The 57,671-nt window shown below is 56.7% G+C and carries 52 protein-coding genes (2 of these 52 running past the window's edge); 20 read left to right on the forward strand and 32 right to left on the reverse strand.

Features of this window, described 5'->3' with window-relative positions; translation table 11 throughout:
• Positions 1-1,482, forward strand: the final stretch of a protein-coding gene (locus MJ923_RS16095) for an Ig-like domain-containing protein (RefSeq protein ID WP_240591950.1). 1,887 nt of this gene lie to the left of the window's left edge; the window shows 1,482 of its 3,369 coding nt (coding positions 1,888-3,369); its start codon lies off the left edge, out of view; the stop codon is at positions 1,480-1,482.
• An 88-nt stretch (positions 1,483-1,570) separates the two neighbouring features.
• Here the strand turns inward: MJ923_RS16095 and MJ923_RS16100 are convergent, their stop codons facing one another.
• The gene (locus tag MJ923_RS16100; RefSeq protein WP_240591951.1) at positions 1,571-3,532 is read right to left on the reverse strand and encodes an alkyl/aryl-sulfatase; all 1,962 of its coding nucleotides are present in this window, start codon (positions 3,530-3,532) and stop codon (positions 1,571-1,573) included.
• A gap of 364 nt (positions 3,533-3,896) precedes the next feature.
• Here MJ923_RS16100 and MJ923_RS16105 point away from each other — a divergent pair, with 364 nt between their 5' ends.
• Complete coding sequence (locus tag MJ923_RS16105) at positions 3,897-4,847, forward strand: TerC family protein (protein ID WP_240591952.1); 951 nt, start codon at positions 3,897-3,899, stop codon at positions 4,845-4,847.
• Positions 4,848-4,936: 89 nt separating this feature from the next.
• Here the strand turns inward: MJ923_RS16105 and MJ923_RS16110 are convergent, their stop codons facing one another.
• Positions 4,937-5,863, reverse strand: a complete 927-nt coding sequence (locus tag MJ923_RS16110) for a dTDP-4-dehydrorhamnose reductase family protein (RefSeq protein WP_276313133.1) — start codon at positions 5,861-5,863, stop codon at positions 4,937-4,939.
• Between the two features lie 207 nt (positions 5,864-6,070).
• Here MJ923_RS16110 and MJ923_RS16115 point away from each other — a divergent pair, with 207 nt between their 5' ends.
• Complete coding sequence (locus MJ923_RS16115) at positions 6,071-7,999, forward strand: metallophosphoesterase family protein (RefSeq protein WP_240591954.1); 1,929 nt, start codon at positions 6,071-6,073, stop codon at positions 7,997-7,999.
• A 593-nt stretch (positions 8,000-8,592) separates the two neighbouring features.
• Here the strand turns inward: MJ923_RS16115 and MJ923_RS16120 are convergent.
• The 6 genes from MJ923_RS16120 to MJ923_RS16145 form a co-directional block, all read right to left on the reverse strand.
• Complete coding sequence (locus MJ923_RS16120; protein ID WP_126168321.1) at positions 8,593-9,642, reverse strand: HlyD family secretion protein; 1,050 nt, start codon at positions 9,640-9,642, stop codon at positions 8,593-8,595.
• Positions 9,643-10,971, reverse strand: a complete 1,329-nt coding sequence (locus MJ923_RS16125) for a glycosyltransferase family 2 protein (RefSeq protein ID WP_240591955.1) — start codon at positions 10,969-10,971, stop codon at positions 9,643-9,645.
• Positions 10,971-12,356: a TackOD1 domain-containing metal-binding protein gene (locus MJ923_RS16130; protein WP_240591956.1), complete on the reverse strand. Its 1,386-nt coding sequence runs from the start codon at positions 12,354-12,356 to the stop codon at positions 10,971-10,973. The genes MJ923_RS16125 and MJ923_RS16130 overlap by 1 nt, the downstream gene beginning before the upstream one ends.
• 289 nt (positions 12,357-12,645) lie before the next feature.
• Positions 12,646-13,575: a pseudouridine synthase gene (locus tag MJ923_RS16135; RefSeq protein WP_240591957.1), complete on the reverse strand. Its 930-nt coding sequence runs from the start codon at positions 13,573-13,575 to the stop codon at positions 12,646-12,648.
• 77 nt (positions 13,576-13,652) lie between these two features.
• A complete protein-coding gene (locus MJ923_RS16140; protein ID WP_240591958.1) occupies positions 13,653-14,228 on the reverse strand; it encodes an LON peptidase substrate-binding domain-containing protein in 576 nt (191 codons plus the stop codon).
• A 133-nt stretch (positions 14,229-14,361) separates the two neighbouring features.
• Positions 14,362-15,417 carry a patatin-like phospholipase family protein gene (locus MJ923_RS16145; RefSeq protein WP_240591959.1) on the reverse strand — a complete coding sequence of 352 codons (1,056 nt, stop codon included), beginning with the start codon at positions 15,415-15,417 and terminating at the stop codon, positions 14,362-14,364.
• 199 nt (positions 15,418-15,616) lie between these two features.
• Here MJ923_RS16145 and MJ923_RS16150 point away from each other — a divergent pair, with 199 nt between their 5' ends.
• A complete protein-coding gene (locus MJ923_RS16150; protein WP_240591960.1) occupies positions 15,617-16,078 on the forward strand; it encodes a NanQ anomerase/TabA/YiaL family protein in 462 nt (153 codons plus the stop codon).
• Between the two features lie 139 nt (positions 16,079-16,217).
• The gene (locus MJ923_RS16155; protein ID WP_240591961.1) at positions 16,218-17,882 is read left to right on the forward strand and encodes an alkaline phosphatase; all 1,665 of its coding nucleotides are present in this window, start codon (positions 16,218-16,220) and stop codon (positions 17,880-17,882) included.
• A 158-nt stretch (positions 17,883-18,040) separates the two neighbouring features.
• Here the strand turns inward: MJ923_RS16155 and MJ923_RS16160 are convergent, their stop codons facing one another.
• Positions 18,041-18,628: an MliC family protein gene (locus tag MJ923_RS16160; RefSeq protein ID WP_240591962.1), complete on the reverse strand. Its 588-nt coding sequence runs from the start codon at positions 18,626-18,628 to the stop codon at positions 18,041-18,043.
• A gap of 95 nt (positions 18,629-18,723) precedes the next feature.
• Between MJ923_RS16160 and MJ923_RS16165 the strand changes: the two genes are divergently transcribed.
• Positions 18,724-19,104 (forward strand): hypothetical protein, encoded by a 381-nt coding sequence (locus tag MJ923_RS16165; protein ID WP_240591963.1) that lies wholly within the window; start codon positions 18,724-18,726, stop codon positions 19,102-19,104.
• Here the strand turns inward: MJ923_RS16165 and MJ923_RS16170 are convergent.
• From MJ923_RS16170 to MJ923_RS16200, 7 genes are all read right to left on the reverse strand, one after another.
• Positions 19,082-19,726, reverse strand: coding sequence for an HAD family hydrolase (locus MJ923_RS16170; protein WP_240591964.1), 645 nt, complete (start codon positions 19,724-19,726; stop codon positions 19,082-19,084). The two genes, MJ923_RS16165 and MJ923_RS16170, sit on opposite strands and share 23 nt — an antisense overlap.
• Entirely contained in the window at positions 19,723-20,748 is a 1,026-nt protein-coding gene (locus MJ923_RS16175) for a DMT family transporter (protein WP_240592062.1), read from the reverse strand. The genes MJ923_RS16170 and MJ923_RS16175 overlap by 4 nt, the downstream gene beginning before the upstream one ends.
• Before the next feature lie 55 nt (positions 20,749-20,803).
• Entirely contained in the window at positions 20,804-22,258 is a 1,455-nt protein-coding gene (locus MJ923_RS16180) for an MBL fold metallo-hydrolase RNA specificity domain-containing protein (RefSeq protein WP_240591965.1), read from the reverse strand.
• Between the two features lie 128 nt (positions 22,259-22,386).
• Entirely contained in the window at positions 22,387-24,612 is a 2,226-nt protein-coding gene (locus tag MJ923_RS16185; RefSeq protein WP_240591966.1) for a two-component system response regulator, read from the reverse strand.
• A 141-nt stretch (positions 24,613-24,753) separates the two neighbouring features.
• Positions 24,754-25,959 carry an organoarsenical effux MFS transporter ArsJ gene (arsJ, locus tag MJ923_RS16190; RefSeq protein WP_240591967.1) on the reverse strand — a complete coding sequence of 402 codons (1,206 nt, stop codon included), beginning with the start codon at positions 25,957-25,959 and terminating at the stop codon, positions 24,754-24,756.
• 5 nt (positions 25,960-25,964) lie between these two features.
• Positions 25,965-26,978 (reverse strand): ArsJ-associated glyceraldehyde-3-phosphate dehydrogenase, encoded by a 1,014-nt coding sequence (locus MJ923_RS16195; protein WP_240591968.1) that lies wholly within the window; start codon positions 26,976-26,978, stop codon positions 25,965-25,967.
• 57 nt (positions 26,979-27,035) lie between these two features.
• Positions 27,036-27,371: an ArsR/SmtB family transcription factor gene (locus MJ923_RS16200; RefSeq protein ID WP_240591969.1), complete on the reverse strand. Its 336-nt coding sequence runs from the start codon at positions 27,369-27,371 to the stop codon at positions 27,036-27,038.
• A gap of 343 nt (positions 27,372-27,714) precedes the next feature.
• Here MJ923_RS16200 and MJ923_RS16205 point away from each other — a divergent pair, with 343 nt between their 5' ends.
• Positions 27,715-28,818: a phosphoribosylaminoimidazolesuccinocarboxamide synthase gene (locus MJ923_RS16205; protein WP_240591970.1), complete on the forward strand. Its 1,104-nt coding sequence runs from the start codon at positions 27,715-27,717 to the stop codon at positions 28,816-28,818.
• Between the two features lie 166 nt (positions 28,819-28,984).
• Here MJ923_RS16205 and MJ923_RS16210 read toward each other — a convergent pair whose 3' ends face one another.
• Entirely contained in the window at positions 28,985-29,323 is a 339-nt protein-coding gene (locus tag MJ923_RS16210) for a winged helix-turn-helix transcriptional regulator (RefSeq protein ID WP_240591971.1), read from the reverse strand.
• Positions 29,324-29,413: 90 nt separating this feature from the next.
• Here MJ923_RS16210 and MJ923_RS16215 point away from each other — a divergent pair, with 90 nt between their 5' ends.
• A complete protein-coding gene (locus MJ923_RS16215) occupies positions 29,414-29,707 on the forward strand; it encodes a YciI family protein (RefSeq protein WP_240591972.1) in 294 nt (97 codons plus the stop codon).
• Positions 29,708-29,772: 65 nt separating this feature from the next.
• Here MJ923_RS16215 and MJ923_RS16220 read toward each other — a convergent pair whose 3' ends face one another.
• Positions 29,773-30,684 (reverse strand): zinc metalloprotease, encoded by a 912-nt coding sequence (locus MJ923_RS16220; RefSeq protein ID WP_240591973.1) that lies wholly within the window; start codon positions 30,682-30,684, stop codon positions 29,773-29,775.
• A gap of 266 nt (positions 30,685-30,950) precedes the next feature.
• Here MJ923_RS16220 and MJ923_RS16225 point away from each other — a divergent pair, with 266 nt between their 5' ends.
• Together MJ923_RS16225 and MJ923_RS16230 are read left to right on the forward strand one after the other, a co-directional pair.
• Complete coding sequence (locus MJ923_RS16225; protein ID WP_240591974.1) at positions 30,951-32,462, forward strand: mechanosensitive ion channel family protein; 1,512 nt, start codon at positions 30,951-30,953, stop codon at positions 32,460-32,462.
• Positions 32,463-32,635: 173 nt separating this feature from the next.
• Complete coding sequence (locus MJ923_RS16230) at positions 32,636-33,133, forward strand: GNAT family N-acetyltransferase (RefSeq protein ID WP_240591975.1); 498 nt, start codon at positions 32,636-32,638, stop codon at positions 33,131-33,133.
• Between the two features lie 117 nt (positions 33,134-33,250).
• Here the strand turns inward: MJ923_RS16230 and MJ923_RS16235 are convergent, their stop codons facing one another.
• Positions 33,251-33,952, reverse strand: coding sequence for an SIMPL domain-containing protein (locus MJ923_RS16235; RefSeq protein ID WP_240591976.1), 702 nt, complete (start codon positions 33,950-33,952; stop codon positions 33,251-33,253).
• Positions 33,953-34,189: 237 nt separating this feature from the next.
• Between MJ923_RS16235 and rimO the strand changes: the two genes are divergently transcribed.
• Positions 34,190-35,614, forward strand: coding sequence for a 30S ribosomal protein S12 methylthiotransferase RimO (gene rimO / locus MJ923_RS16240; RefSeq protein WP_126168344.1), 1,425 nt, complete (start codon positions 34,190-34,192; stop codon positions 35,612-35,614).
• Positions 35,615-35,706: 92 nt separating this feature from the next.
• Here rimO and MJ923_RS16245 read toward each other — a convergent pair whose 3' ends face one another.
• The gene (locus MJ923_RS16245; protein WP_126168345.1) at positions 35,707-35,913 is read right to left on the reverse strand and encodes a ribosome alternative rescue factor ArfA; all 207 of its coding nucleotides are present in this window, start codon (positions 35,911-35,913) and stop codon (positions 35,707-35,709) included.
• A gap of 172 nt (positions 35,914-36,085) precedes the next feature.
• Here MJ923_RS16245 and MJ923_RS16250 point away from each other — a divergent pair, with 172 nt between their 5' ends.
• On the forward strand, positions 36,086-36,913 hold the full coding sequence (locus tag MJ923_RS16250) for a substrate-binding periplasmic protein (RefSeq protein WP_240591977.1): 828 nt from the start codon (positions 36,086-36,088) through the stop codon (positions 36,911-36,913).
• A gap of 68 nt (positions 36,914-36,981) precedes the next feature.
• Here the strand turns inward: MJ923_RS16250 and pmbA are convergent, their stop codons facing one another.
• The gene (pmbA, locus tag MJ923_RS16255) at positions 36,982-38,325 is read right to left on the reverse strand and encodes a metalloprotease PmbA (RefSeq protein ID WP_240591978.1); all 1,344 of its coding nucleotides are present in this window, start codon (positions 38,323-38,325) and stop codon (positions 36,982-36,984) included.
• 174 nt (positions 38,326-38,499) lie between these two features.
• Between pmbA and yjgA the strand changes: the two genes are divergently transcribed.
• Positions 38,500-39,066 (forward strand): ribosome biogenesis factor YjgA, encoded by a 567-nt coding sequence (gene yjgA / locus MJ923_RS16260; RefSeq protein WP_240591979.1) that lies wholly within the window; start codon positions 38,500-38,502, stop codon positions 39,064-39,066.
• A gap of 91 nt (positions 39,067-39,157) precedes the next feature.
• Here yjgA and MJ923_RS16265 read toward each other — a convergent pair whose 3' ends face one another.
• The 4 genes from MJ923_RS16265 to MJ923_RS16280 form a co-directional block, all read right to left on the reverse strand.
• Positions 39,158-40,339, reverse strand: a complete 1,182-nt coding sequence (locus tag MJ923_RS16265; protein ID WP_240591980.1) for an ABC transporter permease — start codon at positions 40,337-40,339, stop codon at positions 39,158-39,160.
• Complete coding sequence (locus tag MJ923_RS16270; RefSeq protein WP_240591981.1) at positions 40,336-41,484, reverse strand: ABC transporter permease; 1,149 nt, start codon at positions 41,482-41,484, stop codon at positions 40,336-40,338. Before MJ923_RS16270 ends, MJ923_RS16265 begins: the two co-directional genes overlap by 4 nt.
• A 2-nt stretch (positions 41,485-41,486) precedes the next feature.
• On the reverse strand, positions 41,487-42,455 hold the full coding sequence (locus MJ923_RS16275; RefSeq protein WP_240591982.1) for an HlyD family secretion protein: 969 nt from the start codon (positions 42,453-42,455) through the stop codon (positions 41,487-41,489).
• A 91-nt stretch (positions 42,456-42,546) separates the two neighbouring features.
• Positions 42,547-44,142 carry a TolC family protein gene (locus MJ923_RS16280; RefSeq protein WP_240591983.1) on the reverse strand — a complete coding sequence of 532 codons (1,596 nt, stop codon included), beginning with the start codon at positions 44,140-44,142 and terminating at the stop codon, positions 42,547-42,549.
• A 619-nt stretch (positions 44,143-44,761) separates the two neighbouring features.
• Between MJ923_RS16280 and MJ923_RS16285 the strand changes: the two genes are divergently transcribed.
• The 3 genes from MJ923_RS16285 to MJ923_RS16295 all read left to right on the forward strand — a co-directional run bounded on the left by MJ923_RS16285 (position 44,762) and on the right by MJ923_RS16295 (position 47,075).
• Complete coding sequence (locus tag MJ923_RS16285; protein WP_240591984.1) at positions 44,762-45,352, forward strand: TetR/AcrR family transcriptional regulator; 591 nt, start codon at positions 44,762-44,764, stop codon at positions 45,350-45,352.
• Between the two features lie 210 nt (positions 45,353-45,562).
• The gene (locus MJ923_RS16290) at positions 45,563-46,597 is read left to right on the forward strand and encodes an NADP-dependent oxidoreductase (RefSeq protein ID WP_240591985.1); all 1,035 of its coding nucleotides are present in this window, start codon (positions 45,563-45,565) and stop codon (positions 46,595-46,597) included.
• A gap of 121 nt (positions 46,598-46,718) precedes the next feature.
• The gene (locus MJ923_RS16295) at positions 46,719-47,075 is read left to right on the forward strand and encodes a hypothetical protein (protein WP_126168358.1); all 357 of its coding nucleotides are present in this window, start codon (positions 46,719-46,721) and stop codon (positions 47,073-47,075) included.
• 138 nt (positions 47,076-47,213) lie between these two features.
• Here MJ923_RS16295 and MJ923_RS16300 read toward each other — a convergent pair whose 3' ends face one another.
• From MJ923_RS16300 to MJ923_RS16330, 7 genes are all read right to left on the reverse strand, one after another.
• Complete coding sequence (locus MJ923_RS16300; protein ID WP_240591986.1) at positions 47,214-48,134, reverse strand: cation diffusion facilitator family transporter; 921 nt, start codon at positions 48,132-48,134, stop codon at positions 47,214-47,216.
• 274 nt (positions 48,135-48,408) lie between these two features.
• A complete protein-coding gene (locus tag MJ923_RS16305; protein ID WP_240591987.1) occupies positions 48,409-51,609 on the reverse strand; it encodes an efflux RND transporter permease subunit in 3,201 nt (1,066 codons plus the stop codon).
• Between the two features lie 14 nt (positions 51,610-51,623).
• Positions 51,624-52,796, reverse strand: coding sequence for an efflux RND transporter periplasmic adaptor subunit (locus MJ923_RS16310; RefSeq protein WP_240591988.1), 1,173 nt, complete (start codon positions 52,794-52,796; stop codon positions 51,624-51,626).
• Between the two features lie 44 nt (positions 52,797-52,840).
• Positions 52,841-54,160 (reverse strand): TolC family protein, encoded by a 1,320-nt coding sequence (locus MJ923_RS16315; RefSeq protein WP_240591989.1) that lies wholly within the window; start codon positions 54,158-54,160, stop codon positions 52,841-52,843.
• A 267-nt stretch (positions 54,161-54,427) separates the two neighbouring features.
• The gene (locus MJ923_RS16320) at positions 54,428-54,853 is read right to left on the reverse strand and encodes a hypothetical protein (protein ID WP_240591990.1); all 426 of its coding nucleotides are present in this window, start codon (positions 54,851-54,853) and stop codon (positions 54,428-54,430) included.
• A gap of 91 nt (positions 54,854-54,944) precedes the next feature.
• Positions 54,945-55,121, reverse strand: coding sequence for a DUF3012 domain-containing protein (locus MJ923_RS16325; protein ID WP_240591991.1), 177 nt, complete (start codon positions 55,119-55,121; stop codon positions 54,945-54,947).
• Positions 55,122-55,148: 27 nt separating this feature from the next.
• Positions 55,149-55,520 carry a SpoIIAA family protein gene (locus MJ923_RS16330; protein WP_126168365.1) on the reverse strand — a complete coding sequence of 124 codons (372 nt, stop codon included), beginning with the start codon at positions 55,518-55,520 and terminating at the stop codon, positions 55,149-55,151.
• A 90-nt stretch (positions 55,521-55,610) separates the two neighbouring features.
• Here MJ923_RS16330 and arfB point away from each other — a divergent pair, with 90 nt between their 5' ends.
• The 4 genes from arfB to MJ923_RS16350 form a co-directional block, all read left to right on the forward strand.
• Positions 55,611-56,024, forward strand: a complete 414-nt coding sequence (arfB, locus tag MJ923_RS16335; protein WP_126168366.1) for an alternative ribosome rescue aminoacyl-tRNA hydrolase ArfB — start codon at positions 55,611-55,613, stop codon at positions 56,022-56,024.
• Positions 56,025-56,228: 204 nt separating this feature from the next.
• Positions 56,229-56,687 (forward strand): type II 3-dehydroquinate dehydratase, encoded by a 459-nt coding sequence (gene aroQ, locus MJ923_RS16340; RefSeq protein WP_240591992.1) that lies wholly within the window; start codon positions 56,229-56,231, stop codon positions 56,685-56,687.
• Between the two features lie 5 nt (positions 56,688-56,692).
• Positions 56,693-57,121 (forward strand): acetyl-CoA carboxylase biotin carboxyl carrier protein, encoded by a 429-nt coding sequence (gene accB, locus MJ923_RS16345; protein ID WP_240592063.1) that lies wholly within the window; start codon positions 56,693-56,695, stop codon positions 57,119-57,121.
• Positions 57,111-57,671, forward strand: the 5' end (the start) of a protein-coding gene (locus MJ923_RS16350; RefSeq protein ID WP_240591993.1) for an acetyl-CoA carboxylase biotin carboxylase subunit. 777 nt of this gene lie beyond the right edge of the window; the window shows 561 of its 1,338 coding nt (coding positions 1-561); it begins with the start codon at positions 57,111-57,113; its stop codon lies off the right edge, out of view. Before accB ends, MJ923_RS16350 begins: the two co-directional genes overlap by 11 nt.

A 57,671-nucleotide genomic window follows, 5' to 3' on the forward strand; every position in this document is an offset into this window, starting at 1 on the left:
CATCCCACCAACAGCAGTTATCAGTTTGAAGTTGATGGTCTGCCGGTCAGCGGCAGCGGCAATCAATACAGCCCTCAGGGCACAGACAAAGACCAACGCATCGGGGTTATCGCCACGGTGAGAAACCGCTACTGTAATGCCGATAATACCGGCGTAAACGGTGGCAATGCCTGCCGTTTCGAGCGCGGCCAAACCATCATTGAAACCGCCTATCCCAGCTCAGTCACCTCGTCGCTGCGGGCCCACGCGACCCTGAAGAGCGATGGCACAGTGCTCTGCTGGGGCAACAGTGCCAATGGTGGCGATTGCAGTGTCATTCAGAGCGATTTGGTAGATGTTGCCTCCATTGCCCGTACCGATTGGGCCTTTGCGGCGCTGAAAAACGATGGCACTGTGGAGGTGTGGGGTAATACCCTCTATGGCGGCGACAACTCGGCCGGCGCCAAGGCGCTCAGGGTCGATGTAGCCCAAATTTATGGCAATGAAGTGGCCTTCGCCGCGGTGAAAAACGATGGCACAGTGGTGACCTGGGGCAATGTTGGTGACGGCGGTAACAGCGCATCGGTGCAGTCCAGCCTTACCGACGTTGAGCACATCAGCGCCAGCGCCCGCGCCTTTGCCGCCCTCAAAGGCGATGCCAGCGTTATCAGTTGGGGCAATGCCCTCTATGGCGGTGACAGCAGCGCGGTGAGCGCCAGCCTGGTGTCAGTAAAACAAACCCAAGCCACCCTGTTCGCCTTTGCCGCGCTTAAATACGATGGCACTGTGGTGGCCTGGGGCGATGCCTCCAATGGCGGCGATGCCAGCGCTGTGCAGCCGCAGCTCATCAATGTGGCTGCAATCTATCCCAACTGGCGCGCCTTTGCCGCCGTTAAAGCCGACGGCAGCGTAGTCACCTGGGGCAATTCGCTCTATGGCGGCGACAGCAGCAGTGTCTCGGCCCAGCTGACCAATGTGGTCAGCATCGCGCATACCACCCACGCCTACGCCGCGCTGAAAGCCGACGCTACCGTGGTCACCTGGGGCGCCGCCAGCATTGGTGGCAACAGCGCGGCCGTACAGGCTCAGCTTATCAATGTGAAGTCCATCGCCAGCACCCAGGGCGCCTTTGCCGCCATCAAAGACGATGGCTCAGTGGTCACCTGGGGTTCGGCCGCTGCCGGAGGCGACAGCTCGGCCGTGCAGACTGAGCTCACCAATGTGGTCAGCATTACCGGCAACGAAGGCGCCTTTGCCGCCCTCAAGGCCGATGGTTCAGTGGTCACCTGGGGGAACGCGGTCGACGGCGGTGACAGCAGCGCGGTTGCGGGCCAGCTGGTGGCAGTCGAAAAGCTCTATGCCAACAGCCGAAGCTTTGTTGCCCTCAAAGAAGACGGCTGTTTGATCAGTTGGGGCGATGCCACCCGGGGCGGCGACAGCAGTGCCATTCAGTCGCAAACCCTGTCGGCCACCACGGTTTACACCGAACTCGCCATGCCCTGATGCCAGTCAGACGTCAGCTGGCTTGCACCATAAAAAAGCCCGGCACAGGCCGGGCGTTTTATTGGCTGATGCAGCGTTCAGACTTTGATTATGGCGTCACTATGTTGAACCAGAAATTGAAGTTATCCAGCATGCCGGTGAACTCCTTGAGGCTCGCTTCACTGCCGATCAGGCTCACCTTGCCAGCCTTCACCATGTCATCAATGCTGCCCTTGCCGAGCTGAATATCATCCAGCACCACCTTATCGAGCGTCACCGACACATCGCTGGTTTTACACTGACGCTCGGCATAGTTGAGCACGGCATTTTTCACATTCAGGCAGAAATCACGTTTAAGATCCTTAAAGCGAATTTCCAGCGTCAGGTTCTTACCGGCGGCTTTATCGCTGTTGAGGCGCACCGCAAAGTAATCAAACACCATCTCTGGGGTCATAGCGCGGATAATGTCAGGGCTGGCGGTATTTACCCCGCCCGAGGTTGGCACCCCGTTTCTGAGCTCAAACGCCCCCTGCAAATACACTGAGCGCCAGGGGCCAGACTCGGCCTGATAACCCAGCTGCTCAAAGCTGTCTGCCAGCAGATTTTTGGCCTGGGTGTTTTGGGGCTCGGCAAACACCAGCTGTTTCATCACTTCGGCCACCCAGCGGTACTCGCCCTTATCGAAGTCGGCTTTGGCCTTTTTCAGCATGGCCGCGCTGCCGCCCATGTAGTCGACGTACTTTTTAGCAGCATCTTCCGGCGGCAGATTATTGAGATTGGCAGGGTTGCCGTCGTACCAGCCCATGTAACGCTGATACACGGCGCGGGAGTTGTGTCTCAAGGTGCCGTAATAACCGCGGGTCGCCCAGTTGCGCTCAAGCTCCGGCGGCAGCTTGATCATCTCGGAGATCTCGCTGCCAACATAGCCCTGGTTCATCAGGCGTACAGTCTGATCGTGGGTGAATTTGTAGATATCGCGCTGTTTTTCCATGTAGTCGACAATCTTGTCGTTACCCCACATCGGCCAGTGGTGGCTTTGAAATTTCACTTCCACACCGGGCATAAAGTTATCGATGGTTTCGTTCAAAAAGCCGGACCATTTGAGCGCATCCCGTACCTGGGCACCACGCAGAGTGAGAATATTGTGCATGGTGTTGGTGGTGTTCTCGGCCATCCACAGCGCCTTGAAATCAGGGAACAGGGTGTTCATTTCCGCCGGAGCCTCAGTACCCGGAGTCATCTGGAATACCATTTTCACGCCATCGATATTCAGCTCTTCGCCAGTCTTTTTGATTTCGATGGTCGGCAGCAACAGCCCGGCAGCACCTGTGGAGGTGGTTTGCCCAAGGCCGCCATTGACACCGCCCTGCGGATTACGGGGCAACAGGGCGCCATACATGTAAATAGCGCGGCGGGACATGGCATTACCGGCAATCACGTTTTCGCTGACTGCGTGCTCGGTAAAGTGCTCCGGGGCGATAATGGCGACCTTGCCTGCGGCTACGTCGGCTTCACTCACCAGGCCGCGCACCCCGCCAAAGTGATCCACATGGCTGTGGCTGTAAACCACGGCTTTAACCGGAAACTTGCCGACGTTTTCGCTTATCAGTTCGTACGCCGCCTTGGCGGTTTCGGCGGAGATCAGCGGATCGAACACAATCCAGCCGGAATCCCCCTTCACAAAGGTGATGTTGGATAAGTCGTAGCCGCGCACCTGATAGATACCCTTGGTGACTTCAAACAGGCCATGGAGCATGTTCAGCTGGGCATTACGCCACAGCGACGGGTTAACCGTGTCAGGCGCGGCGGCATCCTGGGTAATGTAGGTTTTGTACTGCTCCAAATCCCAAACAGGTGCGCCACTCTCTGTGGTAATGGTCACTTTGGCCGGTGCAGCGATAAAGCCCTTGCGGGCATTATCAAAATCTGACTTATCTTCAAAAGCCAGGGCATCCTTTACCGCCTGATTGATGGCTTTGGTCGATGGGGTTGCAGGCTTTGGTGCCTCGGCCGCCGCAGTTAACCCGGTTACACACGCCAGCAGCATGCCCATGCCGATCCGCATATCCATAATGCACTCCTTAAATGATTGAAAACAGGTGCTACGGCTAACCTGCATCTGTTCAGACTAGCTCAATAGCTGCTCCCAACAATCGCCTGAAGGTGCTACTTTTTTAACCACAATGTAGCAAATTGCAGCCTTCGGACTATTTTTCATCTGGCCTCTGGCGCGGCCTGTTCGGCACTGTTAAAGTAGGCGCCAACAAGGGGAGTAACTTCTCGCTGGTTTGTCGTCATGACGGTGCTTTGCACCCGGCAACCAGGCAGCCATGGGGGGCTGTAAGTGAGACCTTGCCGACGGGCAAGGTGTATCTCCAATTCAGAGCAGCTTGTGCCGTCCGGTACAGGCTGTTTTTGTTTTTGGAGCTTTACTCATGGAAACCTGGTGGTTATGGGCCGCATTCGCGGCCATAGTGCTGACCCTCTTGTGGGTCGATATCAAATTTGTGGGCGGCAAGAGCCATAAAGTCTCGATGAAAGAGGCGCTGACCTGGTCGTTGGTGTGGTTTGTGGTGGCCATGGCGTTCAATGCCGGTGTTTGGGCCTGGTTCGATTACTCGGTTGGCCGTGAAATTGCCAACGACAAGGCGCTGGAATTCCTGACGGCCTATGTAATTGAAAAAGCGTTGGCGGTGGATAACGTCTTCGTTTGGCTGATGATTTTCTCTTACTTTGCCATTCCGCCCGAGCTGCAACGACGGGTGTTGTTGTACGGGGTGCTTGGCGCCATTGTGATGCGTGCCGGCATGGTGTTTGGCGGTATCTGGCTGATTAATCAGTTCCACTGGCTGCTGTATGTGTTTGGCGCCTTCCTGGTATTCACCGGCGCCAAGATGCTGCTCACCGCCGATAAGGAAACTGACCTTTCCACCAATCGTGGATTGATTTGGCTTCGCAGCAAAATGAAGCTCACTGAGCATCTCGAAGGTGAGCGCTTCTTTGTATTGCGCGAAGGGGTTAAGTACGCTACGCCGCTGTTTTTAGTGCTGATTTTGGTGGAGATAAGCGACCTTATTTTTGCGGTGGACAGTATCCCGGCCATCTTCGCGGTGACGACCGATCCCTTTATCGTACTGACCTCCAATATCTTCGCCATTATGGGCCTGCGAGCCATGTACTTCCTGCTGCAGGGCGCGGCCGAGAAGTTCAGCCTGCTGAAATACGGTCTGGCTATCATTCTGGTATTTATCGGCTTCAAGCTGATGCTGATTGATGTGTTCCACCTGCCTATAGGCATCGCCCTTGGGGTGGTGGCAACCATATTGGTGGGCTCCATGCTGATGAGCCTGTGGGTGAACCGCAATAAGCCCACCAGGTTTGAATAACACTCAGCCGTGGCTGGATTGTGAGAGATGTGCAAAAGGGGCCTAATGGCCCCTTTTCATTGACGGTAATATGTCTATTCACCGCAAGCTTAGTTGCCAGCCCTGGCTAGCGCTGCCGCCGATGCTGCAAGCGCTTCGGCCGCCGCCACTTTGAAAGGCCGGGTCTTCAACAGCCCCAGCGCCTCGAGCCGCTTGCAGCTCAAGGTACAATCCTTTGGCCGTTTGGCGGTATCTGTTGGACTCGACTGTGCAATCAAATGGCCGCTGTCTTTACCCAACACCTCAGCCAGTGCCACTATCATGCCGTGCTTGGTCATGGTTTCGGCGGCACTGAAATGATAAATGCCGCTAATGGCCTCGCCCGCGAGATGCTTGCCAATCATGCCATCGATGGCATCGGCAATATCCACGGTGGAGGTAGGTCTGCGCACGGCCCAGTCATCCACCCCTTGTTTTTGATAATCCAAAAGCTGCTCAATCAGCACCAGCACCGCCGACTCGCTCAGGCGCTCAACTTCACCATACAAAATGGGCAGCCGTAAAATGGCAGACTCAGGGAGCAGGCGCGTGACCGCCTGCTCGCCCATCAGCTTGGTTTCACCGTAAAAATTGACTGGATTGGGCGCGGCATCTTCCGCATAGGGCGCCTCAGTGCCATCGAACACATAGTCGGTGGAGATATAAATCAGCCAGGCGCCACAAGCCTTGGCGGCCTGACACAGCGCCTCGGTGGCTGACAGATTCAGCGCCTTGGCTGCGTCCGGGTTTTGCGCTGAGACATCGGGTCTGCGCTCGGCGGCGCAGTGCACTATCACCTGGGGTGCAATCTCGGCCACCGCCGCAGCCACTGCGTCGGCATCGGTTAAGTCCAGACGGACAATGCCTTCGGCGGCGCGGCTGAAGCCTGTGCCTGTGACTGTGTGGCTGGCAGACAATGCCCTGACCACAGCGCGGCCAAGCAGCCCTGTAGCACCCGTTACCATGATGTTTGCCATAAACTCCCCTATGAATCCCATTTACTCAGGGAAGGTGCGAACAAGTCGTCGCACCTTCCTTAGACAAAGAATGGCCAAAGCCTAGCATGGCAAGCCCAGCCTTTACATCAGCTTACGATTAAATACCCCGGGGCTCTTGTGGCCGCAGCAGGCTTTTTTTACCCTTGAGGCAGTATTTGTTCGCCGTCAGTCAGGCGCGCCGCATCGAGGTATTCTTAAACCACATCCATGGACAGCAGCCAAGCACCACTCTCACTCCCAACTCTGATTGCCGGCCCTATTGTTCGTCACTGTGATCAAAACACCCTGACACTCTGGCTGGTCAGCTCGCGCCCCCTGAACGCCCCTACGCTTACCCTGAATAGCGAAAATTATCAGCCACATATTGATGAAATCCCTCTGGGTGAGGCGGCCTGGATGTATCTGCTCAGAGTCACTGACGACGAGCTGCTGCCCGAAGGTAAGCGCATCAGCTACGATCTTGTCGAGAGCGACCACAGCCTGCTTGGTGAACTCGATGGTCTGACCTATCCCGGACACGACCTGCCCAATCTAATCCCGAGCCGAAATATCCATTCGCTGCTCCATGGCAGTTGCCGCAACCCACACCACCACAGTGGCGATGCCCTGGTGGCCGCCGACACCCTGTTGGCCGAAACCAATACAGAACGCCCGGCGCTGCTGATGCTAAGTGGTGATCAGGTCTATATCGACGATATCGCCGGTCCCATGCTGTATGCCATCAAGCAGGTGATTGAATTACTGAAACTCCGCCAGGAAGACTTTGTCGGCGCGCCGCTGACTGGCAGTGACGAGATTGATTACACGCCCGCCAACATGTACCAGAGGTACAAAGGGCTGTTGCCCCACACCCAGTACCCGGCCAAAACCGCACTGTGGCGCTGGTATATCAATCATCCAATTTTCACCTCTTCCATTGCCGACAACCATCTGGTGAGTTTTGCAGAAATGTCGGCGTTGTATTTGCTGGTGTGGTCGCCGGAGCTGTGGCAGCTGATTGATATTCCAAAATCACCTCAGGGACTTGGCGGCAAACGCCTTACCCAGTGGCAAAAAGAGTGGGATCACCTGCTGGCGTTCAGGGCCGGGCTTGCTCAGGTCAGGCGCCTGATGGCCCACCTGCCCACTTACATGATTTTTGACGACCACGACATCACCGACGACTGGAACCTCACCGCCAAATGGGAAGAGGCTGCCTATGGTCATGCCTTTTCCAAGCGTATCATCGGCAATGCCCTGCTCAGCTACACCCTGTTTCAGGCCATAGGCAATGCGCCGCAAAAGTTTGATGCGGTTATCGCCGACCTGAAGGCGCTGCTGGCGCAGCCGCGGCTACAGGCCCAGGCACAGGGTGCCTCCAGCGAGGATGTGTCCGCAGATGAGAGCGCATCGATAAGTCAGGATGACTTGATACACAAGTTGCTGAGATTTGAGGACTGGCATTTTCATCTGGATACCAGCCCCAGACTGGTAGTGCTGGATACCCGCACCCGCCGCTGGCGCAGCGAGTCCAATCTCGCCAAGCCGTCGGGCTTGATGGACTGGGAAGCCCTGATGGACTTTCAGCAGCAACTGATTGGCCAGGAGAAGGTGATAATCGTCTCGGCTGCGCCCATGTTTGGCGTCAAACTGATTGAAGCTGTGCAGCGCACTGCGACCCTGCTCGGCGGCTCATTGTTGGTGGATGCCGAAAACTGGATGGCGCATCCCGGCGCCGCCAGCGCCCTGCTGTCGATGTTTATGCATCGCAAAACCCCGCAGGAGTTCATTATTCTCTCGGGGGACGTGCACTATTCCTTTGCTTACGATGTGCGTATTCGTTTCCGTCACGCCAGCCCCAATATTTACCAAATCACCTCCAGCGGCATTAAAAACCAGTTTCCTGAAAAACTGCTGCCCTGGTTCGATAAACTTAATGGCTGGCTCTACGGCTATTTCTCGCCCCTTAACCTGCTAACCAAACGCAAACGCATGCTTATTCGTGGCCGCAGGCCCAATGGCGAACGCAGCAAACGGCTGGTCAATCAAAGCGGTATTGGTCTGGTACATCTGTCAGATTCAGGCGCTCCCAGCCGTATCGCGGTGCTACATGCCGACATGAGCGAGACTGAGTTCCTGCCGCCTCGGGAGCACTGACAAGGCCGCCTTAACACTCTGAAGTAAGCGATGGTCCAATAAAAAAGCCCTGCAATGCAGGGCTTTTTTCGACCTATAGGGCTTATGCCTTTGGCGGAGGTGGCAGGCTCACGGGCGTGGATGAAGCGCCACTGCCGGGGGCCGGAGTACGCTTCATTGGCTCAGCGCCGGCTGGGGGAGGCAGGGGCGCGTCCGGCGATGGGATGCCAGAACCCTGAACCTCTTGTGCGATATTCCCGGTGGTGTCTGAAGCCATCTTCTGCGCCGTCTCTGCAGCACTCTTTAAATCCGTCTGTACAGCCAGCTGCGCGGTATCGGTTGTTGCAGTAGATTGCGCGGGTACTGTTTCAGTTCCTGACGTTTTGGCTTTGTTGGCTTCGGCTGTCGCTAGCGGCTCAGAAGCTGCTGGCGCCTTATCGGTTCCGCCCAGCTGCCAAACCGCCAGCCCCAATAAAGTTGCGGCTGCCAATGCCAGTATCAGCTGTGTGCTTTTCATTATCTTCCCCATCTGCTGTGTCGATTTGCTGTTTCTATTCGCTAAGGGAAGCTTACGGCCACTGGCACACTTTATCAATGGATATTGTATTCAAAACTTAAAAGCGATCGAAACTCACTTCAACCGGCACCCCTTCCACCGCCAGTGGCAAGGCATCGTCAGGGGTCAGCGTGACCTTGAGCACCGGCTTTTCACCGTCGAACGGACCAGACAACTGCTTGGGCAGCTTACTCACCAGCTCTGTGGGTTCTTCCACCCGGCCACGGAAGCTGTCGCCGTTGGGCAACCGAATACTGGCTTCCTGCCCCAGGCCTGCATAGTCGAGGTATTTGGGGTCAAGGTAAGTCACCACCACAGGATTGGCGCGGCCAGAAAGCCACAGCAGCGGCCGCTCCAGTGCCAACTGCTCACCCACCTGTACCTGAATATCGGCAACCCGCGCATCGTAAGGCGCACGTATGGTGAGCTGTTCACGCAGCGCTTTAAGGCGCGACAGCTCCAGCTCCATCCGCTGACGGCTTTGGGTAACCACCCCTGCCTGGCGGGATTCCTGCTGACGCTGCTGCTCCATAATAAGCTCGGCCCGGGCCTGCTCCAGCGCCATTTTGGCCGAAGTGTGCGCCTGCATCACGGCCGCCATATCGGCGGTAGGCACCACGCCTTTGGCTCGAAACTTCTCAAACTGGGCCAGTAATTCGTCCTGACGTTTCACCCCTTCATCGGCGACACGGATTTTTTCGCTGAGCTGACTGCTTATCTCGGCGCCCAAATCACGAAACTGCTGCATCTGCGCCAGCTGTCGCTCCAGCCCCTGAATTTGCGCGTCCAGCGCCGGGTCTTTCAGCACCAGCAGTGGCTGCCCTGCACTCACGGCATCGCCACGCTTTTGGTATACCGCGTTGACCATGCCCGCGGCCGGAGAGCGCATCTCCAGTGGCTCGCTGGTAACAATGCCGGGGGCCAGCACAAACAGCCATGGCTTCAACAAAAACCACAACACCAACAGCACTGGCGTGATCACCAACGCCAGCAGCAAATACCAACGGCCGCGATAGCCACCGCGCTTGGGCTTGTCGTAGTTCACCTTTACGCCGGACTCCTGGGTAGGCGCCTGCGCCTTGTCCGACGGACTGTAACTCACCTTCACTTAAAATCGTCTCCCGCGCTTCATCACCCACCAGGGCGCCATGGAACTCTCCTCATGGGAGCGGCGCACCACTTCGTTGAGAAGCGCAAATGCACATACAAGCCGCATAAACAAGGCATAAAAGGGGTACACGGGCAACCACACGGCCAGCTTCCAATCCAGGGAAGGCCGCTCCGAAATTGCCAGCAACACCAACAAATAGAAAAACACCAAAAAGCCCAGATAGAACACGTAAATCGTCATGGCTATCGAGGTCAAAAACTGCCAGGGATAGGCGAGCATCAGCCCCACCCCGTAGATCACAATCACAAAGGGCATCAGTACATTTTGCAGGAAGCCGTACAGTAATGTGAATAAAAATGTGCCTGTGCCCAAGAGTTTAGGGGTAAAAGCAGGCCAATGCTTACGGAAATACAGAAATAGCAGGTCGCCGTCCCAGCGCAATCGCTGCAGTACCAGGGTTTTCAGATCCGGCGGCGCGTCTGTGTGGCCAATGGCCAGGGTTGCAAAGGGAATATGCCACTCGGGGTGGCGGGCAAAGTACTGCTTGAAGCGCAGGGTCAAGTCCAGGTCTTCGGCGGTATGGGTATCCCAGCCACCAATCTGGATCAGCAGTTCGCGCCTGAAAGCACCAAAAGCGCCCGAGACATTGTTGAGCAGATTCCACTGACCAAGGCCGGTTTTACCACCCTGCATCGAAATTAAGTATTCGATGGCCTGCATTCGGGTCCAGAAGCTGTCTTTAACGTTACGTACCCGCAGCGCGCCGCCCACAGCGGGCACGTGGGGGTCTTCAAAATAGGGCACTATGGTCGACACCATGTCGTTATCAAACGAGGTATCGGCATCGGCGTTAAGCACCAGCTCGCCTGTAGCAACACTCAGCCCGGCATTGAGGGTCGAAACCCTACCGCCCCGTTGCCACTTGGGCAGCACTATCACGTTGCGCCCCGGTCGCGACAGCTCCCGGCTAGCCTTCATCGCCACCTGATAGGAGTGGTCGTTTTGCACTGCGCCATCCACCACGGCGATAATTTCCATCTCGCCGTCATAAATCTGCTCCACAAAGGATTCTATGGTCGAGCGCACCGCCTCGCCTTCGGCGTAACAGGTGATAACGCAGGACACCTTAGGCAGGTAGGACGACACCTTGTGCGGCTGCATATATTGCTGATAATAAAAGCGTAAAATACCCAGCACCACCATCAGCATCAAGGGCAGTTCATAGCAGAGGATCAGCGGAACCAGATACACCAAAAAGCTGCGGTGGGTGCCCAGCTGATGCCAGACATCCGCCAGAATGTACTCAATGGTATGCAGCTCACTCATCAAAGCTGCGGCGCCCCGGCAAGCGCCTGTGCCAGCCATTCATCAATGGCTGGGCCAGTCTCAGCAGGCAGCGACAGCGCCCGCAGACGCACCTCTATGCGGCTGCCTTCCTGCAACTCTTCCATTTCTCTGAGTTTGTCAGCCACAACCTGAACGTGGGACACCTCGGTATAAGGCAAAAACAGCAGCAACCCCTGGGCGGTGTAATTACTGCAGGCGTCGGTAACGCGAATAAGCCCCTTGAGCCGCTCCATCATGGCATCCAATCGGGCAAAGCCACGAGTTTCGCCTTCGGCCTTGAGAAAAGCCTCCAGATTCAGCATCTCAATCGACATCAGCGAATGATGGTGACCATGACGCTGTGCCAGTTGATTTTGCCAGTTAACCAGCCACAGAAACTGGCCCTGAGTCATGCGCTCGCCGGGCACCATTTGAAACAGGTTTTGCAGTGCCCCCTGACGCACCAGCGCACGACCGGCGGGGGTAAGCCGGAAACTGTGAATATTGCGTACCTTGAGTCTGTCGAGCTGGGAAGGCGTAGAGCAGTGCAGACAGTGGGCCTCGACACTTGCCTCCACAAACAGGTGGTCGCAGCTGTTACAGCCCTGATTTTCAATGGGACGATCGTAGTCCACTCCAATGTGCCTGAGCTGAGTCAGACAATTGGGGCAACCCAGATTACCACTGCGCAAAAAGTCATCTTTGGCGCCCACATGGCCACAGTTGAAACAATGCAGACTGCTGCGATGCTCGATATCGAGGCTGCGACAACGGGGACAAACGTCGATGTAATTCAGGTGGCCCGAGTCGCAGTGCGGGCAATAGCGGGTGCGGTTGTAGAGGCGCTTGGGTTCAATCCAGCCCTTTTGCTTGAGACTGTTAAGCCAGGCAAAGACCTCCTGGCTGTCCATGCCCCAGGCTCTCAGCAGCGGGTAATCGTAAAGCTCGGGCCGTGACGGCACCGCGTGGGGCGCCAGTGCCGAGTCGGTCAGCCACAGCCAGCACAGCAGCTTGAATTCAGGGTCATCGCCATGGGCCAGGCGCATTTGTTCGAGGCGCTGCTCATGCTCGGTGCAGTGTTCTCTGAATTGGGAGTCAAAGACACCGTTGGCCAAAAACGGCGACAGCGCGCTTTCGTGCAGCACAAAAATAAGCGACAGCGCTGTGGCACTGTTGCCACGCAAAAGCCGCAGCGCCGCATCCTGCTCTTCAGCCGGCAAAGCCAGCACTATCATGGTGCTGTTGTTGCCCTGACGGCTTGCCTCGTCGGCACAGGAAAGCTCAGCAAACCAGGGGTGCCATGGCTGAGGTTCGCGGGGGCCAATCCAGATAGCATGACCGTGGGGCAGCTCACTCGGCGCTGATGTGATGGTTGCAATAGACATAGTTGGATACCAAAGAAATGATGTCAGCCGTCAACCGAAATCAAACACCTTGATATTGCGTGGGGAAAATCCATTTCCTAAGCCGGACAACGACGGGAATTAACAGCCAGCCTACACCGTGCAAAATGTTACGTCTAGTTACAATATTAGCACAATGTTCTGTAAGAAAAGGATTTAATGCCTGATTAACAAAAGGGCCTCCCACCCGCCATGGAGTTAGCCAAAGCCCATTCACAACCCGCAACAGCAGTAACATTGTGTAACCGAGCGAAAACAGACGAATATGCTGTCAGGCAAATTCACCGGAAAAACCGTTGCAACCTATATCGATAGCTTCGCCGCTGAGCGGATCGGTAAAGCGCAGCCGCTTGGCCACCAGCTTGAGTGGGCGGTCGAAATTGTCTGCCGATTTGGGCATCAGCTGAGGATAGAAGCGATCGTTTTCCAGCGGCATTCCCAGGCTGTGCATATGTACCCGCAGTTGATGGGTTTTGCCGGTGATGGGGCTAAGTTCGAACAAACCGCGATCGCCCTGATGTTTGAGCAGTGAAATCTCAGAATGGCTGTTAGCCTCACCCGCCACCACCCGCATCAAAAACGACGGCTCAGCCTCGGCCATACGGTTTTTCACTGTCCAGTGTTTGGGTAATTCCAGCCCTTCATCCAGGCTCGCCATCAGCTCGGGGGTCAATCTGGCAACGGCCTCATAGTCTTTGCGAATACGGCCGCTTAAAAACAGATCGTGATAGCAGTGGCGGGTATCGGGATTCAGGCTCATCAGCATCACCCCAGCGGTCTCGCGGTCGAGCCTGTGGGCAGGGGAGACTGTATCTATGCCAGTGGCAATCCGCAGCCGGTGCACCAGACATTCGTTGACATAATTGCCAGAGGGCGTGACCGGCAGAAAATGCGGCTTGAACACCAGCATCATGTGGTCGTTGCGATAAAGGATCTGTTCCTGAAACGGAATGCGGGTTTCAGCCACCACTTCGCGGTAGTAATACACCCGCGCCGTGGCACGGTAAGGGGTTTGCAAATCAATCAGACTGCCATCCTGCCAATGCACCTTGCCGTCCAGAATACGGGCACGCCAAACATCTGCGCCGATACGGGCAAAATGGCTGCACAGAAACTCGAATACAGTTGAAGCTGTGTGGCCCCTTGGCAGCACCACATAGGAAGGCTGAGCGGCACGGGCGCCACTGGCATTGTCAGTCACGTGAAAAACCCTTTGGGAACGGGGCGCTCAGTGTAATGGCAAAGACAGGGCGGGGCAAACGCCCCGCCCTGACCGGCTTAACCCGCGTGGGATTTGATGAGTTTGAGCACAAAATCCATCGCCTTGTGACAGTCAGGCTGATTGGCAAGTTTGAACTTGTCCTGACTGTACATGGGCAGCACCTCCAGCCAACGTTGGCTGACCCAGGCAGCATCTTCCAGGTGTACATCGCTGTACAGACCAAAGAGGTCTGGATTCACCTGATAAAATTGCTCCAGAGCGGCGCTGATGATTTCGAACTCGCCGTCGATAGGCTCTTTTTCCCAGTTATGACACGGCCGTCCCTGCACCTTCCACAACAGGTCTTTCTCCTGATGGGCCAAGAGGATTTCAAGCCGCTGACGCCCCTCAACAATGATGCTGAGGGAATCGTCCTCTAACTGGTTAAAGTCTATGATCTCGCATTGTGTCGCTTCAGGGTAGCAAGGTGGATGACCATTGGCCTTGTGCATTGCGAAGGCCAGCGGGTAATAACCCTTGTATACCTCGGCAACCATACGCAAATAGCGCGGCTCAACAATCCTCAACTCAAGCCGTCCATCTGGCAACAGTAGGGCGTCGTGGATCAGTAACGCCATTTCCTGTGATTGCATGGTAACCTCCTGCAACAATCTGCGGAGTAGAACTCACGAACTGATCAAATTTTAGCAGGTTCGCAGCACACAAACCCCATGAACAAAAATTAATCAGTCTCAAGCATTAGACCAGCAAACAGAATACTTTGTTTCATTCTGAGAAAGGTTCGAGTATTAACTCTCCACCGTGCAGCGCCTCGTTAAACTCATCCGCCAGTCGCTCACTCATGGCAACCGCTGTGTGCCAAAACCGCTGACGGCTCTCGGTGTCCAAGGTCTTGAAATCGTCACGGTCGGGAATTTTCCCGTAGGGCAACGAGGCCACATACTCAGCCGATGGCACCAACAAGAGTGCATTGTGATAGTTGGCGGCGGCCTGTCGCCATGGCAGGGATTTATCAAACCAGCCCGGCTTTACCTGAGGGAAGAAGTGCGGATACAGGGTCAGCCCCCGATGCTGCTCAAGTTCAAAATCAAAGTGATAGTCGGTAATCCCACCATCATAAAAGTGTCCTTGCCCTGCCCCGGCAATGGCTTTTACCGGCGATAGCAGCAGTGGGATGGACCCGGTGGCCTGCAGCACATCTCTGAGGTTTTGTTCCGACAACAAACACTGCCTGGTGGGCAAATCCTCGAGTAAACGAAAGTGTGATTCATTGTCTTTTTGAGAAAACACCAAGCGCTCAAAATGCCAGCCGAGGCTGCGGCGACTGAGTGCGTTGGTGGCGGCCGTCAGTGACAATCCCAGCGCCAGGGGCAATTTTCCATTAACCCGGTTTAAGTGTTTGCCGCGGCAAACCACGAAATGTGAGCGAATAACCGGGTTTTGCAGCAACTCCCCGGCGCCAGTGTCACCTAAAATGGCCTGCACTATGCCACTGACCTGCCGACTCACTTCGTCACGGCTGGGTTTTACATCGTAACGCTGGCCGATATAAAAGGCTTCCAGGCGGGCGTAGGCTTGCAATCTGTCTTGCTGGGCGAGGCAGGCGAGCCGCCAGGCACCCGATGACGCGCCCAGGGTATACAGCGGCGTCTGGCGCTCTTTGAAAAACTCACTGAAAAGATACTTGTCCAGCCCGGCAACGCCAATCCACTTGGGGCCACCCGAAGCCGCCAGCAGGCGCGAAAAAAGCTCAGGCTTAAGCCCTTGTTCACGAATGGTTTTCATGGCGGTTTTTCCCGCCAGTAATCTCAGTGCCTTCAACGCCTGTCCTTGAATCTCATCCCCGGGAAGTGAAGCACCTTACACCATTTACGCCTGCCTCCAAAATTTGCGGCCCGGTTTTGAAAGTCGCTGCCTTTGCCTGGATGCAGGCGCTATAATTGCGCCACTTTTTACGCTGTAACTTCAACTGATATCCAGCTTCACCAACCCGGGCGCTATGCCCATGCCGGAGCTTTACATGATTGTAGATAAACTGGAAAACCGCCACAGATACACAAGCCTGCATCCGCGCATCACTGCAGCACTGGAGTTTCTCGCCGGCACAGATCTGACTGCGCTGCCAAAAGGGCGTCACACCATCGACGGCGATAACCTGTTCGCCATCGTTAACGACTACCTCACCCAGCCCGCCGGCACAGAACCCTTTGAAACCCACAGACGCTATGCCGACGTGCAATTTGTGGTCAGTGGTGAAGAAGCCTTTGGTTACCTGCCGCTGGAGCAGCAACAGCCGCTGGCTGCCTACAATGAAGCACATGATTTTATTGAATATGATTATGAGCAGAACCGAGAGGCCGCCAGCTTTATCCCGTTAAAAGCCAATATGTTCGCCATTTTCATGCCGGAAGACATGCATATGCCGGGTACCGGTGAGCAGCCAGTGGCGGTACGTAAAGTGGTATGCAAGGTACTCTTGTAATTTAACCGCATGATATTCCAGCGCAATAAATACGAGCCTTTACTCAAACTGCAATAAAATCGTCGTCATTTTGTCATCTTGTCTCGCCAGACTCTTGGGCGTTTTAACCTCACCCTCATGGATAAAGAGACAGCTGATAATGAAACATAAAAGCCTGCTGGCAGTCGCCATCGCCACCGCACTGATGAGTGGCTGCAACGATGATAAAACCGTTGAAGTAATTAAGGAAGTCGAGGTCATTAAGGAAGTGGCGCCCGAGGAAGTTACCTCGGTGAAAAACGTCATTCTGATGATTGGCGATGGCATGGGTGCTCAGCAGGTAGGTCTGCTGGAAGAATACGCCCGCCGCGCCCCCGCCTCTACCTACAACAGCAAGGGCAACCAAACCGCACTCAAGCGCCTGGGCGACGCCGGACAAATGGGTCTGTCACTCAACGGTCCTGACGGCAGCCTGGTAGTTGACTCCGCCTGTTCTGCCAGCCAGCTCGCTACCGGCAAGCCTGCAGGTTCAGAAATGATTGGCCTGGATGCTCAGGGCTATGTAGTTGAAACCATTCTTGAAATGGCCAAAGCCAAGGGCAAGGCCACAGGCCTGGTATCCGATACCCGCCTGACCCACGCCACCCCGGCAGCCTTCGCGGCTCACCAACCACACCGCAGCTACGAGTCAGCCATCGCTGCTGAAATGGTCGACAAGGCCATGGTCGACGTGATGCTCTCAGGCGGGGCCCGCGAGTTTATCCCTCAGGATGCCAGCAGCAACGACGCCGTGAAGGCAGAACTTGCCGCCCTGGGCGCTGCTGCTTCGGTAGTGAAAAAGTCCAAGCGTAAGGACGACCGCAACCTGCTTAAAGAAGCCAAGGAAAGCAAAGGTTATCAGCTGGCGTTTGACCGTGAGCAACTGGCCGCCGCCGATGGTGACAAGCTGCTGGGTCTGTTTGCCAACTCAGGCATGATGGATGCCATCGCCTACAAGGCCTGCCAGCAAGCTGGTGATTGCAAAGAGCCATCTTTACGCGACATGACATTGAAAGCGTTGGATATTCTCTCCAAAGATCCCGATGGTTTCTTCCTGATGATCGAAGGCGGCCAGATTGACTGGGCCGGCCACGTGAACGACGCCGGTTGGATGCTCAACGAACTGCTGCGCTTCGATGAAGCCGTGGACGCCGTGTACGAGTGGGCCAAAGAGCGTGACGATACCCTGGTGCTGGTGACCGCAGACCACGAAACCGGCAGCTTCGGCCTGAGCTACAGCCGCAAAGATCTGCCACAAGCCCAGAGCCTGCCAGGCGACGGCATGCAGGGCGCTGACTACCAGCCCAACTTCAACTTCGGCAGCCTCGATAAACTCGACAAGCTGTACGCTCAGAGCGGCACCTTCTACAACATGATGGACAGCGTGAGCGCCGACTGGGCCTTCGACGGTACCACTGGCGATCAGTGGGCTGCAGCCATTAACCAGTACAGCCAGTTCAAGGTGACCCCAGAGCAGGCCGCCCCGGTTGCCCTGCGCGAACCCAACGAGTACTGGGTCGATGGCCACAGCTACCTGTCTGCCACCGTGTTCCCTAAAGTGAACGACTTCAAAGAGTTCTACGTTTACGCCGACGAAGTGCATGCCAACCTGATTGGCCGTGCGCTGGCGGCCGACCAAAACGTGGTTTGGGGTACAGGTACGCACACTGCCGCGCCGGTTCCCGTGTATGCCTTTGGCCCATACGGTGTGACCAAGCAATTCTCGACCATGCAGCATCACACTGAAATCGGTCAGAAAATGATTAAAGCCCTGATTGGCGAGTAAGCCGTCGGATGCAAAAAAGCCGCCTCGGGGCGGCTTTTTTATTGCTGCAGGCTTAGGGAATTCTTGCGAAGGACTAGGGCCATTCGCTGCGAACCGTGCCTTGCATCTATCCACTGTAAGCTCACGCAGAGCAAGCACGGGACTTATTCGCACCTTCCTTAGTTTTTCAGCTTGCAACTGAATGGCTCGCTGCCATAGCCCCAGGTCACAGAGGCCTCCCCCTGATGTTCCCAGAAGCTTTCGTTGCGGCCCTGATATTTGGCGCCGCTGGCACTGCGCTCACTGTACATCAGTGACACGCTGTCGCCCCGCTCGGCAATCAGGGTACGCGGCTCGGTATCAAAAAAGCTCACCACCAGCTCCCCGTTTGCGCCGCAATCCCAAAAGAAGGGGCCACGTTCGGCCAGCAAGCGATAGCGTGCCTGCAACTCGGCGATGCGCAGCAGATAATTGTCCTTCACGCAGCTTTTCAGGTCGCTGCTTTTCCAGCATTCATTACGCCCCTTTATCCAGCCACGCTGCTCGGCTTTCAGCATGGGAGGCTGCTCGTTGTGCGCCTTCTCACGGGCGCCGCTGTATACTTCGGCAAGCTGTCGGTCCAATGCCGCAAGCTCAGCATCCTCGCAAATAAGGCGCTCTGCCGCGGCCGGGTTTTGCCCCAGCTTATTGCAGTCGAATGATGGTCCCTCGGCGGCCAAAAGGGGCTGGCTTGCCAATGCCAGTGCGAATATCCATTTGAACTTCATCGTTTTCTCCTTTCAAGCGCCTGAGCACTGAGTTTGCCCAGAAGCGCTGAGCTGCTATGCTGCGGTAATTCCATTGTTCGAGGCTAAGCTCCAGTATGTCGCGCCCCACCACGGCTTCCCATCCCACAACTCGGTCCAGTGAATTCAAAGCCTTGCTGCTGAATCTGTTTGTGTGCCCCGGCAGTGGCCATCTGTATCTGAATAAAAAGCGCCTCGGGTGGACTATTTTGATAGTCACGGCCATCAGTTTGTCATTGATGCTGGCCGATATTTTGTCGGTCTCAAGACAAATGGCCGATGAGCTGCTGGCGGGCAGTCTGCCAATGGATATTACCGGGCTGATGGCCGAAATTCACACCCGCACCCTGAGCATGGAGAGCGCCCAACAGGGGCTATATCTGCTGGCTGCGGCCTGGCTGTTTGGCATTGCCGACAGCTTGAGACTCTTGTGGATTAGCCGCGCCGGCTCGCGCTGAACGCTTCAATCAAGCCAAAATAGCAGGGAACCAGCACATCTGCCATAGAGGCAAAAGGTGGCAGCTCTTGCGGGCAATACAAGGCCGACGGACTGCCGGCCCGACCTGCTGTTTGCAAATCAAACAGATAATCCCCCACATACAGTACCCGAGCCGGTGGGAGCTGCCAGGCCGCCGCAATTTGCAATAGCCCTGTGGGATCTGGCTTGGCTGGGGCATCTTCACGGGTCAGCAGCACATCGACTTCAAGCCCAAGTCGGCTCAGGGTATGGCTGGCGGCTTCGCGCATATTGCGGGTCAGCACGGCTGTGGGCAGGCCTTCAGCATGGAGCCAGTTCAGCAGCTCCGGCGCACCATCAATCCAACTGGCATTGGCAGCCGCTTCCAGCTCGAAATGATGCACAATATCCAGCGCCCGCGCCTGCTCAGACGCTGGCAGGCTTTGCACATGGGCCAGAATATCGGCGCCGGAAGTAAGCCCGAGCGCCGCGCGCATCGCAGGAAAATCCGGATTGGAATGGGCCAGGGTGCCATCCAGATCGAACACCACGGCATTGATGCTACTCAGCTGCAAGGGCCGCTGAAACTGCGGTGAAGCCGCGCGGGTATTGCCAGGGGTCATTGGCGCGGCTCTCCTGTCACAGCCTCTGCCTCTGCCCCTGTAACAGCCTCTGCTTGAGTGCGCGCCTGAGCACGGGCCGCTTTTGCCGCCAGGTACTTAGGCAGTAATTGCAGTGCAGCCACGGCGGCGACAATCAGCACTATGCCGCCCAAACTCAGCGCCGTAAGGCTATCTGTGACAAACACCCCAGGCCACCAGTTCAGCGCCACCACTATGGCGGTGAGGGTAAAGCTCACCACCGGCGTCAATGCCAGCATGGCGCTCACCTGGGCCGTGGGCCAATACTTCATGGACTGACCAAAGCAGCCATATGCTACCAGGGTATTGATGGCACAGAAAATGGCCACCAACCAAGCGCCCTGATCCATGGAAGCAAAGGCTCGGAAATCGCACAGCGGCGCCATCACCAAAATCCCGGCACCATAAATAAACAGCAGCACATTGGCGGGTGACAACTTGGGGATCAGCGCCTTTTGCAGCAGCGCATAACTGGTCCAGGCCAAAGCCGATGCCTGAACAATCAGCAGACCAAGCAGCAAGTCTCCGGCGCCGCCATCGAAACTGAGTCTGGGGGCAAAAAAGCAGTACATGCCCAGCGCCAGCAAGGCAAAACAGGCCAATTGCACCGCTTTCAAGCGTTCCGCAAAAAACAGCACCCCGCCAAAGGCAAGGAAAAAGGGCGCGGTTTGGAAACTGAGCTGCGCCACACCGGGCGCCAGATAATCGAGGGAATAGACGAAAGAAACGTAGTTGAACATCAATAGCAGCGAGGCTGCGATCAGCATCATCCAGTCGCGGCGATTCAGGGCTGCAAACTGACGCAAACGACCACCAAGCCACTGCACAGCAACACTCACCAGCAGGGCCACCAAAAAGCGGAACCAGGTCAGGGTGACCGGGTCGATAAAGGCTGCCGACAGTTTTAAAGCAATGGGCAACATGCCCCAGAACAGCACGGCAACAGCGACATAAATCAGGCCCGTGCGCAGCGATACGGCGTCCACTTCATTCCCCCAAGGCATCAAAGCAAACATGATGCAGTAAGGCATGCAGCAACGCCAGCGCTAATCGTTGCCGTTAATCTTCTGTCTGCCCCTGCCAACGCCAGCGCAGCGCCGGTAGCGCCGTCAGGTCAAGGCTGTCGGCAAAGCCAGCAGCGGCCAGTGCCTGGGGGGGCTCGGCGGTGTTTTCCAGGGTGGCCATAAGGATTTCCTGAGCTTCTTTTTCGCCATGCACCAACACCAGTGGCGGTCTGTGCTCAAAGTGCTGATACCAGCGAATAAGCTCTGCCTGATCCGCATGGGCCGACAGGCCGCCCACTGTGTGGATCCGTGCCCTGACATCGATTGACTGGCCATTGATGGTAAGACTGTCAACACCATCCACCAGCGCCCTGCCCGGCGTACCTTCGGCCTGATAACCACAGATGATGATGTCGCACTCGGGTCTGAACAGGTTGTGCTCCAGATGACAGCGAATGCGGCCACCATTGCACATGCCGCTGCCGGCAATGATGATAAGCCCCTGATGTATCTCATTGAGTGCCATCGAGTCTTCGGTGTTTTGGATGAACTCCACATCGGAAAGAAGCGGATGTTTGCCGGGGTGTTGGCGCACAAAGCGTTTAAAGTCTTCATCCATAAGCGGGTAATGGCGGATGTAAACCTTGGTGGCCTCAATCGCCATAGGGCTGTCCAGACAGATGGTCCAGCGGGACAAATCCCAGTCTTTGGCATACAGATGGAACAGGTATAACAGCTCCTGCGCCCGTCCCACCGAAAAGGCAGGGATCAAAATATTGCCACTGCTGCCGCTGATGGCGCGGGCGAAAATGACTTTAAGCTCGGCAAGAGTGGCTTCCCAGCTGCGGTGCTGACGGTTGCCATAGGTCGACTCCATCAGCACCAAATCGGCACTATCGACCATCACCGGGTCCTGCAAAATCGGCATACCGGCGCGGCCAAGGTCGCCGGAGAACACCAGCTTTTTACGGTGCGTACCATCATCCAGCTCAAACTCCAGCAGCGCAGAGCCAAGAATGTGGCCCGCATCCCTCAGAGTCACGGTAACGCCGGGAATGGGGTCGAGTCGCAGCCCATAGTCGATGGGGATAAACCGGCTGATAGCCTGGTCGACATCCGCTTCATCGAATAGCACATCAAGCGGCTCAAGGCCCTTTTTAAGACGCTTTTTGTTTTGTCGCTCGGTATCTTTGGCCTGCAACATGGCGGCATCCTTAAGCAGAATGGCGCACAGTTCGTGGGTAGCGCTGTGGGTGAAAATCGGGCCGCTGAAGCCCTGTTTGACCAAGAGTGGCAACCTGCCTGAGTGGTCGATATGCGCGTGGGAGAGGACAACCGCATCTATGCTGGCGGGGTCAAAGGGAAAGGGTTCACGATTTCGGGCTTCCTGCTCTTTACGGCCCTGGATCAGGCCACAGTCAATCAGCAGCCGTTTACCATTAAGTTCAAGCAAATGGCACGAGCCGGTTACTTCTTCAGTGGCGCCGTAAAACGTCAGTGTCATCCCCATGATTCAGCCTCCTGCAACCTCGTTGGAATACCAAAGCAGAGTGCCGGAAAAACCTTTTAAACTCAAAAAGGTTTACCCAAATCTGTGTGATTCATACGCTTTTGTCAGTCCCTTGCAGTACGGCCAGCTCAGGTATTACTGCCATCGAGCAGCGCCAGCGCTTCTTTTACCGGCAATGGGCGGTAGAAGAAAAAGCCCTGCACGTAATCCACCTGCATCGACTTCAGCAGTGCCAACTGGGCTTCTGTTTCAACCCCTTCGATAATCAGCTGTTTATTCAGGTCACGCCCTATCCGCAGTATGCCCTGCAACACGGCAATAGCCTCGTCGCTGTCGGTGAGGTGGGAAATAAAAGCCCGGTCGATTTTAATCACCTGAATCGGCAACCGCAGCAGATAGCCAAGGGATGAAAAGCCGGCGCCAAAGTCATCCAGACAAATCACAAAACCGCTTTCATGCAGTCGATGCAGCTCGCCAATGGCGCGATCTGAATGCACCAGAGCGTTTTCGGTGACCTCCAGCTCCACCCGATTGAAGGCCACACCCGCCTTAATAAATTCTGCTTTGAGATCATCAACAAAGGTTTCGTGGTGCAGTGAGTTGGCGGAAATATTGATGGAAATCGGCACCCTCAATTCGGGATGCGCATTGATAAGTTCACAGGCGGCGCGGGCGACATAGAGGTCGACCATGTAGTAAAGCCCGGATTTATCCACTGCAGGAATAAAGGCCCCAGGGGGGATATTGCCTTTTTCAGGGTGCTGCCAGCGGATAAGCGCCTCATAGCCCATCACATTACCATGGTTGATATCCACCTTGGGCTGCAACACCAGATACAGCTCGCGATTATCCAACGCGATACGCAAGTCGCTGAGCACAGTCATGCTGTCGCGGGACGCCTGTTCATACCGTTTGTCAAAGGTTTCACCCGATCCGCGCCTGTGCTCTTTGGCGACCTTGAGCGCCGACTCGGCATGGCGCAGCATCCGCTCTATGTCGATGTCGTCACCCTGCTCCAGCACTGAGCTGCCCACGGTCAGCCCCAGCCGAATCGATTGCTCGTCTATCATCAGCGGCTTGGCGCAGCGCACCGCCAGCTCGTGGGCGGTCAGCCGCCCTTCGGGCAGCAGCACCGCAAACACGTCGGCATGCAGGCGCGCTATCATGGCACGGTTGGCAAATTCCTTACGCAGCACCCGCGCCATTTTACCGAGAATGTTATTGCCGAACTCATAGCCCAACGACTCGATAATCTGATGAAAATAGTCGATATCCAGCATATAGAGGCTGGCCGAACCGCGGCTGCCTCGCTTAAGGAACCCGGCACCATATTCCACCATACCGGCACGGTTGTAGAGGCCGGTGAGCTCATCAAAAAATGCCGCTTTATTGAGGTGGGAGAAGAACTTGGCGTTTTCCAGCCCCAGTGCCACATTGAGGCAAAAAACCTGCAGCAGCTCCTGATCTACCTGGGTCAGCCCGCTGGCATTTTCGGCCACTATCACCCCCTGCCAGCCCGATGGGGTCGACAGATACAGACAGCTGCAACTGGGTAAAAAGACGTGCTGATTGGCGCTTAGCGTTCGCTGTACCAGTTGGCGCTGCTCCAGCTCAGGGTCGAGCTCATCCAGGCTCTTGCCGTAAAAATCACGGAACTTGTCGCTGGCAGCCACCACCAGAAATTCCTGATTGCCCGACTCGATGGAAAAGGGGCCATTCAGCGGCCGCTGGGACACACAAAACAGGCTGTCGGCCTTGATGTTGAACAGAGCGTCTATTTGGTCCAGCACGCCACTGGCAAATTCATGAATAGAGCGCTCCTGAAACAAATTGGCGGCAGCGTTAATGACCGATCTGAGTCCCTGACGGCTACGCTCCAACGCATCCATCTGCCTGAAACAGCGCAGGCCAGTGGCCACCACAGTAAACAGCTTATTGCGGGTCAGTTCGCTCTTGGTTTTGTAGGAGTTGATTTCGTATTTGAGGATGACTTCCTCTTCGGGGGTGTAACCGGGCTGACCGGTTCTGAGCACTATCTGCAGCAAATGATTGCCAAGCTCATTGCGGATGCGGTCCACCAGCATGAGTCCGGCTTCGTCGGTTTCCATCACCACATCCAGCAGCACCAGCGCCATCTCGGGATGGTTCTTAACCAAATCAAAGCCTTCTTTGGCACTGAAAGCGGAGACAAACTCAAGCGGCCGGCCGAAAATCCGCACATGCTTCAGTGCCAGACGGGTCACATCATGGATGGCGGGCTCATCATCAATGATGCCGATAATCCAGGCAGGCTGGGGCGCCACTGCCGGTACTGTCTGTTCATCGCGCTTGCGATTGGCAAATAGCTTACCCAAGGTGAGTCTCCCGGGATAAAGGCAATCTGAATGGCGCTGTCATGCAAGCTCCTGTATTGAGGGCATGCATCAAGTGTAGCAGCAATATAACAAGGTAAAGTGGCACCCCAAGGGAAGGTGCCAATTTCATCCGGCTGAGGCTTATTTTTGCCTTGGTAACCCAAGACTGATGATGGCAGTCAACAGCAACATAGCGGCGCTGACCCACAAACAGGCTGCCAGTCCCCAACTTTGGAACAGGGCACCCGAGAGCAGGGTGCCAAACAGCCGGCCAGCGGCATTGGCCATATAATAAAAGCCCACATCCAGTGACACCCCATCCTCATCGGCGTAATGCACTATCAAAAAGCTGTGCAGCGATGAGTTAACGGCAAACAGAGCGCCAAACAGCAGTAGCCCGGCCAGCAACCAGTAAAGCCCCCAATCCAGCCCCAAAGCGATAATGGCGGGAGTAAACATCAGCAGGCTGACCCAAAGCACGGCCTCAAAACCGCCCGGAGTCCGACCGGCCCGGCGGGTAATGAGTGGCGCCGAGGTTTGCACCAAGCCATAACCAATAATCCAGGCCGCGAGGAAACTGCCCACCTGCCAGTGATCCCAGCCAAACTGCACCGCCAGATACACAGGCAAGGCCACTACAAACCACACATCCCGTGCGGCAAACAAAAATAGTCTCGCAGCAGACAAGATGTTGATATTGCGGCTTTTAGAGAAAATATCCTTAAACTTGGGTTTGTTTTTGGCCTTGCCGAGTTCCTGCTTGAGCCCGGCAAGACTATCGAGCCAAATCACTGCCAGCAGTAGCAGCAAAATCGCCACCGCGCCCGTAAAATCAAGCAGCGACAGGAGTGCGCCGCCAACAAAGAAACCCACGCCCTTGAGGGCGTTTTTAGAACCGGTGAGCAGGGCGATGTATTTAAACAGCTTTTCGTCCTGCCCCTCTTTGGGTACCAGAGTTTTGATGGCACTTTTCGCACTCATCTTATTGAGGTCTTTGGCAATACCAGACAATGCCTGGGCCGCCATCACCCAGGGCACAGTAAGCCAGGCCGCCGGTGCCAGCAGCATACCCAGCGCCAGAATTTGCAGCCCCATCCCCAAATTCATGGTGCGGTTAAGACCAATACGGGCACCTAGCCAGCCGCCAACAAGATTGGTCACCACCCCAAAAAACTCGTAGAACAGGAACAACATGGCGATCGCCAGCGGCGCATAGCCAAGCTGATGGAAGTAGAGCACCACCAGCATCCGCAGCGCGCCATCGGTAAGGGTAAAAGCCCAATAGTTGGCGGTCACCAACAGGTATTGGCGCTGCTCCGGCGTCAGCTGGCTGCGGCTGGCAAACATAAGATTTACGCCTTATCCATCCGGCCCACCATCAGCGCCAGTTCGGCCACCCGGTTGGCATAGCCCCATTCGTTGTCGTACCAGCAGTAAAGCTTCACCTGGGTGCCGTTGACCACCATGGTCGACAGGGCATCCACCACACTGGATCGCGGGTCGGTGCGATAGTCAATCGACACCAGCGGCCGCTCTTCAAAGCCAAGAATCCCCTTAAGCGCACCTTCAGCGGCGGCTTTCAGCAAGGCGTTGACTTCCACCTCGGTGGTGGGGCGTTCCACCTCAAACACGCAGTCGGTGAGCGAGGCATTGGCCAGCGGCACCCGCACCGCATGGCCGTTGAGACGACCTTTCAGCTCAGGGAAGATATGAGTGATGGCGGTAGCACTGCCGGTGGTGGTGGGAATCAAGCTCATGCCGCAGGCGCGGGCACGGCGTAAATCCTTGTGGGGCGCGTCCAGAATGGTCTGGGTGTTGGTGATATCGTGAATGGTGGTCATGGAGCCATGTTTGATGCCAAGGCTTTCGTGAATCACCTTGACCACGGGTGCCAGGCAGTTGGTGGTGCAGGAAGCGGCGGTCACAATCGGATGTTCATCGGGGCGGTAGAGTTGATGATTGATGCCCATCACCACATTGAGGATGCCCTCTTCTTTTACCGGCGCTGTTACCACCACGCGCTTTACGCCCTGGGCAAGATACGCCTCCAGCACCGCCTTGGTTTTCATCTTACCTGAGGCTTCAATCACCAGATCGCAGCCGGACCAGTCGGTTTCTTCAATGGTCTTGTTCATGCTGGTAGAAATACGAGCGTCACCAATCAGGATATTGCAACCATCGCTGGCAACCGGATGCGCCCAGCGGCCGTGCACTGAGTCGAACTCGAGCAGATGCGCCAGCGTTGTGGCATCACCTGCCGGGTCGTTGATGTGCACAAATTCGAATTCGTCATTGCCCCAGGCGCTGCGCAGTGTCAGCCTGCCCATGCGGCCAAAGCCGTTGATACCAACCTTAATCTTGCCCATCTTGTCCTCTCAAGCCTGCCTTGGCAGGTCCATTCTTGCGCCTGTCATCACAGGCAATCAGCAGCAGCGCCCCGGGCGACAGCCCATGGCAGATAATCGTTGTTTCTCATCACTCAGCCAGTCCGGGCCCTTATCGGCAAGGTATGCAAGCTGGCCTGCACACCAGTCGGGCAGCGTTTCGGCCTGGCGGTAATAGACCCACTGGCCCTGACGTCTGTCCTGCAACAGGCCTGCGTCTTTCAGTAGCCTCAGATGGCGGGAGATTTTGGGCTGACTCAGCCCCAGCGCCTCGGTCAGCTCACACACGCACAGCTCGGTTTCACCCACAATCAGCATCAATATTCTCAGCCTGGTGTCATCGGCCAGCGCCTTGAAGAAGCTCACTACGTCCATTGCGGTATCCCACTTTTTACATATGAAAAAAAGCATATACGAAAAAACATATATATCAAGTTCGGCTGCTGCCTTCGCAGTATCCAAGCGGCGGCTTTCAGGGTAAAATGGCGCCACTTTTTTCGGGCCGCCCAAAGCAGGTTGGCCGGGATAGTACAAAGCCAGTTGCTCGTTGCGTCAGAACGCCTCGATGAACGTGAAAAAACCAAGTCGGACACGACCGCGCTTTTCTCACCCGCCTGCTGTGCTGAATATAACTATCCAATTGAAATAAATTAAAAAGTGCCTGAGCACTCAAAACATCTTAACCCTACACACTACGAAGCTTTGAGGAATACTCGTCATGAGTCTTGCTGATTCCGTACTTGCCGTGAACAACGACTTGCCTATCCGTACCGACAAACCCGTGCACAGCGGCAAGGTACGCAGCGTTTACTGGCTGACCGAGGCCGACAGCGCCCGCCTTATCCGCGAACGCGGCTACGATGTCCCTGCCGACACCCCGCTGGCCATCATGGTGATCTCTGACCGTATCTCCGCCTTCGATTGCATCTTCCACGGCGAAGGCGATCTGCGTGGTATTCCCGGCAAGGGCGCGGCCCTCAATGCCATTTCCAACCACTGGTTTGGGCTGTTCAAAGAGAACGACCTGGCCGACAGCCATATTCTGGATATTCCGCATCCTTTTGTGTGGATTGTGCAAAAAGCCCGCCCCATCAAGGTTGAAGCCATCATTCGCCAGTACATCACCGGCTCCATGTGGCGCGCCTACCAAAAGGGTGAGCGGGTATTCTGTGGCATCACACTGCCGGAAGGTCTGCAAAAGGATCAAAAACTGCCTGAGCTGCTGATCACTCCATCCACCAAGGGCATTCTGACCGGCATCCCCGGCGTGCCAGAGCAGGACGATGTGAACATCAGCCGCGCCGATATCGAAGCCAATTTCGAAGCCTTTGGCTTTGAAACGAAAGAGGATATCGACCTCTATGAAAAGCTTTTGAAAGAAGGCTTTGGGGTCATTTCCGAAGCACTGGCGAAGCTCGATCAGGTGTTCGTGGATACCAAATTTGAGTTTGGCTATGTCACCGACAGCAAGGGCAACAGCAAGCTGATTTACATGGACGAAGTGGGTACTCCGGACTCCTCCCGCATTTGGGATGGCGCCGCCTACCGCGACGGCAAGATTGTCGAAAACTCCAAAGAAGGTTTCCGCCAGTTCCTGCTGAATCACTTCCCCGACCCGGACATCCTGCTCAATAAAGACCGGATGCCCGAGCGTGAAGCGCTTGCCCGCGACAACGCCCTGCCACTGGATGCCATGATGAACGTATCGCGCACCTACACCGGCATCGCTGAGAAGGTCACCGGCCGCAAGATTGAACTGAGCAATAACCCCAAGGCAGAAATCATCGCCATCCTCAAAGAGCAATACGCTCTGGTGGACTGATAGCTGGCAAATAGCGCCTTGGCGCACTTAGCCCGCAGCAAACAAAAACCCCGGCCGAAACCGGGGTTTTTATTTGCTGTTGCGGCAGAGCTAAACGCCACCACGCACTTATCCGCCAGTCTTTTACGCTAATCTTTTGCGCTAATCTTTTGCGTTAGTTTTTGTGTTAGCGGCTCTGCTGCGTAATTTGCGCGGCCCAGTCTGCCGACCAGGCTCGCAGCGGATCCAAGGTTGCCATCAGGCTGACACCAAGCTCGGTCAGCGCGTAGCCTTCCACCGTTGTTTGCAGTAAACGGGCCTCGCTCAGCTGTTTAATCCGGCTATTGAGCACCGACGGCGACATTGCATCACAGCGCTCCTGCAGGGCACGAAAACTCAGCGGCCCGGCGCCCAGCTCCCACATAATCCGCATATTCCACTTACGACCCAAAAGGTCAAACACCGCCATGATGGCGACACCGGACTGCGAGCCCCTCACGGGTTCAAATGGCAATGGGGTTTTCATTTCTCTTGCGCTTCCAATTTAGTAGCATTAGCATTTCGCTACGAATTACGTAGCAATCTAGTATAGCCCTCAACGAAAAGCGAGAAGATCATGTTTCTGATTGATATGCACTTTGCCGACAGCATCAAGATAACCCCCGAACTCACCCAGGCTCACAGGGACTATCTGACCAAAGAGTACGAAAACGGCAAGCTGCTGTTTGGCGGCCGTAAAAATCCCCGCACCGGTGGCATTATTATCTCCCGTCATGACAGTGAGGCTGAGCTTAGAGCTGTGCTTGAGGCCGACCCCTTTATCCAAAGTGGCGCAGTCAGCTTCAGTCTCACCGAGTTTGTGCCCGTGATGGCCTCAGCGCAATATGCTCAGCTGCTGCAGCAAAGCTGAGGGTTCAGTGGCTGCCAACCCAAATAAAAAAGGCACCCCTGGGTGCCTTTTTCACACTTCATACATCAGAGATTACGGTAGGTGAAGCTCAGCTCATCGGCACGGTTGGCCTGACCTTCCGAGAATTCATACATGCATGAATCGTCGGTGTAATCCATAAAGTTGGTGATGGGGTCCAGGCCGGGATAACGCTTGCCGGAGCAGGAGTCACGATTCACCGGGCAGCCATAGGCAGGACTGCGCTCGGCAGGGGTGTCGGCGACGTAGTCACCATTACCGCTGCAACCGCCCTGGAAGGTGTGGTACAGACCCAGCCAGTGGCCCACTTCGTGGGTGCCGGTATCACCTTCGTTATAAGGTGCGGCGCTGCCGCCTGGCAGACTGGAGTAGAGCACGACCACACCGTCATTAACAGGATCAGACGCATAGCTGCTCGGGAAGGTTGCCCAGCCCAGCAGGCCACCGCCCATGTTGTTGGTGTAGAAGTTCAGAGCAGCGGCATCACCCTGACGCAGCGCCGACTTCATGTCCTTCTCAGCAGTCGAACCATGGGTCGCAGTATACCAGCTGTTATTGGCTGTATAGTCGGTCGACACCAAACGGAAGGTGAAGGGCGTGCTGGCATAGGCGTTGTTGAGCACGTTGATCTGGGCGTTGATTTCGCCCGTCGACAGACTACCGTTACCACTGCTGTCGGTAATAACGTGCATATGCACATCCACCACCACCGAACCATTGGGACGAGGCTGGTAGCTGGTGCCACCGCCGGGCTTGCCTTTGGCCATTCTCAGGGTTTGGAAATGCTTTTCACGCAGCTCAGCTTCCTGAGCGGTTGGGTGCTTGGTGCCGCAGCGCAGGAAGGATGCGTTGCTGTTGGCATGTTCCAGCGCGTTGTCATTTTTGGCGCTGCCGGTCATGGAAACCGACGCCAGGCCGAGGGCCAGTACCAGGGTAGAGGTCTTTGCAATCAAGCTCACAATGGGCTCCTTGTCATTATATTGGTTTAATCAGTCCATGGTTAAACGGGCTAAATTGCCGCCCCTGCAACCATGGTGACGGAGACACCAAAATCGCAGCCGTTGTTGGCATAAGCTGCATGATGTAGAGCTTAAAGTAGCCAATTACACCTTGTTAATCAAATGTTGCAGCCAAGTATTTGAGCGGCTTGCGTGCTGAATCGAAGCAAGGCGCCACAACCGGAAGATGCCCTGTCTATACTCATCAAAGAATAGGGAGACATCTTATGCCTGAGCGCCTGCCCGTATTTTCCTGGATGCTGGAACACTTTGCCTGGATTGGCTTTACCCTGCTGCTGATGATTATCCACGCCCTGCGCAGCCCCAACTGCCGCAGAGAGCTGCTGTCTTCCTTTTGGCTGGCGGTGGGCGTGCTTGTGCTGGCGCTGATGGTGCAATACGAAGGGGGTTGGCTGAAGCTGCCGCTGCCGCCACGCTGGCTGTCTGAGCTGGTGAGTTTGCTGTGGGGGCTGGTGCTTATCCGCATTTGGGGCACCTTATTATTCAGGCTGTTACTGCCGGCGATGAAGTTCTCGGTGCCGCAAATTGTGGCCGATATAGTAGTGACCCTGGCCTACGTTGGCTGGGGTCTGTACCGGCTTTATGCCTCGGGCTTATCCCTGGGTGAAATTGTGACAACCTCGGCGGTGCTGACCGCCATCATCGCCTTTTCGATGCAGGATACCCTCGGCAACCTGCTCGCCGGGGTGTCGATTCAGCTCGACAGCTCCATTGGCATTGGCGACTGGCTGATGGTCGACACAGTGCAGGGGCGGGTAGTGCAAATCAACTGGCGCGCCACCACCATAGAAACCCGCAACTGGGAAACCGTGGTTATCCCCAACAGTCATTTGCTTAAACAACGCTTTACCGTGCTTGGCAGGCGTGAGGGCCAACCCCAGCAATGGCGGCGCTGGATTTGGTTTGAGCTGACACTCGACACCCTGCCCACCCAAATTATCTCGCTGGTGGAAAATGCCCTGCGTGAAACCCAACTGCCCAATGTGGCCCATAATCCCCGCCCGGATTGCCTGCTGATGAGCGTGGAAAAAGGCATTGCCCGCTACGCGGTGCGCTATTGGCTGACCGATCTGGCCCGCGACGACCCGACGGATTCTGTGGTGCGCACCCTTATCGATGCGGCGCTCAGGCGCAACGACAGACGCCCCACCCCGCCGGTATTCAACGTGTTTATGGACCAGGCTCAGCAACATCAGGACGCCCGCCACAAACGCCACACCGCCGAACGCATGTCGACCCTGAAAAAGCTGTCGCTGTTTGCCATGTTGCAGGAAGAGGAGCTGCTGCAACTGGCGGACAATTTGCGCTTTGCCCCCTTCGTTAATGGCGATGTAATCCTGCGCCAATCGGAGGTTACCAAGTGGCTGTTTATTATCATTAAAGGCGAGGCAGAACTGGTATTTGAAAAAAATGGCAAACAGCTGACTCTGGGGGTAATGAAAGCAGGGGATTTTTGCGGCGAGCTTAGCTTGCTCACCGGTGAGCCCAGCAGTTTCTCAGTAGTCGCCAAGGGCACAGTGGAGAGCTACCGCATCAATCAGGAAATGTTCCAGTCGCTGTTTATGGCCCGTGAAGCCATGTTGCAGCCGCTGTATCAGGCGCTCAATGCCCGTCAGCAGGAGCTGACCGAGCTGCTGGCCCGCGAGGCCAACCAGCCGCCTCCACCGGAAAACAAAGATCTGTTCAATAAGATGATGCGCTTCTTCGGCGGCAAATAATGCTCCTGTGCCAGGGCGTAGGTTATTCGGCTTAGTTCCTGTGCATTGCTGCGCGCAGGCCCGATGGGTGGGCACATAAGCACGATGGGTTGGGCGCATAAGCGCGCTGGCGCCTGCGGCCGCCGCAAGGCATACTGCAAGCAACCTTACATCAGAGTGCAAACCGTCACGCCATGCGTATCGCCCCTTGTGAATTTGCCCGCGACGGCCACGCCATTCAGGCGATTTTCAACCACGCCATCGCCCACACCACCGCCCTGTATGAGTACGAGCCCCGGGATCTGGCCCGTATCGCCGACTGGTTCGCCCAGAAGGAAGGCAAGTATCCGGTGCTGGGTGCCTTCGATGACGATGGCCATCTGATAGGCTTCGCCAGTTACGGCCCCTTTCGCGGCTTTCCTGCCAATCTGTACTCGGTGGAGCACTCTGTGTATGTGCACCCCGAAAGGCGTGGCAAAGGAGTGGCCGAGACCTTGATGCAGGCGTTGATTGCGACAGCCAGGGAGCAACAGCTGCACATGATGGTAGGGGCGATTGATGCCACTAATGGCGCCAGTATCGCCCTGCATCAAAAACTGGGTTTCAGCCATGCCGGCACCCTGAAAGAAGTGGGCTTTAAGTTTGAACGCTGGCTCGATTTAGCCTTTTATCAGCTCAAACTGGCGCGCTGATAACCGCAGCTATCCGCTTAAGCCCAACGCAAAAAGAGAGCCAACTCAGGCTCTCTTTTGTGGTTTTTGGGTTCCGAACCATCCGGTTTTATTACTAATAAACAATCACTTGGACGCTTAATCACGAAGGCGGTAAGTGACTTCCACTCTGTCGGACAGGGTGATGTCGCCGGACTGATAGCTTTGGCCCACACCATTATCAGCTTCCATGGCAGCGGCCTTGTACATCACCGGGCGAACCGGGCCCTGATCGTAATAGCGGATATGCCACACGGTCTCGATTTTGGCGCCAAAGCCCTTGGCCAGCGCCTCGGCCTTGCTGCGGGCATCATCAATGGCGAGCTGACGCACCTTCTCACGCGCCGCCACGTCATCGCTCAGTTCAAAGCGGATATTGCCGACCCGATTAATGCCTGAGGTCAGGGCGGAATCGAGGATATCGTTGACCCGGGTCAGGTCGCTGATACGCACTGTCACCCGGCGATTGGCGCCGTACCCCAGCAGCTGCGGCTCGGCATCTTTATGGAACTTGTATTCGGGATTAATCATCAGGTTGGCGCTTTCAATTTGCTCGCGCTTCACCCCGGCTGATTCGAGACGATGAATAAAACCGGCCACCGCCTTGTCGGAACTGCGCTTCACATCCAGCGGCTCCTTACCCTTACTCACCACCTCCACCTGAATGATGGCCACATCGGGCGCCACTCTGAGCTCGGCCACACCTGTGGTGTCCAGCGTCGGAAATTCAGCCGCAACGGCAGGCAAAACTGAGCCCGTCATCAGGGCGCCAAGACACAATGCTGTCAGTGTTTTTTTCATGGAATTCTCCTTGGTGTTCAAATCGCTCTATCCCTTTAAACGGTATCCCTGGCAAAAGGGGTTAAACTTTTTCAAAAAATTTCCCGCCCATGGGTGCACAAAATTTCGCCACACACCCTGTACCTTTGATGCATCTGCGGTATAATCGCGCGCACTTTTTTGCCGGTCACCCGCTAAGCTCATTAAAGCCCCGGGTCACGGGCCCGAAACATCCGAGTCATTTTTGGAACGCGCGCCTTGAACAAGACAGTAGAAACCTTCGATCCCAAGCAGACCACCACCCTCGAAACGCCAGCCAAGACCCTGGCCGCAGAGGCCGTGGCCACAGCAGATACCGCCAGCGGCAACCGCATCGGCTTCGTCAGCCTGGGCTGCCCCAAAAACCTGGTGGACTCAGAGCGTATCCTGACTCAGCTCAGAATCGACGGCTACGAGGTGACCAACAGCTACGATAACGCCGACCTGGTGATTGTAAACACCTGTGGCTTTATCGATGCGGCGGTGGAAGAGTCGCTGGATGCCATCCGTGAAGCGCTGGAAGAAAACGGCAAGGTACTGGTTACCGGCTGTCTGGGCGCCAAAGAAAACCAAATCCGCGAAGTACATCCGGACGTGCTGGAAATCACCGGCCCCCACAGCTACGAGGCGGTGCTGAGTCACGTCCACAAGTATGTGCCCAAGCCCGAGCACAACCCTTACACCTCGCTGATTCCCCAGACCGGCGTCAAGCTGACTCCCAAGCACTATGCGTACCTGAAGATTTCCGAAGGTTGCGACAACCGCTGCACCTTCTGCATTATTCCGGCGCTGCGTGGCGATCTGGACAGCCGCGGCGTAGGCAGCGTGCTCGATGAAGCCAAGCGTCTGGTCGAGAGCGGCGTGCAGGAAATTCTGGTGGTGAGCCAGGACACCTCCGCCTACGGCAAAGACAAAGGCGGCCGCACCGACTTCTGGAACGGTATGCCGGTGAAGCAGGACATCACCACCCTCGCCCGCCAGCTTGGCAAAATGGGCGCCTGGGTGCGTCTGCACTACGTTTACCCATACCCCTGGGTTGACGAGCTGATCCCGCTGATGGCTGAAGGTCTGATTCTGCCGTACCTCGACCTGCCGCTGCAGCACGCCAGCCCGCGCGTCCTCAAGATGATGAAGCGCCCCGGCCGCGTTGATCGTCAGCTGGACGCCATCAAGAGCTGGCGCGAGATCTGCCCGGATCTGGTTATTCGCTCCACCTTTATTGTTGGCTTCCCCGGCGAGACTGAAGAAGACTTCCAGATGCTGCTGGACTTCCTGCGCGAAGCGCGTCTGGATCGCGTTGGCTGCTTTAAGTATTCCGAAGTGGAAGGCGCCGTGGCCAACACCCTGGGCGAGCTTATCAGCGAAGAAGTCAAAGAAGACAGATACGAGCGCTTTATGGAAGTGCAGGCCGAGATCAGCGCCGAGCGCCTGGCCCGTCTGGTTGGCCGCGAGCTGGATATTCTGATTGATGACGTCGACGAAGAAGGCGCCATCGGCCGCTCTTACGCCGATGCCCCGGAAATCGACGGCATGGTCTTTATCAACGGCGAAACCGAACTGACCCCGGGCGATATGGTACGCGCCCGCATAGTAGCGTCTGACGAGCACGATCTCTGGGCCGAACTGGTGGCATTGGAAGACTGATACTCAGCGCGGTTTACTGAGGTTATCGAATGAAGAAGCGGGCCCTGTGCCCGTTTTTTATGGCCAGAAATTGAAGAAAAAAGCAGACGCCATCAGCAGCGCAGCAAACACAGACCCAAAAAATCAAAAGGGGCATCGCCCTTGTGCTGATGCCCCTTTTGGTTACGTGCCTTACGATTGTAAGAGCCTTTGCCTTTCTTTGGTTTTTCCACCCGCTGGCGGAACAGCTCGGATGTCACCAGTGCCTTGATGGCGTTGTCGCGGATGTCGCCGCGGCCGTGATCATGCGCTTTTGTCATGGTCTTTCCTCTTGGTTAAAAACGCGCCAAGCATACGGCAATCAGCAAGACAAGATCCAGATCATATTTACCCCAACAGGAAACTTTTTATGTTTCCCATTTGTGAAAAACTGTGTAACTTCAAGCCTGAAAACCTGAATTAAAAATAAGAATAATCAAGGAGTTCATGTAGATGAAATGCACTTTCATTCTGCTGTCGTTGCTCAGTTTTTCCAGTGTTGGCTGCGAGCTCACCATGGGTTACCGAACCAGCGAACGCCTGCCCTACATTCATGCCGAGCCCGATAATTCCGGCCTGTTTGAAGACCTCTACCGCACCGCAGCCGCCCGAATAGGCTGCGAGCTCAACATAGTCCGAGCCCCGAAAAACCGGATCATCCGCGACCTGATGCACGGCAAAATCGACTTCTACCCCAGCTTTGGCTTTAACCGCCAGCGGATGCGCTTTGCCCACTTTGTGCCCAATGGTCTGCCCGAGCGTTACACCGGCATCAGCCGCGAAGGCACCCCGGATATCCGCCAGCCAACCGAGTTGGTTGACCACGATATGGTGCTGCTGATTTCCCCCGGCGGTTACGATTTGGGTGGTCTGCCCGACAAGCTGGAAACCCGCCGGCCGCCGGATATGGACGTACCACAGGCACTCGGACTGCTGCGCGCACGAAAGGGCGATTTCTTTATTTACGATGAAATCACCCTCAACTATTACCTGAAACGGGATGGCCGCACCGCCCTGAAACTGCACCATGACTGCTGCGAATCCCCAAGAACCATGTACCTTGGCTTCTCGCGCAAAAGCCCGCACTTTGATGACGAGCCCAACCCGGCTTATGATGCCGACAAGCCGCTGACGCCGGAAAATCTGCCGCGGCGCCTCAGAGCCGGAACCAAGGCTGAGCAATTCTCCAGGAGTCTGGCGCTGATGTTGAAAGAGGGCAAAACACAGGCGCTGATCCACTCGGCGGCGCTGGAGCGCGGTGCTGCCACACAGCATGGCTAAGCCCTGAAGCGCACGAAAAAGCCCCGTTTGGCGGGGCTTTTGGTTATCTGCGATTGCGCGGTTGGCGCTTAGTTACCGGCCACCTTCATAGCATCCAGCAAGATGCCGCCGGTACGGATAGAAGAGCGCAGGTCTCTGTCCTGACTGACCGCCTGAATACTGCGGTACATGTCTTTGAGGTTACCGGCAATGGTGATCTCTTCCACCGGATAGAGAATTTCGCCGTTTTCGACATAAAAACCGGCCGCGCCACGGGAGTAGTCGCCGGTGACCATGTTCACGCCCTGCCCCATCACCTCAGTGACAATCAGGCCGGTCCCCATTTGGCGCACCAGGGCATCGAAGTCCATGCCGCTGTCGCTTAAGGTCCAGTTGTATATACCACCGGCGTGACCCGTGTTGGTCATCCCCAATTTACGGGATGAATAGGCGGTGAGCAGATAGGTGGCGAGCACGCCATCACGGATAATGTCTCGATCGACCGTGGCCACCCCTTCACTGTCGTAGGGGGCACTGGCAAGGCCTGCGAGCAGACGCGGCTCTTCGCGGATGCTGAGCCACTCGGGGAACACCTGGGTATCCAGCGAATCCAGCAAAAAGCTCGATTTACGGTACAGGCTTGAGCCACTGATGGCGCTGATAAGATGGCCAACCAGACCTGTGGCCACTTCGTGGGCAAACAGCACCGGCATCTTGCCGGTGGCAATCTTGCGGCCACCGAGGCGACTTAAGGTTTTGGCGGCGGCTTTCTGCCCCACCAGCTCGGGGGCGAGCAGCTCGCCATAACGGCGTGAAATGCTGTAGTCGTAATCCCGCTGCATGTTGCCATCGTCTTCTTCGCCTATCACCACGCAGCTTAAGGAATAGCGGGAAGAACAATAGCCGTTGAGGAAGCCGTGGCTGTTGCCGTACACCTTGATACCGGTATGGGCATTGGCACTGGCGCCATCGGAATTCTTGATCCGCGGGTCGGCCTCGAGCGCAGCCGCCTCGGCGCGGATTGCCAGCTCGGTCAGCTCTTCCGGGGTCAGACTCTCGGGATGATACAGCTCCAGATCGGCCACGGCCTTGGCCATCAGACTGGCTTCTGCCAGACCGTTGCAGGGGTCGGCGGAGGTGTAGCGGGCAATGTCATCGGCAGCCTTTACCGCCTGACGAATAGCCTCGGGGCTTAAATCTGAGGTAGAGGAGCTGCCCTTGCAGCCGTCACGAAACACAGTGATCCCCAAGGCGCCATCCTTGTTGAACTCGACGGTTTCCACCTCTTTGAGGCGGGTAGATACCGACAGGCCCTGCTGCTTGGAAATGGCCACTTCGGCGGCGCTGGTGCCGAGCGTTTTGGCATAGTCCAAAGCCATGGCCACTGCGTCTTTCAGGGCCTCCATTTCCACTTCAATCTTGTTCGATGACACTGTCTTACTCTGGTTAACGGCGTAATGGGTCTAAGCATAACAAAGGCCATCTGCAAATCACATCCACAATTCCGGCCTAAATGGCGACTTTTCACTGGCATTGTGCGGACATATTCGCGCAGTAAGCGGCTTGATGGTAATATTGGCGGATTGCGTAATAGAGGTTTTGAGCAAATGAACGTCGTCGGCGATCCCGAGAATTTCAAACAGCCTTATGACGAGGACGAAGATTACATCAGTAAGACGTCCTTTAAGAAGGAATCCCATGCGGCACAAGAGCTGGGTAAGCGTCTGCTTAGCCTGAGCAAGAGCCAGCTGGACAAACTCGAGCTGGATGAAAGCCTGCTCGATGCCCTGATTGCGGCCAAGAAAATTAAGCCCAACACCGAGGCGCACCGTCGTCAGGTGCAGTTTATCGGTAAGCTGATGCGTAACCTCGACAGCGAGGCCATCACGGCAGCGCTGGATAAGGTGACTAACCGCAACAATTCCGAGGCTGCCCGGGTGCACGTGCTGGAAAAGGTGCGTGACCGACTGCTGAGCGAAGGCGACGCCGAAATTCAGGCGCTGATAGAAGCCCATCCGGCTCTGGAACGGCAAAAGCTGCGTCAGCTGGTACGTGCTCTGGCCAAAGAAGTGGCCGCCGAAGCCGCAAAGGAAGAGCCCGACCCAGCCAGGGCGCTCGAGTCCAAGGCCGCCAAAGAGCTGCACAAATACCTGCGTGAAGGCATGGCCGAGTAAGCTGTTGCTATTTCAATAAAAAGCCCCGCAGTGCGGGGCTTTTTATTGCTCGATAATCGCATTGGCAACCAGCTTACTGGTTCGGCGCCCATTAATGACGCCACGGCTTAAGCCGCCAGCTGAGCCCGGCAAATGCCAGTACAAAATACGCTGCGGTAAGTCCCCACAAAATGAGCCACTCATTCATCACCGCCTCAAATCCCGCACCGAGCTGATTGAGTTTCAGCATACCGAAAATCGCCGGCACCGCAGGAATCACCTTGGATATCAGCACCAGCGGCTCGGGGATGAGCGACAGCGGCCACACGAAGCCACTGACAAACAAAATAGGCATGGAGGCAAGCAGCATCACCTGAGTAGGTAAATCACGGCGACTGAACAGGGTACTGGCCGCGATACCGGCAAACAGGGTTGCCAGCAAAAACGGCAGTGCAAACAGCAACATCTGCGCCAGACTCGATTGCACCGACACCCCATACCAGTGATAACACCAGCCAAGATAAAAGCCGCCAAAACCAAGATACAAGAGCCCGAAGGCCAGACTGCGGCCACAAAGCAGCTTCAGCGCAGAAACCTGAGTCCAGTATGGTGCAGCAGCTGCAGCACTGACGGATTGCCCCTTGACCAAAGGCGCTGAGCCCCACTGTCCTGCGCCTAAAATCCCGGTACCAATCAAGAGTGTCTGATGCAAAATCAGCAGGAAGAGTCCGGGCACCACATAAGGGGTGTAACCCAGGCTCGGGTTATAGGCGGGCACCGCATTGAGGTGCATGGGGGTAAGCTTCAAGGTAGCACCGGTAAAGGATTCGCCGCGACTCAAAAGCCCCAAAAGTTGCACCGATTTGGCGGCGTCCATCCCTGCAGATACCAGACCTTCCACCAGCGCCGAGTACACCAAAAAGTAACTGGCATCGCCGCCGTAGCTTAAAGTGGCGCCCTTCCCCAGCAACAAGTCGCGCTTGAACCCTTTGGGGATCACCAACAAGCCATGGAAGTCGCCGCTGGCAATCAGCGCCTTGGCCTCATGAATACTGCCAGCGCCTGCTGCCACCCGGATTTTGGGGCTGGCATCGGCATGGCGCACCAGGGTGCGACTCAAGCTGGTGTTGTCCAAATCCACTACCACCAGCGCCTGCTCTGTCGGCACCTGATGCAAATATGGCAGCGGATAAAGCACCGCATAAAACAGCACGCCGCCAAACAGGGTCACGGCAATCGCTTTGTCACTGACAATGGCTTTCAGTTCACTGAGGAGGAGTCGCAGCAGGCTCATAGGGCAAGCTCCTCATTTGCACCTTCCGCCACTTCCTGCACGCGCAGCCCCTTGCCCGCCAGCGCATAAATGGGCACCAGCAGCAGTAAGAAGGGAGCGAAGGAGCCGAGTTTAAGCAGCAGCTCAGTGCCGCTGACACCATAGCTCACCAGCGCAATGTGGGAGTCGATATAGTGGCTCGATGGCATCAAAAGCCGCCAGTACTGGGCCGCCTGGGGCATATCGTGCACCGGAAAGGTAACGCCCATAAAGGCAAACGCCGGGGCAAACAGCGCGGTGCAAAAGCTCACCACCCGCGCGGCCTCCTGCATGATAAGAAAGATAAGCACCACCATCACAAATACCGCGAGTAGAGTGGCAAGCATGGCGGGCACCAGCCACAGCGGCGAGCCTGCCAGCGGCAAAGCAAGAAAACCAAACAGCAGCGCGTGGATAAAGAGCCCCTGCGCCAGCAACAGCGGTGCATAAAACACAAACTTGGCCGCGAGGCGGGCGCTCAGTGGCATATCTGCCGGTTCGGCCAGCTCCCGATTGAGGGCATTGGCAAACACCAACATGGCCATCAACTGCCACAGGGCAATCAGTACCGGTGGCACCAAAAAGCCCACATAGTTGTTGTTGCGGTTAAACAGTGCCGTGGTTTGGGTTTCAATAGGCGCCATATTCACTCTGGCCTGATGGGGACTGGCGCCACCGGCAAGCTGCTTGGTGTAGGCCAAAGGCTTCATGGCATCGGCAATGGCCAGTTGTAAATTGGCCGCCAGCAGCTTGCCCACCAGCAAAAACTGGCCGTTGTAACGCACATCCAGGGTAGGATCGCCGCCGGTCATCAGCTCGCGGCTGAACCCCACAGGCACCACCACCAGCGCGTACACCTCGGCGCGGTTCATGGCGGCAATGGCATCTTCCAGATGAGTGAAGGACTCAGGACTTGCCACCGGGCTTGCCGCCACATGACGACCAAGCTCACGACTGATGCTGCTGTTATCCAGGTCGACCCAGGCCACCGGCAGTTGGCGCGGCAGCGCCGCACTGAACAGCCACCACAGCGCCAGCATAGATACAATCGGCAGCCAGGTCACCAGCGCCAACTGCCAGGGGCTTTGCCAGAGTGCGCACAGTTCCCGGCGCAGCAAGGCTCGCATGCTTATTCCCAAATCGCCGACATGCCGGCGCGCAGGCCGTCGATGGACTTCTCAGGCACCAGCTCCACCTCGAAGGTTCGCAGGTCAAAGTCGTGGCCACTCTCGGTAGAGCGCCAGGTGGCAAAATCGCCCATCACGGCGATGTGCTTCACCTTAAACTCGGCGCTGGCATCAAGCGCCGGAATGTACAGGCGCTTCACGTCGCCCTTTTTCACATCCTTAAGCATGTCTTCACGCAGCTGGAACACGGCCCAGGCATCGCTCATGTCCACCAGGCTCACCACCGGAAACCCGGACGGTGCCAACTCGCCGGACTGCAGCAGCACCTCTGACACTTCGCCGCTTCGGGGGGCGCGCATCTGACTGTCGGCCAGAATGGCGCTGACTTCTTTTACTGCACCCTCGGCCATGCGGGCATTACCGGCGGCGGCCGCCTTGGTTTCTTCCCGCGCGCCTTCCTCCGTCATCTGATACACCGCCAGCGCCGCCTGCTCTGTGTACTTGGCAGCTTGCCATTGGGTGTAGGCTTCATCACGCTTTTGCCGCGGCACAACGCCTTCCTGAAACAGGTTATCGACCCTATCGAAGGTGGTTTTGGCAAGCGCCAACCCTGCCTTGGCCTTAAGCCACTGCTCTTTTTGGGCGGCAATTTGCTGCTTACGGGCACCGCTGTCGGCTTCAAGCTGCATCGCTCGGGCAGCATCGCGGCCCCCTTCGGCCTGCATCAACTTGGCGTTTAGTTCCGGGCTATCAATTACATACAGAAGATCGCCAGCGGCAACTGTATCACCACGGCGCACCATCACCTCTTCGATACGGCCGGGCACCTTGGACGACACATGATATTCCCGCGCTTCAATCTGCCCCTGCAGTGGTGCACTCTTGGGCGTATGGGCCAGCATCAGCCCCCACACCAGCGCGACGACAAGCCCCAGCAGCGCGATGGCGGCAAGTAAACGATTGGCCTTCATTGTTGATCTCCCATAGCCACTTGTTTGGTCTGGCCGACAAATTCATCCAATTGGCCCCGGACTGTGGGTGCCATCAGGCGCACATTCGCCTTCATTGTTGATCTCCCATAGCCACCTGTTTGGTCTGGCCGACAAATTCATCCAATTGGCCGGATATCGCCATCAGGCGCGCATAAGCCTGCACGTAACGAAACTTGGCACCCAATTGCTGGGTGTCGACAGCTGTGAGCTTAAGCTCGGCATCCACCCGCTCGATGGAGGTGGACATGCCCTGATTAAAGGCCAGCTCACGCAAACGCAGGTTTTCCAGCGCCAGCTCGCGGGAGCTTGCCAGTGCGCGATACTCTTCCTCGGCCTGCTTTAACTGGCGATAACTTTGCTCCAGCAGCAAACTTAGGTCTTCGCGGGTCTGCGCCTTGGTATGACGGGCCTGTAGCAGCGCACTCCTGGCCGCTTCGACCTTGCCACTGCGGCCATCGCGGGCCAGCAGCGGCATCTTAAAACCAACCCCCAGCATCCAGTCCGGCTCCATTTTGGCAAACAGACTGTCGTCCTCGTACAGGGTGTAATTGCCGTACAGGAATACCGTGGGCTTATAGGCGCCGCGCTCGACCTCAATCAAGCCGTTCGCCTGGGATTCTTTTGCATCCAACAACTTAAGTGCCGGGTGCCCCTTTTGGGTCAGCTCGGCAAGATACGGCAGCGACGGCTCACGGCTGGAGATAAACAGTGGCGACGAGGGGGCCGGATCGGATTTGAGCAGGCTTCGCAGCGCAAGCTCGGTGATTTCGTACTGGCGGCGACTGCTGGATGCCTGCACCCTGGCGTTGTCGAGCGCCACTTCGGCATTGAGGCGTTCCACTTTGGCGATTTGCCCCTGAGCCTCGAGCTTCTTGGCATGCTCAACGTGTTTCTCGAGGGATACCACCAATTTGTCCTGGGTACGGGCAAGCTCTGCCGCCACCATCACCCCGTAATAGCGGTCCACCAGAGTAGTAAACAGCTCGCGGCGAGTCAGCTCCCGCTGCTGCTGTTCTTCGGCAAGGTGAGCTTCGTGGATGCCCTGCGCGGCACTAATGCGGCCGCCGGTGTATATCGGCCACATGGCCGACAGACTGGCGCGGAAGATGTCCTGCTCGGTAAAAGGCGTAATAAAGAGTTCACCTGGAATACTGCCAAGGGCGGCGCCGAGGGCGGGCGGCAGGGTGCTGGGGTCGAGGGAGGCCAGCGGATTCAGGTCTCTGAGATCCATCTCCAGCGGCTTTTCCAGGCGGGTATAACTGCCATTAAGCGACAGCTCTGGCAGGTTCATATCTTCCCCCGCATCCCGCTCGGCGCGGGCTCTGTCGACCTTGGCACTGGAAGCGGCAAGCTTATCGCTTACCTGTTGCAGCTGCTGCCAGGCCTCATCAAAACTCTGCGCATGGGCGAAAGAAGGTAAGGCCGCAAAAAAGGCAAGGGATAAAGCCGTCAGCAATCCAGGCATAAAAGTGCGGCCAGCACTGGAGGCGACAGGCACAGGGCCGGCACTGATCGCAGTTGTCAGAGCATCACTGCCCTGGATGGCTCGGGCATTGGCGGCAACAGCGGCATCGAAAGCGCTGGATACCCCAGAAGCGCCGGGGGCAGTCTGACGGGACAAACACACCATATTCGGCTTGCGAAGGAGTGTGATGATAGGTTTCATTGACACCTCTAGAGCATTAACTCTAATTCCAGTGGCGGATAATAGCATTCCATTCTACGACTCACCAACAGCCAGTTGAGCACCGTGATACCAACGCAGCGCTCGCCGTTCAGGTCAGCGTCCGCGCTTTGGCGGCCAGGCACTTCTAAGCCAAGCGCCTCACAGGGTTTCAGAAGCACTGCACCACATTGATTCAAAAGCCAGGCGACTCGAAGGTTCTGAAGTCCTGCGCCTCTACATTTCCGAAGACCTGCGACTTTTTGGCTGATATGCCAAGCGCAGGAGCGGTTCAGAAGCACTGCACCACAATGGCTTAGAAGCCGTGCGCCTGGATGGCCAAAAAGCCAGTCACAACAAGCCGTCAAACAGCGGTGGTAAGTCCCCGGATCCTAATCTTTTTTGGTGGAATTTTAAACCTTGGCGACGGCGATTGTCGGTGAATAACGCCAATGAACAAGCTGCCGATAACGTGGGTATTCTGCAGCGCCAGGTGCCGCGAACAGGCGCACGGCCAACCAGGTGTAAGACAAAATCACCTGAGATACCCGCGCGACGTGATAAACAACCACCAGTCATAAAACACTAGACGACTGGTCTAATTGTCGATATTATCACCGCCATGAACACCAAAACCCAAGACACCCGGCAACACATACTCGACATTGGCTACCAACTGGTGGTCAGCAAAGGCTTTGCCGGTGTGGGCCTGTCGGAGCTACTGAAAACCGCCGAAGTGCCCAAGGGCTCCTTCTATCACTACTTCAAATCCAAGGAGCAGTTTGGCGAAGCACTGATCCAGGCCTATTTCAGTGAATACCTGAACCAGCTCAACCAGTTGCTCGATAGCACCCCCGGCAACCACTACCAGAAGCTGATGCACTACTGGCAGCACTGGAGCGAGCAAAACAGCTGTCACGGCCAGGCAGGAAAATGCCTGGTGGTGAAACTTGCCGGTGAAGTGTCCGATTTATCCGAGCCCATGCGCTTGGCGCTGCTTAACGGCACCAATCGCATCATAGCGCGGGTGGCCGAATGTATCGAACAGGCGCGCTCTGCGGGCGAGCTTGGTATCAGCGACAGTCGCCAAACCGCCGAGCAGCTTTACAACCTGTGGATTGGCGCCAGTCTGCTAAACAAGATACGCCTGGATGATGCCAGCCTGGCGCAGGCACTTTTGACCACCAGACAAATATTGCAGCCCACGGCCTGAGCCCTGAGTTTTGCGCGCTGAGCTTTCGCGCTGAGTTCTGCGCCCTGGCCGAGTGCAGCCCTTGATAAACGAGGCGCCGATGCTTGAAGGTGATGCTGCAAATCACCTTGCCACGGCACGCCTTAACCCTAATCCAAGCCGCTATTTCGATAGCGGATTTTTTGAAACAAACACTAGACGACTGGTCTAATTTAATCAGAGGATAGAATCATGACTGACTCCATCAACCGCCGCATCGTGCTGGCATCACGCCCTGTCGGCGCACCTACCAGCGACAATTTCCGCCTGGAAACCCTTGCCAAACCCGAGCCCAAGCAGGGTGAGGTGCTGCTGCGCACCATCTACCTATCGCTCGACCCCTATATGCGCGGTCGCATGAGCGATGCCAAATCCTATGCCGAGCCGGTTGCTCTGGGCGAAGTGATGATTGGCGGCACCGTGTGTCAGGTCGAAGTGTCCAACCATCCTGACTTTGCCGTGGGTGAGTGGGTGCTGGCCTACAATGTGGGCTGGCAAAGCTATGCAGTATCCGGCGCCGAGGGCCTGCTGAAACTGGGTGCCAACCCAAGCCATCCATCCTACGCCCTTGGGGTTACGGGCATGCCGGGCTTTACCGCTTATATGGGCCTGCTCGACATTGGCGCGCCAAAAGCCGGTGAAACCATAGTGGTGGCCGCTGCCACAGGTCCTGTGGGCGCTACCGTAGGCCAGATTGGTAAACTGAAAGGTGCACGGGTGGTGGGCGTTGCCGGCGGCGCCGACAAGTGTCGCCATGCCGTTGAAGTACTTGGCTTTGATGCCTGTATCGACCACAAGTCGGCCAACTTTGCCATTGAGCTTGCTGCCGCCTGCCCTGACGGCATCGATGTCTACTTCGAAAACGTCGGTGGCGCCGTGTTTGATGCGGTGATGCCACTTTTAAACACCGGCGCCCGCATTCCGGTGTGTGGCCTGATTTCCCAATATAACGCCACCGAGCTGCCCGCCGAGCCAGACAGGCTGTCGCTGTTGATGGGACTGATATTGACCAAACGCATCAAGGTGCAGGGTTTTATCATTTTTGACGATTATGGCCACCGCTACGGCGAGTTCGAGCGTGATATGAGCCAGTGGCTGGCTGAAGGTAAAATTCAGTATCGCGAACAGATTGAGCAGGGTCTGGAGAATGCCCCCGAGCAGCTGATTGGCCTGCTGGAAGGTAAGAACTTCGGCAAGCTGGTGATTCAGGTGAACCAGCCGCTGTAATCTGCAACTACAGTGCCTGCCATTGTCACCACGGCAGGCTCTTGGGTGATTGAAGCCGCTATGCGATTCGAGTAACGTGTTTAACCGACCACGAAGGACGGTCAGTTGAAAAGGAAACCCCATGCCCCAGATATTCTCCATAGCCACAACGCCCGCCATAGTGCTTCTGGTGTGTGCCGGCTTTGGGGCAGCGTTTTACTACCTCCGTAAAGCCATGCTGCTGCAAAACAACCTGCTTGCGCATATTCAGCGTCAGCATCCCAACGATTGGCAAAGGTTCATAAGCCAAGGCAAACACTGTGGTGACGAGCACAAATGGGCCAGGCACTTCGCCCTCGAAGCCCTGCGCGAAGGCAAATTCGCATCCAAAGCAGACGAAGTGCTAAGCCAGGGAACTGCAGATATCAAGCGTCACCGGCAATGGGCTCTATTAGGTTTTATCTTCGCCCTTACCATGTGCCATTTGCTCACAGCCTAACAGTAAATAAGTAAATTGATGGGCACCAGTTACAGCAGCAAGATTTACCAAAGACCGCACCCGCGCCGTGCTTAAAGCGCTGAGCGCGGGCGTATTGGCTGGCTAATCAACCTGCTTAAGCTGTGCCTTCAAGCGGGGTTAATGCAGTGCTTTGTCGGGTGACTCAAGCGGCAGTTTGGCGACTATGGCATTGTCGTCATCCAAGCCGATTTTCTTAAGCTCAATCAGAATGTTGGCCATAGGCACTGCGGTGGCAATCAAGGTTTTGAGGCGGGTTCGCTCGCTGTCGTTAACGTCTCTGACCCACAGGCTGACTCCGATATGTATGCCTTTATCAGTCAGCTGCCAGGCATGGAGGCTGCCGATGGCATGCACCTTGTCATCCGCCAGCAGCTGCTGACGCAACGCCGCCAAATCCAGCTCTTCCGGTACAGCCTGCATCAACACCCGGCAGGCTTTGGCCAGCAGCACCACCCCATGGTAAATCACATAAGCGGAGATAATCGCCGTCACGATAAGGTCGGCGATATACCAGTCAAACAACATGATAAAACCGCCGGCGATAATCACTGCCACCGAGGCCATGGCGTCCGACAAATTATGGATAAAGGCGGCGCGCAGGTTCATGTTGTCTTTGGCACCTGCCTTGAGGGTCAAAAGCGCAGTGGCGATGTCGATAACAAGCGCTATGCCTGCCACCACAAAAATAATGAAGCCGTCTACCGGGGTGGGATTCTGATAGCGCTGCCAGGCTTCCAGCAGCAGATACACCCCAACTATGATAAGCGTCAGGCTGTTAAAGGCGGTGGCAAGGATTTCGGCCCGGCCATAGCCAAACGAATAGCTGTCGTTGGCCGGTTTGCGGCCAAGTTTTCTGGCAATCAGCGCCACCAGAATGGCACCGGCGTCACTTAAATTGTGCAGTGCATCGGCCACCAGCGACAAGCTGCCCGCCAGCACCCCACCAATGACCTGAGCCACCGTCAGCAACACATTGATAAAAATAGCGATATACAGATTCCTGTCGCTACCGCCTGCATGATCATGGGTGTGACCCATACTCACCTCCTGAAACTCGTTTAATAAAGATACCTCAGGGTGAAAAAGGAAGGAGCATCCCGCTCCTTCGAGCCAAAACGGTTCCCACACTCTGCAATGCCTTCTCCTCAGCCTGGTCTCTGCAACAGCAAAATGGGAAATCTGTTGCAGCCATAATTGTGGCTGTTCAAAAGCAAGCGGAAACCCTGGCCAAATACCTGGGTCCGGCGGTTAGGCGGTGCCGAACCAAGGGCCTCCCTGGCAAACTCAGCGCCAAGCTGGCAGTCCGTGACCGTCAGTTTGGCTCTTCAAACTCGCGCTCATCGCGCTGGTACAGCGCCATATAAAGGGTCGGCAACACCAGCAGCGTCAGCGCCGTCGAGCTGAACAGCCCGCCGATAATCACCACCGCCAGCGGCTTTTGAATTTCGCTGCCCACACCACTTGAGAGCAAAATCGGAATAAGCCCCAGCGCCGAGGTCAGCGCCGTCATCAGCACAGGGCGCAGACGCGCGGCCGTGCCTTCGTACACCGCCTGATACAGGGCTTCACCACCGGCGCGGCGCTGGTTGATGGAGTCCACCAGCACCACGCCATTGAGCACCGCCACGCCAAACAGGGTGATAAAACCGATGGAGCTGGGCACCGACAGATAGGTGCCGCTGACATAGAGCGCCACCACGCCACCAATCAGCGCCAACGGCACGTTGGCCATGATGAGCCCCACTTGCTTGAGCGCGCCGAAGGAGAAGTACAGCAAGAGCGCAATCAGACCTATGGACACAGGCACCACCAGCATCAGCTTGGCCTGGGCCCGCTGCTGGTTTTCGTACTGACCACCCACGCTGACGGTATACCCCGGCGGCAACTGGGCCTCAGGCACCAGGGCGTAGATGTCTTTCACCACCGAGCCCATATCACGGCCGGAAACGTTGGCCTGCACCACCACCCGCCGCTGCACATCGTCGCGGCGAATATTGGGCGGCGCCATTTCCACCACTACATCGGCTACCTCACCCAGACGTACCCGGGCGCCGTTGGCGCCAACAAGCAAGAGATCCGCTATGGCATCTGCGCTGGCGCGGGTATCGGCCTTGAGGCGCACATTGATGTCGTAGCGGGCGTTGCCGTCAATCACCTGCCCGGCGGCGCTGCCACCAATGCCGGTGCTGACGAGGTTCATCACCTCATCGACGCTGATGCCGTAGCGCGCCAGGCGGGCGCGGTCAGGACGCACCACCAGCTGAGCTTCACCGCTCACCTGCTCAAGCGACACATCCACGGCGCCGGGCACCTTGGAAACCAGATCCGAAAGCTGCTGACCCTTTTCGGCAAGTACATCCAGATCCGGGCCAAACAGCTTAATGGCAAGCTGGGCCTTTACGCCGGATAACAGCTCATCCACCCGGGTGGCAATCGGCTGAGAGAAGGTAAACAGCAGACCCGGGAACACCGACAGCTTTTCTTCCATCAAGCGCTGCAACTCGGCGCGACTGGCGGCTGACTGCCACTCATCGATGGGCTTAAGGCCGATATAGATTTCGATGTTGCTCACAGGCTCAGGGTCGCCGCCAAGCTCAGGGGCACCGATACGCGACAGCGCATAATCCACCTCGGGAAATTCCATCAGCATGGCTTCAAGCTTGGGCGCCACCATCAGCGAGGTATCCAGGCTTGCAGTGGGCGCCAGGGTTACCCGCAGGTTGATGGTGCCTTCTTCAAGCTCGGGCACAAACTCGGTGCCAAGCCGTGGCAACAGCGCCATGCTGAATCCAAACAGCACCAGTGCTGTAATACCCACGGTTTTGGGGCGCGCCATGACGGCGCCCAGCACCCGGCGATAGCCTTTATCGATGGGGGTAAGCAGCGGGCTTTGGCGCAGATGCACACCACGGCGAAACAGGTACACCGCCAGCGCAGGCACCACCACCAGCGCAACCATCAATGCCGACAGCATGGCCAGAATGATGCTTACTGCCATCGGCTGAAACAGCTTGCCTTCAACCCCCTCGAGGGCAAACAGCGGCGCAAACACCACGATAATAATCAGGGTTGCAAAGAAAATCGGGCTGCATACTTCCCGTGCCGCCTGCAAAATCCGCATGGCAATACCACCATAGCCGCCTTCGCGGTGGGCATCTTCTTCGCTAAGGCCTGGGTCGGTTGGCTGGCCATTATCAATCCGGCCTTCAGGCTGGGTGAGGTGGCGGAAAATGTTCTCCACCATCACCACAGAGCCATCCACCAGCATACCAATGGCCACAGCGAGGCCGCCGAGAGACATCAGGTTGGCCGACATGCCAAAGTAAGACATCACCATCAGCGCCAGCGCGATGGAAACCGGAATAGACAAGAGCACCAGCGCGGTGGCACGCACATTCACCAAAAACAGCGCCAGCACAGCCACAATAAACACAAAGGCCAGCAACAGGGCGTCGCGCACCGTTGTCACCGCCTTGGTGACAAGATCCGACTGGTCATAGAACACCTCGAAGGTCACCCCATCCGGCAATGCCTGCTGGATAAGCGCGGTGCGGCTGTTGATGTCATCGATGGTCGCCTTGGTGTTGGCGCCCATGCGCTTGAGGATAACCCCAGCCACCACTTCACCCAGCACCTGCGGACTACCGGCTTCATCACGGCGGGTCATGGTCACGGCACCGACGCGGATTTCACTGCCAAAGGCAACCTGAGCCACATCCATAATCCGCACCGGCGTGCCCTGCCATTCGGTCAGCGGAATTTGCGCAATGGCATCGAGCCCCGCTTCACCGGCAGGCAAGAGGCCGTAGCCACGCACCACCAGCTGCTCCTGGCCCTTGGCCATAAACCAGCCACCGGCGTTACGGTTATTGCCTTCCAGCGCCCTGGTCACATCGTCCAGTTTGAGGCCATAAGAGAGCAGCTTGGCCGGGTCGACCTGCACCTGATACTGGCGTACCTCACCACCGAACGAGAGCACATCGGTCACGCCGCCCACCGGCATCATGATGAGTTTCACCAGATAGTCGTTGAGGCTGCGAAGCTCGTCAGGCGCTATGCCAGACTCGGGCGCAGCCCGCAGAATGTACTGGTACACCTGCCCAAGGCCGGAGGTGTTGGGGCCGATTTCCGGCACACCCACGCCCTGGGGGATCATCTCCCTTGCCGCCTGCAACTGCTCAAACACCTGCTGACGGGCGAAGTAGATGTCGGTGCCCTCTTCGAACACCACGGTCACAATGGACAGCCCGGTGCGCGACAAAGAGCGCACTTCGGTGACCGAAGGCAGGGCATACATGGCCGATTCCACCGGGTAGCTGATGAGCTTTTCCACCTCTTCGGCGGCAAGCCCCTCGGCCGCGGTATTCACCTGTACCTGCACGTTGGTCACATCGGGAAAGGCATCCAGATTCAACCTCGGCAGCATCACGGCAGCAGCTGCCATGGCGGCTATCAAAAAGATGAGCACTATCAGACGGCTTCGTACCGCCTGCTCTATGAGTTTCTGTAGCATGGCTTGCCCTCTTATCAGTGGTTGTGGATATCAAAACCAGACTTGGCCAGCTCGGACGCCAGGAAGAAGGCACCGGACATCACCACGGCGCTGCCGGGCTCAATCCCCTTCACCAGATTCAGGCCTCGGGCGCGGGATTCGATTTGCACTTCCACCGACTCAAAGCCGTCGGCGTCTTCCACAAATACCTGCCAGTCGCCATCGCCACTGCGACTCAGAGCCGAGTCCGGCAGCACTATTCCCTGTTGGCCGCCCTGCTGATTGGCTTGCTGGGGCAAAAACAGCTCGGCAAACTCACCGGCGTGAACTTCATGGCCGGGGTTTGCCATCGACAGCAGCACCTGCTCGGTACGGGTGATGGGGTTAAGCTCGTGGGAGCGGCCAATCACCTTGGCCTCAAGCCACTTACCCGATACGCTCACACGGGCATCACTGCCCATGGCAAGACCACGGGACTGCGCCGGCGTCAGCTCGGCCTCCACCCACAGGAAGGATTCGTCGGTCAGTTGCATCAGCGGCGAGCCGGCCGCCAATACCTGACCACGGCTGGCCACATCCTGCTGCACCCGGCCCTTGATGGGCGCCAGTAACTTGAAGCTGCCGATGCTGTCCGGCGCCGTTTCCAGCGCTTTGATTTGCTGGGCGGTCATCTTGATGGACTCGAGAATGGCGCGCTTAAGCTCGTAGTCCACCCGTGCCTGCAGCCTGCGGGATTGACTCACGGCACTTTCGCCCATGCGGCTGATGCGGCTCCATTCGGTGGCAGCATTGATATAGTCGGCCTGGGCCTGAGCAATGGCAGCGCCGCCGAGAGTGAGTAAAGGCTCACCCTGTTTGACCTCCTGCCCCGGCACCACGTGGCGCTCCAGTACCCGCATCTCAAGCTGAGGCGCCAGGGTAATGGTACGGTCACGGTCCACCACCAGACTGGCGGTGGCCACGGCGCTTAAATCAAAGCCTGTGGCAGACAGGGTTTCGACCCGAATACCAGCAAGGTCGCGTTGGCTCTGACTGAGCTTTAGCGCCTTGTCTTCGTCATGGGCGTCTGCGGCTTCTGCGGCGCCTTGTGCCGCGTCATGGTCGTGGCCATCGCCTGCCCAGGCAGGCTGTGACACAGGTAAAGCAAACGCGAGTGCAACCGCGAACGCCAGTGCCGAAAAGTAAGTGTTGGTATTCATTACAGACATGGCGTTTGCTCCGCTGATAACTGATTTACTGAAGAAAAGTGGTTTCATTGCCGCGCCTCCGCTGGGGTGTGTTCGGCGCCCGCAACCGGGGCTTGGTTCACGCTCGACGCAGGCACCAGGGTCGCCAACTGGCCGCTTTGCCCCATCCAGTCGAGCCAGTTCTGATACAGACGCGCCTCAAGCTCGGTACCGGCAATAAAGCTTTGGGTCAGTTGACGTTTACCCTGCAAAAAATCTGAGGTGCTGATATCACCTGCACGCCACTGACTGGCAAGGGACGAGCCCAGGGTCGAGGCCGAGCCACGCACCCTTTGCTTCCAGGCCTGCCAACTGGCCTGCAATTTGGGCTGGGCATACTGATACTGGCGCCAGGCCTGAGTCAGTGCCCGCTCACTCGCCAGGTACTGCTGCTCGGCGCCAATACCGGCTTCAGTGGCAGCGGCAATGGCATCGCTGTAGTTGTTGCGCACCTTAAGGGGAATGCTGACATTGAGCCCGAGCTTGTTGTCAGAGCCTTCTTTTTCGGCGCCCAGGGTCAGGGTGGGATCGGCGCTGGTATCGGCCCTGACCTTGTCGGCGCCGAGCCTTGCCAGTTGCACGTCCTGATAAGCGAGCCTGAGTGCTGGCAACTGTTGCAGCGCCGATTGCGCCAGCTCAGTGTTACCCGCAGATGCCATCAGTGAGGCCATGGAAATCTCAGGCAACGTCAGGGTTTCGAAGATTTGCAGCAGCCGGGTATCGGCATCGATGGCGGCCTGCTCGGCCATGGCAAGGTCGGCCTCAAGGGAAGCCAAATCCAGCTCAATCAGCGACAACTCACCGGCACTGATAAGGCCGCCACGCTTAAGTTCGGCAGCGAGTTCCAGCTGCGCCCGGGCAAATTCGCGCTGCTCTGTTTGAAACCCGAGTACGGCGGCGGTTTGCTTCCTCGCCACCATGGCGCTTAACGCCTCGGCCCACAGCCGACTGCGCTCCAGTGCAAGCTCAGCCTCGGCGCGGCGCAGCTGCGCCAGTGCCTCATTTTGTGCCGCCTGCTGCTTATCGCCCCAATCGAGTGTTTGGCTGACCGAAAGGCTGTAGCTGTCGGTATCGGCATTTTGGTATCCAAGCCCCAGCTCGGGGTTGTAAACCGCGTTGCCGGCGGCTTTGAGATTCAGCTCGGCCACCCGTACCTTGGCGCGGGCGGCGCTGAGGGCTGGCAGCGCTTCTATAGTTTGAGCAAGGCGTTGAATGTCTGCGCCATCGGCTGCGGCTTGTTGGCTGTTGCCCACGGCGGCCATATTGGCCGCTGACGTATCGCCAGCCACGGCCTGGCTGCTGCCAAGCACGGCCAACAAGGCGGCCGCAAGTAAAGTCTGTTTCATGCAGAGTCCTGAACATTAAGGGACAAAGTCGGTTAACGCGCCCGGGGGCGGTTATGGCTTGAGGAAAGAAGCGGCTTTGGGGCAACGACAACACAGGCAGCGGGCGCAATTCCGGTCTGATGCAGCGGAATTTGGCCACAAGGCAGCGTGTAAAATGTCAGTCAGCGACTGTGGTTTGGGATCCAGTCAGGGCTGCGGCGCGCAGCAACCTGAGCCACATGGCCCGGCACAGCAAACAAGTCGTGTTCTTTCCTGGGAATGTCAGGCTTAAGCGATGGGGGGGCGGTAGTCGGGGCGGCCCACTACCGAGAGGTAGTCAGACTCATGACCCTGCACCTGGTTGGTAAGGGGGTGATAATCGAGATTAGCCAAGCCTGCGACCAGGCTTGGATGACCGCCATGGCAATGGCAATCAAGACAAAGATCCAGCTGTTTCAGCTCGGTTTTTTCAACCTTGTCGTGTTGATGAGTGTCGCTGGCCACGATTTCCGGTGGACAGGTGCATTCAATACACTCACCTATTGTAGTCACCTCGGCCATAAAGGTCAGGTGGCTGTGATTACGCTCTTCCTCATCGGCACTGCCAGTGTGCAACTGGTGCGCGCCCAGGTTGGCACCTGCAAATTGCAGTACCACCACGGCCAGCAGCATCAGGCTCAGTCTGTGCAGTGTGTTAAGGGAAAAACGAATCAATTCAATCCTCGGCTGATTGCTGCGCCCAACAGGGGCGCTTTGCAAAGTAAGACCGGGGATGCTTGGTTAAGTTCCCCGGCCTGACAAACTCTTACTTGAACACGCAGTGTTTGGCGTAATCGGCAGCCTCATTGGCGCTCCAGTCGCCTTTGGGCTTTTCTTCCATCTTCTTACACCAGGCTTCGCTGCCCACTTCAGGGGCACAGGCGGCCAGACCGGCAACCAGAGTCAGGGCGGCGGCCACTTTGGCCAGAGTCAATTTTGTCATATTAGCGCTTCCTTGTATGAAATAAGATTAAGCCTTTACCGCCGAGCGTTTCACAATCCACTCGATGGCTTTGGCCTTGTCCTGCAGTGGGAACCAGGCCACTTCGCCCCGAACAAAGGGACCAAGTAAACGGATGGCATTACCCACCCAATCCGGTCCACCCACAAACACCAGGGCATCGAATGGAGGTAACTGTACCTCACCGGCTCCGGACAGGGAAGCTTGCTCCCAGCCTTCCAGCAGCACGTCGGCCTCGATATACAGGCAGACCTGCCCCCAATCCTCTCGGTAGCGCTTGATGGCCGGCTGCAATCGGGTGCGATAATCCTGGGCCGTGATGCGGCCACTGGCAAAAAGACTGATCACACCCTTAGCAATCTCGGGGATCTGGCATAACATAGAGGGTCTCCCTGGGACAGGCTCGGCGAACTGCCGAGGCTGCCGATGATAACAAATTCTTTATTCAGGCAATAAGCCAAAAATCTGGCCATGATCACAATCTCACAGCGAGTTCAGCTTCAGGAACAGGAAATCGAGTGGCAATTTATCCGCTCAAGCGGCGCCGGCGGCCAGAATGTCAATAAGGTGTCGACCTGCGCGCAGCTGATTTTCGACATCCACGCATCGTCACTGCCGGAGTTCTACAAAGAAAAACTGCTGGCCAAGAGCGACCATCGCATCACCCAAAGCGGCAAAATCATCATTAAGTGTCAGGAAAGCCGCAGCCAGGAGGCTAATCGGGAAACAGCGCTGGCGCAGTTTATCGAGCTGGTTCGCTCGGTCAATGTGGTGCAGAAAAAACGCATTCCTACCAAAGCCACCCGCGCCAGCCAAAGGCGGCGGGTGGATGCCAAAAAGCAGCGCGGCGCCACCAAGTCGATGCGTGGCAAGGTAAGCCATTAACCGGGCGGATACCAGCGCCCTTTGAGGTCTTTTTCGTATCAGTCCACGAAACGTATTTAGCTGAACTAAACCAAACAGCGGCAAGGCATGCAGATTTGCGCCGCAAACAACTTCAATTTAATTGCATTGAAAATGCGGCCAACTTTGGCGATATTGAGGCTAACTTGAGTTTAACGTGTCGCTAACTGACAAAAAGGAATCTCCATGTCTGCCTCTCAAACTGCCCCCAAGGTATTGCTGATTAACGGCCCCAACCTCAATTTGCTGGGCACCCGTGAGCCGGGTGTGTACGGCAGCCAAACCCTGGCGCAAATCGTGGCCGACCTGGAGCGCAAGGCCGCCGAGCTGGGTGTGCAGCTTGAGCATATTCAGTCCAATGCCGAGCATGTGCTGATTGATGCCATTCATCAAACCGATGCCAAGTTTGTGATTATCAACCCCGCCGCCTTTACCCACACCAGCGTGGCGCTGCGGGATGCCTTGCTCGGCGTTGCCCTGCCCTTTATTGAGGTGCACCTGTCCAATGTGCATGCCCGTGAGCCGTTCCGCCATCACTCTTATTTTTCTGATAAAGCCGTAGGGGTGATCCTGGGTCTGGGTCCCAAGGGTTATACACTGGCATTGGAGGCCGCCGCCGAGCGGTTGCTGCAGGAGGCTAACTGATGGCAATGGATCTGCGTAAAATCAAAAAGTTGATTGAGCTTGTGCAGGAGTCAGGCATTAACGAGCTGGAAGTACGTGAAGGGGAAGAGTCGGTGCGGATTATCCGTCACGGCAACCTGCCGGCGCAGCCCGTGGACACCACTCAGGCTGCGGCGGCCATTGCCGTATCGCCTGCTGCCAGCAGTCATCAGGGCCACAGAGTCCTCTCGCCCATGGTCGGCACCTTCTATCGCGCCCCCAGCCCCGAGGCTCGCCCCTTTGTGGAAGTGGGCACCGAAGTGGCCGTGGGCGATACCCTGGCCGTGATAGAGGCCATGAAGATGATGAATCAGATTGCTGCCGACAAGGCTGGTGTGGTCAAAGCCATTTTGGTGGACAACGCCACCCCGGTGGAGTTTGACCAGCCACTGTTTGTGATAGGCGATGCGGACTGAGCCGCCATTCACCAGGGTGCTGATTGCCAACCGCGGTGAAATCGCGGTGCGGATTATCCGTGCCTGCCATCAGCTGGGGCTGGCCACAGTTGCCGTGTACTCCAGCGCCGACAGGGGCGCTTTGCATACCCGGCTCGCCACCAGCGCCATTTGTATCGGCCCGTCGCCAGCCAAAGACAGCTACCTGAATATCAATGCCTTGTTGACGGCAGCCCGCATCTCGGGCGCCGATGCCGTGCATCCGGGTTATGGTTTTTTGTCGGAGCGAGCCGACTTTGCCCGGGCGGTCATGGCCGAAGGACTGGTGTTCTTGGGCCCTGATGCCGACACCATCGCCACCATGGGCGATAAAGTCAGCGCCATCAACACCATGAAGGCGGTGGGCATTCCCACCCTGCCGGGTTCGGATGGCGCCCTCAGTGATGACATGGAGTGCATCGAAGCCCTCGCAGAAACCATTGGCTACCCGGTGCTTATCAAAGCCAGTGCCGGCGGCGGCGGGCGCGGCATGCGCAGGGTCGACTCTGCCAGAGCACTCAAAGACGCCATT

It is taken from the genome of Shewanella zhuhaiensis, assembly GCF_022484835.1.
GTDB classification, from domain to species: domain Bacteria; phylum Pseudomonadota; class Gammaproteobacteria; order Enterobacterales; family Shewanellaceae; genus Shewanella; species Shewanella khirikhana.

Coding starts and splice junctions, on each gene's coding strand:
- MJ923_RS16250 (WP_240591977.1), top strand. CDS start 36,086: ATGAAATGCACTTTCATTCTGCTGTCGTTGCTCAGTTTTTCCAGTGTT.
- MJ923_RS16275 (WP_240591982.1), bottom strand. CDS start 42,455: ATGAAGGCCAATCGTTTACTTGCCGCCATCGCGCTGCTGGGGCTTGTC.
- MJ923_RS16230 (WP_240591975.1), top strand. CDS start 32,636: ATGCGTATCGCCCCTTGTGAATTTGCCCGCGACGGCCACGCCATTCAG.
- MJ923_RS16285 (WP_240591984.1), top strand. CDS start 44,762: ATGAACACCAAAACCCAAGACACCCGGCAACACATACTCGACATTGGC.
- MJ923_RS16235 (WP_240591976.1), bottom strand. CDS start 33,952: ATGAAAAAAACACTGACAGCATTGTGTCTTGGCGCCCTGATGACGGGC.
- MJ923_RS16205 (WP_240591970.1), top strand. CDS start 27,715: ATGAGTCTTGCTGATTCCGTACTTGCCGTGAACAACGACTTGCCTATC.
- MJ923_RS16265 (WP_240591980.1), bottom strand. CDS start 40,339: ATGAGCCTGCTGCGACTCCTCCTCAGTGAACTGAAAGCCATTGTCAGT.
- MJ923_RS16315 (WP_240591989.1), bottom strand. CDS start 54,160: ATGAAACAGACTTTACTTGCGGCCGCCTTGTTGGCCGTGCTTGGCAGC.
- MJ923_RS16125 (WP_240591955.1), bottom strand. CDS start 10,971: ATGAGTGAGCTGCATACCATTGAGTACATTCTGGCGGATGTCTGGCAT.
- MJ923_RS16310 (WP_240591988.1), bottom strand. CDS start 52,796: ATGTCTGTAATGAATACCAACACTTACTTTTCGGCACTGGCGTTCGCG.
- MJ923_RS16300 (WP_240591986.1), bottom strand. CDS start 48,134: ATGGGTCACACCCATGATCATGCAGGCGGTAGCGACAGGAATCTGTAT.
- MJ923_RS16140 (WP_240591958.1), bottom strand. CDS start 14,228: ATGCAATCACAGGAAATGGCGTTACTGATCCACGACGCCCTACTGTTG.
- MJ923_RS16280 (WP_240591983.1), bottom strand. CDS start 44,142: ATGAAACCTATCATCACACTCCTTCGCAAGCCGAATATGGTGTGTTTG.
- arfB (WP_126168366.1), top strand. CDS start 55,611: ATGATCACAATCTCACAGCGAGTTCAGCTTCAGGAACAGGAAATCGAG.
- MJ923_RS16245 (WP_126168345.1), bottom strand. CDS start 35,913: ATGACAAAAGCGCATGATCACGGCCGCGGCGACATCCGCGACAACGCC.
- MJ923_RS16165 (WP_240591963.1), top strand. CDS start 18,724: ATGTCGCGCCCCACCACGGCTTCCCATCCCACAACTCGGTCCAGTGAA.
- MJ923_RS16290 (WP_240591985.1), top strand. CDS start 45,563: ATGACTGACTCCATCAACCGCCGCATCGTGCTGGCATCACGCCCTGTC.
- MJ923_RS16330 (WP_126168365.1), bottom strand. CDS start 55,520: ATGTTATGCCAGATCCCCGAGATTGCTAAGGGTGTGATCAGTCTTTTT.
- MJ923_RS16180 (WP_240591965.1), bottom strand. CDS start 22,258: ATGGGGATGACACTGACGTTTTACGGCGCCACTGAAGAAGTAACCGGC.
- MJ923_RS16195 (WP_240591968.1), bottom strand. CDS start 26,978: ATGGGCAAGATTAAGGTTGGTATCAACGGCTTTGGCCGCATGGGCAGG.
- arsJ (WP_240591967.1), bottom strand. CDS start 25,959: ATGTTTGCCAGCCGCAGCCAGCTGACGCCGGAGCAGCGCCAATACCTG.
- MJ923_RS16100 (WP_240591951.1), bottom strand. CDS start 3,532: ATGGATATGCGGATCGGCATGGGCATGCTGCTGGCGTGTGTAACCGGG.
- MJ923_RS16295 (WP_126168358.1), top strand. CDS start 46,719: ATGCCCCAGATATTCTCCATAGCCACAACGCCCGCCATAGTGCTTCTG.
- MJ923_RS16215 (WP_240591972.1), top strand. CDS start 29,414: ATGTTTCTGATTGATATGCACTTTGCCGACAGCATCAAGATAACCCCC.
- MJ923_RS16130 (WP_240591956.1), bottom strand. CDS start 12,356: ATGTCTATTGCAACCATCACATCAGCGCCGAGTGAGCTGCCCCACGGT.
- MJ923_RS16225 (WP_240591974.1), top strand. CDS start 30,951: ATGCCTGAGCGCCTGCCCGTATTTTCCTGGATGCTGGAACACTTTGCC.
- MJ923_RS16115 (WP_240591954.1), top strand. CDS start 6,071: ATGGACAGCAGCCAAGCACCACTCTCACTCCCAACTCTGATTGCCGGC.
- MJ923_RS16175 (WP_240592062.1), bottom strand. CDS start 20,748: ATGCCTTGGGGGAATGAAGTGGACGCCGTATCGCTGCGCACGGGCCTG.
- accB (WP_240592063.1), top strand. CDS start 56,693: ATGGATCTGCGTAAAATCAAAAAGTTGATTGAGCTTGTGCAGGAGTCA.
- MJ923_RS16270 (WP_240591981.1), bottom strand. CDS start 41,484: ATGCGAGCCTTGCTGCGCCGGGAACTGTGCGCACTCTGGCAAAGCCCC.
- MJ923_RS16170 (WP_240591964.1), bottom strand. CDS start 19,726: ATGACCCCTGGCAATACCCGCGCGGCTTCACCGCAGTTTCAGCGGCCC.
- MJ923_RS16325 (WP_240591991.1), bottom strand. CDS start 55,121: ATGACAAAATTGACTCTGGCCAAAGTGGCCGCCGCCCTGACTCTGGTT.
- MJ923_RS16110 (WP_276313133.1), bottom strand. CDS start 5,863: ATGGGATTCATAGGGGAGTTTATGGCAAACATCATGGTAACGGGTGCT.
- MJ923_RS16200 (WP_240591969.1), bottom strand. CDS start 27,371: ATGGACGTAGTGAGCTTCTTCAAGGCGCTGGCCGATGACACCAGGCTG.
- MJ923_RS16160 (WP_240591962.1), bottom strand. CDS start 18,628: ATGAAGTTCAAATGGATATTCGCACTGGCATTGGCAAGCCAGCCCCTT.
- MJ923_RS16150 (WP_240591960.1), top strand. CDS start 15,617: ATGATTGTAGATAAACTGGAAAACCGCCACAGATACACAAGCCTGCAT.
- MJ923_RS16305 (WP_240591987.1), bottom strand. CDS start 51,609: ATGCTACAGAAACTCATAGAGCAGGCGGTACGAAGCCGTCTGATAGTG.
- MJ923_RS16210 (WP_240591971.1), bottom strand. CDS start 29,323: ATGAAAACCCCATTGCCATTTGAACCCGTGAGGGGCTCGCAGTCCGGT.
- aroQ (WP_240591992.1), top strand. CDS start 56,229: ATGTCTGCCTCTCAAACTGCCCCCAAGGTATTGCTGATTAACGGCCCC.
- MJ923_RS16105 (WP_240591952.1), top strand. CDS start 3,897: ATGGAAACCTGGTGGTTATGGGCCGCATTCGCGGCCATAGTGCTGACC.
- MJ923_RS16155 (WP_240591961.1), top strand. CDS start 16,218: ATGAAACATAAAAGCCTGCTGGCAGTCGCCATCGCCACCGCACTGATG.
- yjgA (WP_240591979.1), top strand. CDS start 38,500: ATGAACGTCGTCGGCGATCCCGAGAATTTCAAACAGCCTTATGACGAG.